At 66.1% G+C, this 55,998-nt stretch carries 51 protein-coding genes and 1 tRNA gene; 26 read left to right on the forward strand and 26 right to left on the reverse strand.

Annotation, left to right across the window (positions count from 1 at the left end; translation table 11 throughout):
- Positions 1 to 83: 83 nt before the first annotated feature.
- Positions 84 to 1,628: an aminotransferase-like domain-containing protein gene (locus BLQ58_RS02060; RefSeq protein WP_092594322.1), complete on the reverse strand. Its 1,545-nt coding sequence runs from the start codon at positions 1,626 to 1,628 to the stop codon at positions 84 to 86.
- A gap of 84 nt (positions 1,629 to 1,712) precedes the next feature.
- On the opposite strand from BLQ58_RS02060, the gene BLQ58_RS02065 reads away from it, so the two are divergent.
- The 7 genes from BLQ58_RS02065 (at position 1,713) to BLQ58_RS02095 (ending at position 7,210) form a co-directional block, all read left to right on the forward strand.
- Complete coding sequence (locus tag BLQ58_RS02065) at positions 1,713 to 2,390, forward strand: VOC family protein (RefSeq protein ID WP_092594323.1); 678 nt, start codon at positions 1,713 to 1,715, stop codon at positions 2,388 to 2,390.
- A gap of 40 nt (positions 2,391 to 2,430) precedes the next feature.
- Complete coding sequence (locus BLQ58_RS02070; protein ID WP_092594324.1) at positions 2,431 to 3,147, forward strand: alanyl-tRNA editing protein; 717 nt, start codon at positions 2,431 to 2,433, stop codon at positions 3,145 to 3,147.
- Complete coding sequence (locus tag BLQ58_RS02075) at positions 3,144 to 3,785, forward strand: LysE family translocator (RefSeq protein ID WP_175459817.1); 642 nt, start codon at positions 3,144 to 3,146, stop codon at positions 3,783 to 3,785. Before BLQ58_RS02070 ends, BLQ58_RS02075 begins: the two co-directional genes overlap by 4 nt.
- 16 nt (positions 3,786 to 3,801) lie before the next feature.
- Positions 3,802 to 4,770 (forward strand): DMT family transporter, encoded by a 969-nt coding sequence (locus tag BLQ58_RS02080; RefSeq protein WP_092594325.1) that lies wholly within the window; start codon positions 3,802 to 3,804, stop codon positions 4,768 to 4,770.
- Between the two features lie 13 nt (positions 4,771 to 4,783).
- The gene (locus tag BLQ58_RS02085; protein WP_092594326.1) at positions 4,784 to 5,236 is read left to right on the forward strand and encodes a RidA family protein; all 453 of its coding nucleotides are present in this window, start codon (positions 4,784 to 4,786) and stop codon (positions 5,234 to 5,236) included.
- A gap of 103 nt (positions 5,237 to 5,339) precedes the next feature.
- A complete protein-coding gene (locus BLQ58_RS02090; protein WP_092594327.1) occupies positions 5,340 to 6,527 on the forward strand; it encodes an aminotransferase-like domain-containing protein in 1,188 nt (395 codons plus the stop codon).
- Between the two features lie 38 nt (positions 6,528 to 6,565).
- The gene (locus BLQ58_RS02095; RefSeq protein WP_092594575.1) at positions 6,566 to 7,210 is read left to right on the forward strand and encodes a glutathione S-transferase family protein; all 645 of its coding nucleotides are present in this window, start codon (positions 6,566 to 6,568) and stop codon (positions 7,208 to 7,210) included.
- A 158-nt stretch (positions 7,211 to 7,368) separates the two neighbouring features.
- Here BLQ58_RS02095 and BLQ58_RS02100 read toward each other — a convergent pair whose 3' ends face one another.
- From BLQ58_RS02100 to BLQ58_RS02120, 5 genes are all read right to left on the reverse strand, one after another.
- The gene (locus tag BLQ58_RS02100; RefSeq protein ID WP_092594577.1) at positions 7,369 to 7,899 is read right to left on the reverse strand and encodes a chromate transporter; all 531 of its coding nucleotides are present in this window, start codon (positions 7,897 to 7,899) and stop codon (positions 7,369 to 7,371) included.
- A complete protein-coding gene (locus BLQ58_RS02105) occupies positions 7,899 to 8,477 on the reverse strand; it encodes a chromate transporter (RefSeq protein ID WP_092594328.1) in 579 nt (192 codons plus the stop codon). The genes BLQ58_RS02100 and BLQ58_RS02105 overlap by 1 nt, the downstream gene beginning before the upstream one ends.
- Positions 8,478 to 8,809: 332 nt before the next feature.
- On the reverse strand, positions 8,810 to 11,140 hold the full coding sequence (parC, locus tag BLQ58_RS02110; RefSeq protein WP_092594579.1) for a DNA topoisomerase IV subunit A: 2,331 nt from the start codon (positions 11,138 to 11,140) through the stop codon (positions 8,810 to 8,812).
- Positions 11,141 to 11,269: 129 nt separating this feature from the next.
- A complete protein-coding gene (locus BLQ58_RS02115; RefSeq protein ID WP_092594329.1) occupies positions 11,270 to 12,079 on the reverse strand; it encodes a lytic transglycosylase domain-containing protein in 810 nt (269 codons plus the stop codon).
- A gap of 26 nt (positions 12,080 to 12,105) precedes the next feature.
- Entirely contained in the window at positions 12,106 to 14,100 is a 1,995-nt protein-coding gene (locus tag BLQ58_RS02120) for a DNA topoisomerase IV subunit B (protein ID WP_092594581.1), read from the reverse strand.
- Between the two features lie 249 nt (positions 14,101 to 14,349).
- On the opposite strand from BLQ58_RS02120, the gene BLQ58_RS02125 reads away from it, so the two are divergent.
- Both BLQ58_RS02125 and BLQ58_RS29645 read left to right on the forward strand, forming a co-directional pair.
- Positions 14,350 to 15,561: an MFS transporter gene (locus BLQ58_RS02125; RefSeq protein ID WP_092594330.1), complete on the forward strand. Its 1,212-nt coding sequence runs from the start codon at positions 14,350 to 14,352 to the stop codon at positions 15,559 to 15,561.
- A 1-nt stretch (position 15,562) separates the two neighbouring features.
- The gene (locus BLQ58_RS29645) at positions 15,563 to 15,688 is read left to right on the forward strand and encodes a hypothetical protein (RefSeq protein ID WP_302847620.1); all 126 of its coding nucleotides are present in this window, start codon (positions 15,563 to 15,565) and stop codon (positions 15,686 to 15,688) included.
- Between the two features lie 69 nt (positions 15,689 to 15,757).
- Here the strand turns inward: BLQ58_RS29645 and BLQ58_RS02130 are convergent, their stop codons facing one another.
- A complete protein-coding gene (locus BLQ58_RS02130) occupies positions 15,758 to 17,680 on the reverse strand; it encodes an ATP-binding cassette domain-containing protein (RefSeq protein WP_092594331.1) in 1,923 nt (640 codons plus the stop codon).
- Positions 17,681 to 18,194: 514 nt separating this feature from the next.
- On the opposite strand from BLQ58_RS02130, the gene BLQ58_RS02135 reads away from it, so the two are divergent.
- On the forward strand, positions 18,195 to 19,130 hold the full coding sequence (locus tag BLQ58_RS02135) for an amino acid ABC transporter substrate-binding protein (protein WP_092594332.1): 936 nt from the start codon (positions 18,195 to 18,197) through the stop codon (positions 19,128 to 19,130).
- Positions 19,131 to 19,366: 236 nt separating this feature from the next.
- Complete coding sequence (locus BLQ58_RS02140) at positions 19,367 to 20,557, forward strand: benzoate/H(+) symporter BenE family transporter (protein ID WP_092594333.1); 1,191 nt, start codon at positions 19,367 to 19,369, stop codon at positions 20,555 to 20,557.
- A 47-nt stretch (positions 20,558 to 20,604) separates the two neighbouring features.
- Here BLQ58_RS02140 and BLQ58_RS02145 read toward each other — a convergent pair whose 3' ends face one another.
- Positions 20,605 to 21,132, reverse strand: a complete 528-nt coding sequence (locus BLQ58_RS02145) for a hypothetical protein (RefSeq protein WP_092594334.1) — start codon at positions 21,130 to 21,132, stop codon at positions 20,605 to 20,607.
- Positions 21,133 to 21,479: 347 nt separating this feature from the next.
- Between BLQ58_RS02145 and BLQ58_RS02150 the strand changes: the two genes are divergently transcribed.
- Positions 21,480 to 21,824 (forward strand): DMT family transporter, encoded by a 345-nt coding sequence (locus BLQ58_RS02150; protein WP_343655402.1) that lies wholly within the window; start codon positions 21,480 to 21,482, stop codon positions 21,822 to 21,824.
- A gap of 26 nt (positions 21,825 to 21,850) precedes the next feature.
- On the opposite strand, the gene BLQ58_RS02155 is transcribed toward BLQ58_RS02150, so the two are convergent.
- Positions 21,851 to 22,177 carry a hypothetical protein gene (locus BLQ58_RS02155; RefSeq protein ID WP_092594336.1) on the reverse strand — a complete coding sequence of 109 codons (327 nt, stop codon included), beginning with the start codon at positions 22,175 to 22,177 and terminating at the stop codon, positions 21,851 to 21,853.
- Between the two features lie 1,208 nt (positions 22,178 to 23,385).
- On the opposite strand from BLQ58_RS02155, the gene BLQ58_RS02160 reads away from it, so the two are divergent.
- A complete protein-coding gene (locus BLQ58_RS02160) occupies positions 23,386 to 25,413 on the forward strand; it encodes an acyltransferase family protein (RefSeq protein ID WP_175459818.1) in 2,028 nt (675 codons plus the stop codon).
- Positions 25,414 to 25,530: 117 nt separating this feature from the next.
- Entirely contained in the window at positions 25,531 to 25,887 is a 357-nt protein-coding gene (locus tag BLQ58_RS02165) for a hypothetical protein (protein ID WP_217635951.1), read from the forward strand.
- Positions 25,888 to 26,036: 149 nt separating this feature from the next.
- Here BLQ58_RS02165 and BLQ58_RS02170 read toward each other — a convergent pair whose 3' ends face one another.
- Complete coding sequence (locus BLQ58_RS02170; protein ID WP_092594338.1) at positions 26,037 to 26,330, reverse strand: hypothetical protein; 294 nt, start codon at positions 26,328 to 26,330, stop codon at positions 26,037 to 26,039.
- Positions 26,331 to 26,519: 189 nt separating this feature from the next.
- Between BLQ58_RS02170 and BLQ58_RS02175 the strand changes: the two genes are divergently transcribed.
- The 4 genes from BLQ58_RS02175 to BLQ58_RS29720 all read left to right on the forward strand — a co-directional run bounded on the left by BLQ58_RS02175 (position 26,520) and on the right by BLQ58_RS29720 (position 27,535).
- Positions 26,520 to 26,813: a hypothetical protein gene (locus tag BLQ58_RS02175; protein ID WP_217635953.1), complete on the forward strand. Its 294-nt coding sequence runs from the start codon at positions 26,520 to 26,522 to the stop codon at positions 26,811 to 26,813.
- Positions 26,814 to 26,932: 119 nt separating this feature from the next.
- Positions 26,933 to 27,103: a DUF1643 domain-containing protein gene (locus BLQ58_RS29375; RefSeq protein WP_254775794.1), complete on the forward strand. Its 171-nt coding sequence runs from the start codon at positions 26,933 to 26,935 to the stop codon at positions 27,101 to 27,103.
- Positions 27,033 to 27,338 carry a DUF1643 domain-containing protein gene (locus tag BLQ58_RS29380; protein WP_254775780.1) on the forward strand — a complete coding sequence of 102 codons (306 nt, stop codon included), beginning with the start codon at positions 27,033 to 27,035 and terminating at the stop codon, positions 27,336 to 27,338. Before BLQ58_RS29375 ends, BLQ58_RS29380 begins: the two co-directional genes overlap by 71 nt.
- A complete protein-coding gene (locus BLQ58_RS29720) occupies positions 27,230 to 27,535 on the forward strand; it encodes a Lar family restriction alleviation protein (RefSeq protein ID WP_368086165.1) in 306 nt (101 codons plus the stop codon). Before BLQ58_RS29380 ends, BLQ58_RS29720 begins: the two co-directional genes overlap by 109 nt.
- 175 nt (positions 27,536 to 27,710) lie before the next feature.
- On the opposite strand, the gene BLQ58_RS02190 is transcribed toward BLQ58_RS29720, so the two are convergent.
- From BLQ58_RS02190 to BLQ58_RS02205, 4 genes are all read right to left on the reverse strand, one after another.
- Positions 27,711 to 28,274 carry a hypothetical protein gene (locus BLQ58_RS02190; RefSeq protein ID WP_092594340.1) on the reverse strand — a complete coding sequence of 188 codons (564 nt, stop codon included), beginning with the start codon at positions 28,272 to 28,274 and terminating at the stop codon, positions 27,711 to 27,713.
- A gap of 76 nt (positions 28,275 to 28,350) precedes the next feature.
- On the reverse strand, positions 28,351 to 29,502 hold the full coding sequence (locus tag BLQ58_RS02195) for a tyrosine-type recombinase/integrase (RefSeq protein ID WP_092594341.1): 1,152 nt from the start codon (positions 29,500 to 29,502) through the stop codon (positions 28,351 to 28,353).
- A 155-nt stretch (positions 29,503 to 29,657) separates the two neighbouring features.
- A tRNA-Arg gene (locus BLQ58_RS02200) sits at positions 29,658 to 29,732 on the reverse strand.
- A gap of 260 nt (positions 29,733 to 29,992) precedes the next feature.
- Positions 29,993 to 30,460 (reverse strand): lecithin retinol acyltransferase family protein, encoded by a 468-nt coding sequence (locus BLQ58_RS02205; protein WP_092594342.1) that lies wholly within the window; start codon positions 30,458 to 30,460, stop codon positions 29,993 to 29,995.
- A gap of 439 nt (positions 30,461 to 30,899) precedes the next feature.
- On the opposite strand from BLQ58_RS02205, the gene BLQ58_RS02210 reads away from it, so the two are divergent.
- Together BLQ58_RS02210 and BLQ58_RS02215 are read left to right on the forward strand one after the other, a co-directional pair.
- Entirely contained in the window at positions 30,900 to 31,190 is a 291-nt protein-coding gene (locus BLQ58_RS02210) for a hypothetical protein (protein ID WP_092594343.1), read from the forward strand.
- Positions 31,191 to 31,292: 102 nt separating this feature from the next.
- The gene (locus BLQ58_RS02215) at positions 31,293 to 32,072 is read left to right on the forward strand and encodes a PP2C family protein-serine/threonine phosphatase (RefSeq protein ID WP_092594344.1); all 780 of its coding nucleotides are present in this window, start codon (positions 31,293 to 31,295) and stop codon (positions 32,070 to 32,072) included.
- Between the two features lie 15 nt (positions 32,073 to 32,087).
- On the opposite strand, the gene BLQ58_RS02220 is transcribed toward BLQ58_RS02215, so the two are convergent.
- The 9 genes from BLQ58_RS02220 to BLQ58_RS02260 form a co-directional block, all read right to left on the reverse strand.
- A complete protein-coding gene (locus BLQ58_RS02220) occupies positions 32,088 to 33,410 on the reverse strand; it encodes a sigma-54 interaction domain-containing protein (RefSeq protein ID WP_092594345.1) in 1,323 nt (440 codons plus the stop codon).
- On the reverse strand, positions 33,407 to 36,511 hold the full coding sequence (locus BLQ58_RS02225) for a peptidase domain-containing ABC transporter (RefSeq protein WP_092594346.1): 3,105 nt from the start codon (positions 36,509 to 36,511) through the stop codon (positions 33,407 to 33,409). The genes BLQ58_RS02220 and BLQ58_RS02225 overlap by 4 nt, the downstream gene beginning before the upstream one ends.
- Entirely contained in the window at positions 36,492 to 37,244 is a 753-nt protein-coding gene (locus BLQ58_RS02230) for a peptidylprolyl isomerase (protein WP_092594347.1), read from the reverse strand. Before BLQ58_RS02230 ends, BLQ58_RS02225 begins: the two co-directional genes overlap by 20 nt.
- Positions 37,245 to 37,261: 17 nt before the next feature.
- Positions 37,262 to 38,644 carry an HlyD family secretion protein gene (locus tag BLQ58_RS02235; protein ID WP_092594348.1) on the reverse strand — a complete coding sequence of 461 codons (1,383 nt, stop codon included), beginning with the start codon at positions 38,642 to 38,644 and terminating at the stop codon, positions 37,262 to 37,264.
- Entirely contained in the window at positions 38,641 to 41,280 is a 2,640-nt protein-coding gene (locus BLQ58_RS02240; protein ID WP_092594349.1) for an FHA domain-containing protein, read from the reverse strand. The genes BLQ58_RS02235 and BLQ58_RS02240 overlap by 4 nt, the downstream gene beginning before the upstream one ends.
- A gap of 210 nt (positions 41,281 to 41,490) precedes the next feature.
- On the reverse strand, positions 41,491 to 42,942 hold the full coding sequence (locus BLQ58_RS02245) for an efflux transporter outer membrane subunit (protein WP_092594583.1): 1,452 nt from the start codon (positions 42,940 to 42,942) through the stop codon (positions 41,491 to 41,493).
- Positions 42,943 to 43,236: 294 nt separating this feature from the next.
- Positions 43,237 to 43,503 carry a hypothetical protein gene (locus BLQ58_RS02250; protein ID WP_092594350.1) on the reverse strand — a complete coding sequence of 89 codons (267 nt, stop codon included), beginning with the start codon at positions 43,501 to 43,503 and terminating at the stop codon, positions 43,237 to 43,239.
- A 364-nt stretch (positions 43,504 to 43,867) separates the two neighbouring features.
- Positions 43,868 to 44,392, reverse strand: coding sequence for a DUF4399 domain-containing protein (locus BLQ58_RS02255; protein WP_254775781.1), 525 nt, complete (start codon positions 44,390 to 44,392; stop codon positions 43,868 to 43,870).
- A gap of 26 nt (positions 44,393 to 44,418) precedes the next feature.
- Positions 44,419 to 44,859: a DUF4399 domain-containing protein gene (locus tag BLQ58_RS02260; protein WP_092594351.1), complete on the reverse strand. Its 441-nt coding sequence runs from the start codon at positions 44,857 to 44,859 to the stop codon at positions 44,419 to 44,421.
- 223 nt (positions 44,860 to 45,082) lie between these two features.
- Here BLQ58_RS02260 and BLQ58_RS02265 point away from each other — a divergent pair, with 223 nt between their 5' ends.
- Entirely contained in the window at positions 45,083 to 46,360 is a 1,278-nt protein-coding gene (locus tag BLQ58_RS02265; protein ID WP_092594352.1) for a formylglycine-generating enzyme family protein, read from the forward strand.
- A gap of 7 nt (positions 46,361 to 46,367) precedes the next feature.
- On the opposite strand, the gene BLQ58_RS02270 is transcribed toward BLQ58_RS02265, so the two are convergent.
- Positions 46,368 to 48,545 (reverse strand): serine/threonine protein kinase, encoded by a 2,178-nt coding sequence (locus tag BLQ58_RS02270; protein WP_092594353.1) that lies wholly within the window; start codon positions 48,543 to 48,545, stop codon positions 46,368 to 46,370.
- Positions 48,546 to 48,963: 418 nt separating this feature from the next.
- Here BLQ58_RS02270 and BLQ58_RS02275 point away from each other — a divergent pair, with 418 nt between their 5' ends.
- The 5 genes from BLQ58_RS02275 (at position 48,964) to BLQ58_RS02300 (ending at position 52,984) form a co-directional block, all read left to right on the forward strand.
- The gene (locus BLQ58_RS02275; protein ID WP_092594354.1) at positions 48,964 to 49,239 is read left to right on the forward strand and encodes a hypothetical protein; all 276 of its coding nucleotides are present in this window, start codon (positions 48,964 to 48,966) and stop codon (positions 49,237 to 49,239) included.
- Positions 49,240 to 49,296: 57 nt separating this feature from the next.
- Positions 49,297 to 49,563 carry a hypothetical protein gene (locus BLQ58_RS02280; protein WP_092594355.1) on the forward strand — a complete coding sequence of 89 codons (267 nt, stop codon included), beginning with the start codon at positions 49,297 to 49,299 and terminating at the stop codon, positions 49,561 to 49,563.
- An 84-nt stretch (positions 49,564 to 49,647) separates the two neighbouring features.
- A complete protein-coding gene (locus tag BLQ58_RS02285; RefSeq protein ID WP_092594356.1) occupies positions 49,648 to 49,914 on the forward strand; it encodes a hypothetical protein in 267 nt (88 codons plus the stop codon).
- A 151-nt stretch (positions 49,915 to 50,065) separates the two neighbouring features.
- Positions 50,066 to 50,281 carry a hypothetical protein gene (locus BLQ58_RS02290; RefSeq protein ID WP_092594587.1) on the forward strand — a complete coding sequence of 72 codons (216 nt, stop codon included), beginning with the start codon at positions 50,066 to 50,068 and terminating at the stop codon, positions 50,279 to 50,281.
- Positions 50,282 to 51,103: 822 nt separating this feature from the next.
- A complete protein-coding gene (locus BLQ58_RS02300; protein ID WP_092594357.1) occupies positions 51,104 to 52,984 on the forward strand; it encodes a DEAD/DEAH box helicase in 1,881 nt (626 codons plus the stop codon).
- A 91-nt stretch (positions 52,985 to 53,075) separates the two neighbouring features.
- Here BLQ58_RS02300 and BLQ58_RS02305 read toward each other — a convergent pair whose 3' ends face one another.
- Complete coding sequence (locus BLQ58_RS02305; protein ID WP_092594358.1) at positions 53,076 to 54,332, reverse strand: SUMF1/EgtB/PvdO family nonheme iron enzyme; 1,257 nt, start codon at positions 54,330 to 54,332, stop codon at positions 53,076 to 53,078.
- 148 nt (positions 54,333 to 54,480) lie between these two features.
- On the reverse strand, positions 54,481 to 55,587 hold the full coding sequence (gene egtD, locus BLQ58_RS02310; protein WP_092594359.1) for an L-histidine N(alpha)-methyltransferase: 1,107 nt from the start codon (positions 55,585 to 55,587) through the stop codon (positions 54,481 to 54,483).
- Between the last annotated feature and the right edge of the window lie 411 nt (positions 55,588 to 55,998).

The raw sequence follows: 55,998 nt of genomic DNA on the forward strand, positions 1-55,998 counted from the left end.
TGCCCGGCCCCGTGTATCCGGAGCGGGTCGATGGCGCAGGAAATAGGGACGGGACGGGACGATTTCAAGCCCCCTCCCGGGGATCAGGTGCCCGACCCCGCCGGCAGGCCGGACAGGCGTTCCATCTGGCCGGCCAGGAAGCGCAGCATGCCCGGATCGGTACTGCTGGCCACATTGAAGCGGGTCCAGGTGGACGGCATCTGGGACGGCGAAAACAGGCTGCCCGGCGCGAACAGATAGCCTTCCTCGTGCCCGGCCGTAGCGATGACGTTGGTATCCACGCCGGTATCGGCCCACAGGTACATGCCGGCCACCTGCCCCGGGAAGATGCGCAGGCCCAGCCGTTCGAGCTGCTCGCGGGTCTCGTCGCGGGCACGGTCCAGCCGCACCCGTACGCGCTCGGTGTGCTTGCGGTAGTGCCCCTCGGTCAGCACCTTGTAGACCACGCGCTCGTTGATTTCCGGCGTGGCCATGCCCGTCACCAGCTTGCTGTCGGTCAGCGTCACGGCCAGTTCCGGGCTGGCGGCGATAAAGCCCACGCGCAGGTTGGCGGCCAGCGTCTTGGAAAAACTGCCCAGGTAGATCACCCGCTTGAGCTGGTCCAGGCTGGCCAGCCGCGTGGCTGCATGGCCGGGCGGGCACAGGTCGCAATAGATGTCGTCCTCGACGATCGTGAACCCGTACTGTTCGGCCAGCTGCAGCAGCCGGAACGCCCGGGCGGCCGACAGCGACGTGCCCGTGGGGTTGTGCAGCACCGAATTGACCACCACCAGCCTGGGCTGGTGTGCCTGGGCGATGCGCTCCAGCGCCTCCAGGTCGGGGCCGTCGGCCGTGTAGGGCACGCCGATCACATTGGCCCCCTGCGTGGCAAAGCGGGCAAACATCACGAACCAGGCCGGGTCGCCGACCACCACGGTATCGCCCGGATGCAGGAACTGCCGCGCGATCAGGTCGAAGGCCTGCGTGATGCCCGACGTCATCACGATCTGGTCCGGCGTGACGCCGATTTCCAGCTCCTCCAGCCGGGTGCGCAGCTGCTGCCGCAGCGGCAGGAAGCCCATCGGCGTGCCGCTGGACAGGAAATGGCCGCCGGGCTGGCGGCCCAGGCTGCGCATGGCGCCAGACAGCAGTTCGCCGTCGAGCCATTCGGTGGGCAGGAAGCCCCAGCCCGGCGCCTTGTGGCTCTCGGCGGAGTGGAACATGCTGCGCAGCAGCCAGGTGACGTCGACATTGCGGATGGACGGGGACGCCAGCGGCGCCGCGGCCGATGGATGCGGCACGCGGTCGCGCACGTAGAAGCCCGATCCCCGGCGCGACTCCAGGTAGCCCAGCGCCACCAGACGTTCGTAGGCTTCCACCACGGTAAAGCGCGAGATGCCCTTTTCCGAGGCCAGCTGGCGGATCGACGGCATCCGCATGCCCGCCCGGAACACCCGCTCGTCGATGCGCAGCCGCGCCCATTCGGTCAGTTGCTCCACCAGCGTCATCTGGGCTGACGGTATCGGATCGGGCAGTCGGGGATGGCCAGCGGCCGGCATCACCAGCCGCAACGGGCGCGTACCGCCGCCCGATGTGGCATTTGAGGCACTATCATTTTCGCCGTGGCGATTCTTCTGGCTGCCTTCCATGTGGCGCTCCCGCAACTGTACTGAAGACGATTTGCTGAACTGTATCGGTACTGTACCGACAAGCTTGACTACCATCAACCAACGATGAAACTCGCTATTGACCACCTCGTGATTGCCGCCCCCGACCTGGAGTCGGGCGCCCAGCATGTCGCCAACCTGCTTGGCATCGCCCCGCAAGGCGGCGGCGCCCATCCGCGCATGGGCACGCACAACCGCGTGCTGGGGCTGTTTGGCGCGATGTACCTCGAAGTGATCGCGATCGACCCCGCCGCACCGGCCCCCGATCGCCCGCGCTGGTTCGGGCTGGACAGCGACCTGATGCAGCAACGGCTGCGCGACGGCCCGTTCCTGGCGCACTGGGCGGCCCGCGTGGAGCGCCCCGCCGACCTGTCGCGCTGGCAATCGCAGTATCCGGACCGCATCGCCCCGGCCATCCCGATGGATCGCGGCGCGCTGCACTGGCGCCTGACCGTGCCCGACGATGGCAGCCTGCCCGCATGGCATGGCGAGGCGGCCAGCGCCGGCGACGGCCTGTTCCCGACGCTGATCCAATGGGACGTGGCCAACCACCCCGGCGTCAGCCTGCCGCGCCAGGACCTGGCCCTGCGCCGGCTGCGCGGCCAGCATCCGCATGCGGAACTGCTGCGGCAAGGGCTGGCGTGGATTGGTGCCGCGCACCTGATCGAGATCGACCAGACCGATGGGCCGCCGCTGCTGACGGCCGACATCGACACCCCAGCGGGCGTAAAGACCCTGCGCTGATCCCCCAAGACAAAACAAGACATACCGAAGGAGCCCCCCGATGTCCGCCACCACCGCCAAGCGTTTCGACGACGACGCGTATCTCGATCACTGCCAGGCCACCGTGGTGGCGGTGACCCACGCGGGCATCGAACTGGACCAGACCGTGTGCTACGCGCGTAGCGGCGGGCAGGCCGGCGACACCGGCACGCTGCATACCGCCGACGGCCGTGTGGTGACGCTGGCCGATACGGTCTATGCCGATGACCGCACCCGCATCCTGCATGTGCCCGCCGCCGACGCACCCGCGCTGGCCGTGGGCGACCGCGTGGAGGTCAGGATCGACTGGGCGCGTCGCCACCGGCTCATGCGCCTGCATACCTGCCTGCACCTGCTGGGGTCGCTGATCCCGGTGCCGGTGACCGGCTGCAGCATCTCTCCCGATTCGGCGCGCATCGATTTCGACCTGCCCGAATCGACGCTCGACAAGGCCGTGCTGACCGAACAGCTCAACGCGCTGATCGACGCGAAGACGCCGGTCAACATCGACCGCATCACGCCCGAGCAGCTGGCCGCCCAGCCCGACCTCGTCCGCACGATCGGCGCCGCGCCGCCGGCCGGCACCTCGACCATCCGCATCATCGACATCGCCGGTGTGGACCGCCAGCCTTGCGGCGGCACGCACGTGGCCAACACCGGCGAGATTGGCGCGATGGTGGTGACCAAGATCGAGAAGAAGAGCCGCACCAACCGGCGCGTGGTCGTCAATTTCGCATGACCGGCGTGGAAACCTGGCTCACGGGCCTGTCGATGGCCCAGTTCCTGGCATTGGTGACGCTGCTGGCAGTGGGCGCCTTCACGCCGGGCCCGAACACCACCGTGGCGGCCGTGACCGGCGCCAATTTTGGCCTGCGCGCCACGTTGCCGCACTGCATCGGCGTGTCGGTGGGCTTCGCCGGCATCATCGCGCTGTGCGCGACCGGCGTGGGCGCGCTGATCCTGGCCAGCCCGATGCTGGCGGCGGCCATCCGCGTGGTGGGCGTGCTGTACCTGCTCTGGCTGGCGCTGCGCATCGCGCGCAGCACGTCGCTGGCCGAAAAGCACGTGCTCAAGCCGATGAACGTCTGGCAATCGATCGCCATGCAGTTCGCCAACATCAAGGCGTGGATGATGGCGCTGGCCGTGGCCGCGTCATATATGGATAACGCGCCTTCGCTGGGCCAGCGCGTGCTGCTGGTCAGCACGCTGTTCGCTACCTTCGGCTTCTTCAGCAACGGCGCCTATGGCGTGCTGGGCGCTTCGCTGCGGCAGTGGCTGATACAGGGCAACCGCGTGCGCTGGTTCAACGGGGTGATGGGGCTGGCGCTGGCGTTGACCGCCCTGTGGATGGCCGTGGCCGCCGCACATCCACAATGACGCGCCTCTAATTGCCATGAGCCAGAACCCTTCCCCTCATTCCGGCGGCATGCTGCTGGGCTTTATCGGCGTGGCCATCTTCAGCCAGACGCTGCCGTTCACCCGCATGGCCGTGGCCGAGCTGGATGCCACGTTCGTGGCGCTGGCCCGGGCCGTGGTCGCGGCCGCGCTGGCCCTGGCGTTGCTGGCGGTGCGCGGCGCGCTGGCGCCGTCGAAACGCCCGCGCGGGCGCCAGTGGCTGCGGCTGGCGGTCACCGCACTGGGCGTGGTGGTCGGCTTTCCGGTGTTTTCGTCGCTGGCCATGCGCGAAGTGCCGGCCGCGCACGGCGCCATCGTGATCGGCCTGCTGCCGCTGGCCACGGCCGTGTTCGCGGCATGGTTCGGCAACGAGCGCCCATCCGCCGGATTCTGGCTGTCGGCGCTGGCCGGCAGCGCGCTGGTGGTCGGTTTTGCCCTGTGGCAAGGGGCGGGTGGCCTGCAGCACGCCGACTGGTTCCTGTTCCTGGCCGTGGTGCTGGGCGCACTCGGCTATGCCGAAGGCGGCAAGCTGTCGCGCGAACTGGGCGGGCTGGAGACGATTTCCTGGGCGCTGGTGGTGTCGCTGCCGGTGCTGGTGCCGGTGGTGGCGTGGCTGACACTTGGACACGCGAACGAAATCGCCGCCGCGTCGCCGCGTGCGTGGGCCGGCATGGCCTATGTGTCGGTGTTCTCGATGTTCATCGGCTTCCTGTTCTGGTACGCCGGGCTCGCAAAAGGCGGCGTGGCCCGCGTAGGCCAGATACAATTGCTCCAGCCGTTTCTCACGCTGGCGGGCGGCGCCGTGATCCTGGCCGAGCCCCTCGATGCCGCCACCGTCGCTTTTGCAGTCGCGGTGATCGCCGTGGTGGCCCTCGGCCGACGCGCCGCCGTGCGCAACACCGCACCCGCCCCGCCGGCCGCCGTGGCCGGAGAAACGCCCCCCGTTCTTCCAGGACGCATTCACTGACAGGAGTCACCGCATGTCCGTCTACGACACCCTTGCCAAACTCGGCGTGGAACTGCCCACCGCCGGCGCCCCGGCCGCTGCCTATGTGATGGCCGCGACCACCGGCAACACCGTCTTCCTGTCGGGCCATATTGCCCGCCGCGACGGCAAGCCCTGGGCTGGCAAGCTCGGCAAGGATATCGATACCGCCACCGGCCAGCAGGCCGCGCGCAGCATCGCCATCGACCTGCTGGCCACGCTGCACGGCCATATCGGCGACCTGAACAAGGTGAAACGCGTCGTCAAGGTGATGAGCCTGGTGAACTCCACGCCGGAATTCACCGAGCAGCACCTGGTGACCAACGGCTGCTCCGAATTCCTGGTCGAAGTGTTCGGCGAAAAGGGCAAGCACGCCCGCAGCGCCTTCGGCGTGGCGCAGATTCCGCTGGGCGCCTGCGTCGAGATCGAGATGATCGTGGAGATCTGAGGCAGTCCCCTGCCTGAACTGACGTACCAGACCGACCAGAAGTCATAGAGACATAGCCGGGCTTGCGGGCCCGGCCCCTGAATTCCCCACCACGAGACCAATCATGAAATGGGCCATCTCCCGCCGGGCACAGCAACTGACCAGCTCGGCCATCCGCGAAATCCTGAAAGTCACCGAGCGTCCGGAAGTCATTTCGTTCGCCGGCGGCCTGCCCTCTCCGGCGTCGTTCCCGGTAGCGGCCATGGAAGCGGCGGTGGCCCGTGTATTCGCCGATAACCCCCAGGGCGCGTTGCAGTACGCCGCCACCGAAGGCTACCTGCCGCTGCGCGAGTTCGTGGCCAGGCGGTACAACGTGGGTGTCGAACGCGTGCTGATCACCACCGGGTCGCAGCAGGCGCTGGACCTCATCGCCAAGATCATGATCGACCCGGGCAGCCCGGTGCTGGTGGAAACGCCGAGCTACCTGGGCGCGCTGCAGGCGTTCTCGCTGTTCGAGCCGGAATTCGTGTCGATCCCGTCCGACGAACATGGCCTGATCCCCGAGGCGCTGACGGCCGAACTGACCGCCAACGCGCGCTTCCTGTACGCGCTGCCGAACTTCCAGAACCCCACGGGCCGCCGCCTGCCGCTGGAGCGCCGCCAGGCGCTGGTCAAGCGCGCGCAGGAACTTGGCATCCTGCTGGTGGAAGACGATCCATACGGCGAACTGAGCTACACCGGCAACACGCTGCCGACGCTGCTGTCGATGAACCCGGACGGCGTGATCTACATGGGTTCGTTCTCGAAGATCCTGGCCCCCGGCATGCGCCTGGGCTTCGTGATCGCCCCGCCCGAGCTGCACTTCAAGCTGTGCCAGGCCAAGCAGGCATCTGACCTGCACACGCCGACCTTCACGCAGCGCATCGCCTACGAGACGGTCAAGGACGGCCTGCTGGAAACCCACATCCCGACGATCCGCGAGCTGTACGGCAAGCAGTGCGCCTGCATGCTGGACGCGCTCAAGCGCCACATGCCGGCCGGCGTGACCTGGAATGCGCCCGAAGGCGGCATGTTCATCTGGGTGGAGCTGCCGGAAGGCCTGAACAGCATGACGATCCTGGAAGAAGCCGTGCGCCGCAACGTGGCCTACGTGCCGGGCGCGCCGTTCTACGCCGGCAACCCGCGCATGAACACGCTGCGCCTGGCCTTCGTGACGGTGCCGCCGGAGCGCATCGAACAGGGGGTGTCGATCCTGGGCGAGCTGTTCCGCGAAGCCATCGCCAAGGCTGCCCCGCAACCACGCGCCGCCTGAGGATGATTGCCGACATGGATCTGGAAGAGCCGCAAACCATGCTGCGCATCTGGGGCCGCCTGTCGTCGATCAACGTGCAGAAGGTGGTCTGGTGCGCGCGCGAGCTGCACCTGGACCACGAACGCATCGACATCGGCAACCACAAGGGCGAGCTTGACGCCGAAGCATACGTCCGCCTGAATCCGAACCGGCTGATCCCGGTGATCGAGGATTTCCGCGACACCGACGTGGCCGGCGAGCCGTTCGTGCTGTGGGAGTCGAATGCGATCGTGCGCTACCTGTGCGCGCGCTATGGCGAAGACACGCTGTGGCCGTCGGACGTCAAGGCACGCGCATCGGCCGACCGCTGGATGGACTGGCAGACCACCACCTTCAGCCCGGCCATGGTGCAGGCCTTCCTGCAGATGGTCCGCATGCCCCAAGACCAGCGCGACCAGGCCGTGATCGACAAGTCGTGCGAGCGCACCGAGCCGCTGGCCAAGATGCTGGACGCCGCGCTGGCAGACCGCGAGTTCATCGGCGGCGACCGCTTTACGATGGCCGATATCTCGCTGGCCTGCGCCGCGCATCGCTGGATGGGCACGCCCGTCCCGCATGCGCCACGGCCCAACCTGGAACGCTGGCTTGCCGCCATGCGCGCCCGCCCGGCGGCCCTGAGCATCCTGGTACTGCCGCTGAAGTAGATCATTGCGCCTGCCTGTCGCCGTGGTTATGCGCTCCCCTCTCCCACAGCGTGGGGTTGGGGGAGAGGGCGGGCCTCTCAAGATACGGCGGCCGTTGTCAGAACCGCCGTGCCCTCTCCCCCAGCCCCTCTCCCGCCAGGCGGGAGGGAGCAATACCACTACACCAGCCCCAGCAACCCCGCCCCCGCACCGAGGGCCACCAGCAGCAGCGGGTGGATCTTCGTCTTCAGCATCAAACCCACTGTCAGCAGCGTCACCGCCACGGCCGTCCAGGTATGGTCGACGCTGGTGGCCAGCACCCATCCCGTGGACATCAGCAGGCCGATGGTCAGTGCCGACAGGCCGCGCTTGATCAGCACCGGCCAGACCGCGTGTGGCGCGCGTCCGGCGAAGTATTCGAAGCCCAGCGCGATCACGCTGGAAGGGCCGCAGATGCCCAGCATCGACGCGAACGCGCCACCCGCGCCGGCGACCTGCCAGCCAAACAGCGCCACGAAGAGGATGTTCGGCCCCGGCGACGCCTGCGAGATGGCGTAGAGCGCGGCGAACTGCTCGTCGGTCATCCAGTGGTTGGCCTCCACCAGATACCGGTGCATGTCGGGAATCACCGTGCCGCCGCCGCCCACGGCCAGCAACGACAGCATGCCGAAGTGGCCCAGCAGGTCGCGCAGGATGTCGGGCGATGCCATCATGCCCCCTTGCGCATGGCGCGGTATTCCAGCACCAGCGCCACGGGCACCAGCACGGCCATGACCGGCAGCAGCGGCCAGCGCAGCCAGCCGATGGCCAGGAACGCCGCCACGCCGACAACGAGGGCGCGCACCGAACGCGACTGGCTCTGCGCCAGCTTCACGCCCGTCGACAACACCAGCCCGGCCGCCACGGCCGTCATGCCGGCCAGCATCTGCCGCACCTGCGGCACGTCCTGGTAGCGCAGGTACAGGCCCATCGCGCACAGCACCACCACCATCGGCACGAACACCAGCCCGCTGAACGCCGCCAGCGCACCGCGCAGGCCGGCGAATCGCAGGCCCAGCATCAACGCCAGATTGATGACGTTCGGCCCCGGCAGCACCTGTCCGAGACTTAGTATTTCGACGAAATCACGATCGTTGAGCCAGCGATTGCGTTCCACCACCGAGCGCCGCACGAACGGCAGCACGCCACCGAAGCCGGACAGGCCCATGCGGGCAAACTCGAAAAACAGGGTACGGGCGGTAGGAGGCGGGGCGAGCGCCGGCTCGACAAGCAGGGGCGTGGAGGACATGACCGTGATGGTGATCGCCTGCCGTGCGGAATGGGCAGGGTGCCGACATGGTACGGCAGATACTCGCCGCCGGGCTGGCGCGAGGCATCACGAAACGGCAAGAGGGGGTCGCGGTTGGCGATGGCAGCCCGGATGACTGGTGACCGGGAGTCCCCCTCTCCCATCCATGGGACAGGGGTTGGGGGAGAGGGCGTTGAGGTTCTGCTTGCCGACCAGTGACAAGTTGAATCGCCTGCACTCTCCTCGGCCACTCTCCCGCGTGCGGGAGAGGGTAGCGAACCCGCAGGGGTTCGGACTGGGGGGTCGGACTGGGATAGTTCTTGCGCGTCCGCTTACTCCGGCGCCTTCACCGGTTCCAGTTTCACATCCTTCAGGCGCGGCTCGATGGCCTTGCCCTTGCGGGCGCGCTTGCCCACGTAAGGCAGCAGCGTCTTGCCGGCCAGCTTCTGCGGCGGCAGCTTGCCACCGCGCACGCCGGTACCCGAGATCATCAGGCCAGGCGCGCCCACCGGCACGGCCTGTTCCAGTGCCTCCTTCGGCTCCAGTTCCATGAGGATCACGCCGCGGCCGCCGGCCGACAGCACCTTGACCTCGTCGAGCCCCACCAGCAGCAGGCGGCCGTTGGCCGAGAAGCACGCCACATGCGTGGCCTCGTCGCCGACCGGCGCCGGCTGCAGGATGGCGTCGCCGTCATCGAGCGTGATGAACGCCTTGCCGCCCTTCTGGCGGCTGATCATGTCGCCGACCTTCGTGACAAAGCCATTGCCGCCAGCCGTGGCAATCAGCATGCGCTGCTCGGCGCCGCCAGCGAACGTGTGGGCGATCTGCGAGCCCGCGGCCAGGTCGATCAGCGTGGTCACTGGCACGCCATCGCCCCGCCCGCCCGGCAGGCCGGACACGGCCACCGAGTAGACGCGGCCATTGCTGCCGAACGCCAGCATGGTATCGACGGTGCGGCACTCGAACGTGGCGTACAGGCTGTCGCCGGCCTTGAAGGTGAACTGCGACGGATCGTGGCCGTGGCCCTGGCGCGTGCGCACCCAGCCCTTGCCCGACATGATCACCGTCACCGGTTCGTCGATCACCTTCACCTCGGCGGCGGCACGCGTGGCTTCCTGGATCAGCGTGCGGCGCGGATCCTTGTCTTCGGGGCTGTACTGCTTGGCGTCCTGCTCGATCTCCTTGATGATCTTGCGACGCATCATGGTCTCGGACTTCAGCAGCACGTCCAGTTCGGCCTGCTCGTCTCGCAGTTTCGCCAGTTCCTGTTCGATCTTGATCGCTTCCAGGCGCGCCAGCTGGCGCAGGCGGATTTCCAGGATGTCTTCGGCCTGCCGGTCGCTCAGGCGGAACGCCTCGATCAGCGCGGGCTTGGGATCGTCGCTTTCCCGGATGATGCGGATGACCTCGTCGATGTTCAGCAGCACCAGCATCCGGCCTTCCAGGATATGGATGCGGTCTTCCACCTTGTTCAGCTGGAAGCGCGTGCGGCGGGTGACGGTGGCGAAGCGGAACGCGATCCACTCGCGCAGGATTTCCTGCAGGCCCTTCTGGCGCGGCCGCCCGTCGGTGCCGATCATCACCAGGTTGATCGGCGCGCCCGATTCCAGGCTGGTATGCGCCAGCAGCGTCTGGATGAACTCCTGCTGGTCGGTGTTCTTGCTCTTGGGCTCGAACACCAGGCGCACCGGGGCGTCCTTGCCCGATTCGTCGCGCACGGCGTCCAGCACGGCCAGCATCGTGGTCTTGAGCTGGGTCTGCTCGGGCGTCAGCGCCTTCTTGCCGGTGCGGATCTTCGGGTTGGTGATTTCCTCGATTTCCTCGAGCACCTTCTGCGCCGACGTGTTCGGCGGCAGTTCGGTCACCACCATCTGCCACTGGCCGCGCGCCATTTCCTCGATGGTCCAGCGCGCGCGCACCTTCAGGCTGCCGCGGCCGTTCTCGTAGATCTGGGCGATTTCGGACGCAGGCGAGATGATCTGGCCGCCGCCCGGATAGTCGGGGCCCGGCATGATCGCCAGCAGTTCGGCCAGCGAGATGTTCGGATTGCGGATCATCGCCACCGCCGCCCCAGCCACCTCGCGCAGGTTGTGCGGCGGGATTTCGGTGGCCATGCCCACGGCGATGCCCGATGCGCCGTTCAGCAGCACGAACGGCAGGCGCGCCGGCAGCAGCTTGGGCTCTTCTTCCGAACCGTCGTAGTTGGGCAGGAAGTCCACCGTGCCCATGTCGATCTCGTCGAGCAGCAGGCGCGAGATCGGGGTCAGGCGGGCTTCGGTGTAGCGCATGGCCGCCGCGCCGTCGCCGTCGCGCGATCCAAAGTTGCCCTGGCCGTCGATCAGCGGATAGCGCAGCGAGAAGTCCTGCGCCAGGCGCACCAGCGCGTCATAGGCCGACTGGTCGCCGTGGGGGTGGAATTTACCCAGCACCTCGCCGACCACGCGGGCCGACTTCACGGGCTTGGCGTCGGCGCGCAGCCCCATCGCCGCCATCGCATAGAGAATGCGGCGCTGCACGGGCTTCTGGCCGTCCGCCACCTCGGGCAGGGCACGCCCCTTGACCACGCTCACGGCGTAATCCAGGTAGGCGCGCTCGGCGTACCGCGCGAGCGTCAGCGAATCGGCCGGCTCTTCGGGCCGAAAAGTAGTATCTGCTTGATCCATGGTTGGCAAGGGTTCGGCATGCCGGGCGCGGGCGCCGGACATCCCGCTTGTTTGCGGTCAGCGTGGGATTCTAAAGGAAGTGGATGACGATGCCGCCGGAAATAGCGCCCGAAAACCGGCCAGACGGCATCAGGGCATCGGCCGGCGCCCGCCGCCGATCACCATGCGCACGCGGTCTGCCGCCACGCCGGTACGGATCACGCCGCCCGCCGCCGGCTGGTACAGACGGTAGAACTCCAGCACGGTGCTCACGTACTGGCGGGTCTCGGGGTAAGGCGGGATCTGGTTGTTGTAACGCTGCACCGCGCCTTCGCCGGCGTTGTACGCAGCCAGCACCAGTTCCAGGTTGTTCGGGAACAGCTCCATCAGGAAGCGCAGGTAGCGCACGCCGGCCGAGATATTCAGCTTCGGATCGGCCAGCTTCTGCTCCACCGTCCGGCGGCCGTCCGCGGCAATGCCGAAGCGCGTGCCGGTATCCGGAATGACCTGCATCAGCCCGATGGCGCCCTTGGGCGATACGGCCGCCGGGTTGAAGCCGCTTTCCACGGCCATCACCGCCTTGACCAGCGCGGGGTCCACGTTCTGGGCCTCGGCCACCTTCGCGATGATCGGATCGACCGTGCGCAGGTTCGGGTGGTTGAGCAGGTACTGGAACAGCTTGTCGCGCGACGGGCTGGTCTTCTCCGGCAGCGTGATCACGCCGCGGTGGCCAAGGTTGCCCGAATCGAACTGGCCGCCGTCCTTCATGAACAGCTTGTAGCGGTCGTCGAGCTTCGTATCGGCGAAATGGGCCACGCCCTCGCCGTCGATATAGCCCCACAGCGCCGCGTGGGCCGGCGCGGCGATGCCGAACGCGCCGAGCACGGCCAGCGTGCAGGCCAGGCGCTTCGCCTGTGCCCGGATCCGCCTGATCCGCTGTTGCCCTGCTCGTTCCTGCATCGCACGTTCCTCCAGATCTGGCGCCGTCAGATGTCGGCCACCACCTCGTTACCCTTCTCTTCGAGCCAGGTTCGGCGCTGCGACGCCTCGCCCTTGCCCATCAGCATGTTCATCATGGTGACGGTCTGCGGCAGATCGAATTCGCCCAGCGCCACCGGCAGCAGCCGGCGGGTGTCCGGGTTCATGGTCGTTTCCCAGAGCTGCTCGGCGCTCATCTCGCCCAGGCCCTTGAAGCGCGAAATCTGCCACGCGCCGTCCTTGACGCCGTCCTTGAGCAGCTTGTCCTGGATGGCCTCCAGTTCGCCCTCGTCCAGCGCGTAGAGTTTCTGCGCGGGCTTCTTGCCGCGTGCCGGCGCATCGACGCGGAACAGCGGCGGACGCGCCACGCAGACATGGCCCAGGTCGATCAGCTTCGGGAAGTGGCGGAAGAACAGCGTCAGCAGCAGCACCTGGATGTGCGCGCCGTCCACGTCCGCGTCGGACAGGATGCAGATCTTGCCGTAGCGCAGGTTCGACAGGTCGGGTTCGTCGTCCACCCCGTGCGGGTCCACGCCGATGGCCACGGCGATGTCATGCACCTCGTTGTTGGCGAACAGGCGGTCGCGCTCGGTTTCCCAGGTGTTCAGCACCTTGCCGCGGAGCGGCAGGATGGCCTGGAATTCCTTGTCGCGGCCCATCTTGGCCGAACCGCCAGCCGAATCGCCCTCCACCAGGAAGATTTCGTTGCGGGTGACGTCGGTCGATTCGCAGTCGGTCAGCTTGCCGGGCAGCACGGCCACGCCGGAGCCCTTCTTCTTTTCCACCTTCTGCGCGGCCCGGGTGCGGGCCTGGGCCTGGCGGATCACCAGCTCGGCCAGCTTCTTGCCGAAGTCGACATGGTGATTCAGCCAGAGTTCCAGCGCCGGACGGCTGAACGTGGACACCAGGCGCACGGCGTCGCGGCTGTTCAGGCGCTCCTTGATCTGGCCCTGGAACTGCGGGTCCAGCACCTTGGCCGACAGCACGAACGATGCGCGTGCGAACACGTCCTCGCTCATCAGCTTGACGCCCTTGGGCTGCAGCGAGTGCATCTCGATGAAGCTCTTCACGGCCAGGAACAGGCCTTCGCGCAGGCCGGACTCGTGCGTGCCGCCGGCCGGCGTGGGAATCAGGTTCACGTACGACTCGCGCACCGGCGCCCCTTCCTCGGTCCAGGCGACCACCCACGAGGCGCCCTCGCCTTCGGCAAACCCTTCTTCGCCGGCGTTCTTGTCCGGGTCGGCAAAGTGCTCGCCCTCGAACATCGGGATCACCAGCTCGGCGCCGCTGCCCTGGGCCAGGGCTTCCACCAGATAGCCCTTCAGGCCCTGCTCGTATTGCCAGACGGTCTGCTCGCCGGTCTTTTCCAGCACCAGCGTGACTTTCACGCCGGGCAGCAGCACGGCCTTGGAACGCAGCAGCCGCTGGAGTTCGGCCATCGGAATGGCGGCCGAATCGAAATACTTCGCGTCCGGCCACACCTGGACGCGCGTGCCGTTCTTCTTTTCGCCGCGCTCGATCTTGCGCGATGCCAGTGGCCTGGTGACTTCGCCGCCGTGCTCGAAGGTCAGCGTCGACTGCGAGCCGTCGCGCCAGACGGTGACGTCCAGCCGGGTAGCCAGCGCGTTGGTGACAGACACGCCCACGCCGTGCAGGCCGCCCGAGAACGCGTAGGCGCCGCCCTTGCCCTTGTCGAACTTGCCACCCGCGTGCAGGCGCGTGAAGACGATCTCCACCACGGGCACGCCTTCTTCCGGGTGAATCCCCACCGGAATGCCGCGGCCATCGTCCTCCACGCTGATGCTGCCGTCCTTGTGGAGCGTGACCAGGATCTCTGTGCCGTGGCCGCCCAGCGCCTCGTCTGACGCGTTGTCGATCACCTCCTGCACGATATGCAGGGGGTTGTCGGTACGGGTGTACATGCCGGGGCGTTGCTTGACCGGCTCCAGGCCCTTCAGGACCCGGATGGAAGATTCGCTGTACTGACTGGTTTTGCTCGCCATGGAGTCGATACGGATATTGGTCTTGCCGGCCGTCGGCGGCCGGGATGCGCTGCATTGTAATGGATGGCCGCGGCAGCCATCCTTTTTGAAAAGCCCCGGAAATTCGTAGTCCGGCACAATTCCGGTGCCCGGCTTACACTAGGCGCCGACCCCCACGGCGCCCCCCGGCGTCACCCGATCACCGGCGGCACGCCGGCGGCAATTCACAAGAAAACAAGACAAAACAATACAGACAATACCGAGCCCGACATGACCGATCGCAAACTATCCCTGACCACCGTGCTCGTGTGCGGCGGCCTGCTCGTCACGCTTTCCATGGGCATCCGGCATGGCTTTGGCCTGTTCAACATGCCGATCACGCAGACGCACGGCTGGAACCGCGAGACCTTCGCCTTTGCGCTGGCGCTGCAGAACCTGATGTGGGGCGCCAGCCAGCCGATCACGGGCGCGCTGGCCGACAAGTTTGGCGCGGTGCGCATCATGATCGCCGGCGTGGCGCTGTACGTGGCCGGCCTGGTCGTGATGGCGCTGGCTACCAGCGGCACGGCGTTTGCCACCGGCGCCGGCGTGCTGATCGGCATTGCGCAGTCCGGCACCACCTACAGCGTGGTCTACGGCGTGATCGGCCGCGTGGCCAGCGCCGAAAAACGCGTCTGGGCCATGGGCATTGCCGCCGCGGCCGGGTCCTTCGGCCAGTTCCTGATGATTCCGGTGGAGCAGACGCTGATTTCGACCACGGGCTGGCAGAACGCGCTGTTCATCCTGGCCTTCCTGGCGTGCTTCATGCTGCCGCTGGCCCTGACGCTGCGCGAGCCGAACATGGCCGCCAGCACCGCCGGCCACCAGCAGACCATTGGCGAAGCCACGCGCGAGGCGTTCGGCAACCGCAACTTCCAGTTGCTGACTCTTGGTTATTTCGTGTGCGGGTTCCAGGTGGTGTTCATTGGCGTGCACCTGGCGCCCTATCTGAAGGACCGGGGCCTGGTCGACGTGAAGATTGCCACGGTGGCGCTGGCGCTGATCGGCCTGTTCAACGTATTCGGCACCTACACGGCCGGCGCCATGGGGCAGCGCATGCCCAAGCGCTACCTGCTGTCGTCGATCTATATCGCCCGATCGGTTGTGATCGCCGGCTACCTGATGCTGCCGCTGACGGCATGGAGCACCTGGGTCTTTGCCGCGCTGATGGGGTTCCTGTGGCTGTCCACCGTGCCGCTGACCAACGGCATCATCGCGCAGGTGTTCGGCGTGAAGTACCTGTCGATGCTGTCGGGCGTGGTGTTCTTCTCGCACCAGATCGGCAGCTTCCTGGGCGCCTGGCTGGGCGGCTACCTGTTCGACCGCACCGGCAGCTACAACATGGTGTGGCTGCTGGCGATAGGGCTGGGCGTGCTGGCCGCGCTGGTCAACCTGCCGATCCGGGAGCAGGCGCTGGTGCGCCCGCAGCCGGTGGGAGCCTGAGATGAGCTGGGCGCGCGGTGCCGGCTACCTGGCCCTGGCAGCGGTGCTGACGCTGGGGTTCCTGGCCTACCTGCGCCCGGCGTTCATGGTCGACCTGACCAACATGGTGCTGGCGTGGTGCGGGTGAGGCCGGCCTGGTGCTGACCTGTTCCCCGCTCGCGCCATGCGCGAGAGGGGGCAAACCGTGGCGCAGGCTTCAGGCGCCCTCGCCTTTGGTCTTCTTTTCCAGCACTTCCCAGCGTTCCAGCGCCTCCAGCAATTCCATCTCGATCTCGTCGTGGCGCGAGGCCAGTTCGGCGGCGCGCGCCGGGTCGGTGGCGTACAGCGAACCGTCCGCCAGCTGGGCGCCAATGGTCTTCTGCTCGGCCTCCAGGCTCGACATCCGCTCCGGCAATCCATCCAGCTCGCGCTGTTCCTTGTACGACAGCTTGACCGTGCGGTTGGCGCCGCGTGCCTCGCGCGTGCTGGCCTTGGGGGCCTCGCCCGCCTTGGGCTCGGCCCTGGCGGACTGCAGCGCCTGGGCGCGTGCCGACTGCTGTTCCCAGTCGGAATAACCGCCCACCGATTCGCGCCACAGTCCATCGCCTTCGGCGGCGATCGTCGACGTAACCACGTTGTCCAGGAACGCGCGGTCGTGCGATACCAGGAACACCGTGCCGCTGTAGTCCTGCAGCAGTTCTTCCAGCAGCTCCAGCGTGTCGATGTCGAGGTCGTTGGTCGGTTCGTCCAGCACCAGCACGTTGGCCGGCCGGGCGAACAGGCGTGCCAGCAGCAGGCGGTTGCGCTCGCCGCCGGACAGCGACTTGACCGGCGACCGTGCGCGCTCAGGCGCGAACAGGAAGTCGCCCAGATAACTCATCACGTGCTTGCGCTGGCCGTTGACTTCCACCCAGTCGCTGCCCGGGCTGATGGTGTCGGCCAGCGACTTTTCGAGGTCCAGCGCCGAACGCATCTGGTCGAAGTACGCCACTTGCAGGTTGCTGCCGTTGCGCACCGTGCCGGCATCGGGTGCCAGGTCGCCCAGGATCAGCCGCAGCAGCGTGGTCTTGCCGGCGCCATTCGGGCCGATCAGGCCGACCTTGTCGCCGCGCATGATGGTGGCCGAGAAATCGCGCACCACCGTCTTGCTGCCGTACGACTTCGACACATCGACCAGTTCGGCGACGATCTTGCCCGAGCGGTCGCCCTGCGACACTTCCAGCCTGACGTTGCCCTGCACCTCGCGCCGCTGGGCGCGTTCGTCGCGCATGGCGTGCAGCCGCTGCACCCGCGCCACGCTGCGCGTGCGGCGTGCTTCCACGCCCTTGCGGATCCACACTTCTTCCTGCGCCAGCAGCTTGTCGAACTTGGCCTGCTCCACGGCCTCGTTGGCCAGCAGTTCGGCCTTGCGGGTCTGGTAGGCGGCAAAGTTGCCGGGGAACGACAGCAGCTTGCCCCGGTCGAGTTCGACGATGCGGGTGGCCACGCGGTCCAGGAACGCGCGGTCATGGGTAATCAGCAGCACGCTGCCGCGGAAGCCCAGCAGCAGGTCTTCGAGCCAGCGGATGGCTTCGACGTCGAGGTGGTTGGTCGGTTCGTCGAGCAGCAGGATATCGGGCTCGGCCACCAGGCCCTGCGCCAGCGCCACGCGCTTCTGCAGGCCGCCGGACAGCGCGTCCACCCGCACGTGCGGGTCCAGGCCCAGGCGGGCCAGCGTGGTTTCCACGCGGGTGCGCAGTTGCCAGGCATCGGCGGCGTCGAGTTCGGCCTGCACGCGGTGCAGTTCGGCCAGCGTGGCCTCGTCGTGATGGGATTCCAGTTTGGCCAGCGCCGCGTCGTAGCGCAGCAACAGGTCGTGGGCGGCGCCCATGCCCTGGCTGACCGCATCGAACACGGTCAGGCCGGGCTCGAATTGTGGCTCTTGCGCAACATAAGCCGATGTCACGCCGCTCTGGCGTGCAATCAGGCCGTCGTCGGGTGCGGACGCGCCCGACACAATCCGCAGCAGCGAAGACTTGCCCGTGCCATTGCGGCCGATCAGGCCTACGCGTTCGCCGGCTTCGAGCGAGAAATCGGTATGGTCGAGCAGCGCCACGTGGCCAAAGGCCAACTGGGCATCGGTAATGGAAAACAGGGCCATGGTTGCGAGGAAGGATAAGCGGCGCCCGACCGGGAGTCTGGCGCGAAGGCAGGCCCGAATTGTAGACGACGCCGGCGCCCCGCCGTTGCCAGCCAAGCCGGGTCCGGCCGGCGGACGCAAGCGGACGGACAAAAAGAAAAGGCCCGTTCGCCTGAACGGGCCCCAAGAGTCTCTCCTCGGTGCCCTGCTCGCAAGGCACGTCTGAAGCATAGCCAGCGGCGCGAAACACCAGAAGTCGGACAAATCCGTAAGGGAAAATCCTCGTCAACCTGCCCAGCCCCGAAGCGTTGCGTGCCGGGAACGTTGAGCCCGCGCACTAACGGCGGCTGTTGTGCCGAGATGGGCGCCCGTGGAACAATCCGGAGCATCGGAATTCTCCGAAATTCTCGACAAGCAGCAAAGCACAACGACAGCGGTACCCAGTAGCAGTCATAGAGCCGGACCCATCCGGCCAGCAGCGGCGCAACGCGCCGCCGGGGTTGTTCCTAGAAATATTTTTCGACGGGTGTCATTCATGACCAATTCGGGCCTGCCGCGCCGTGCCTCGCTACGAGGCATGGCGCCTGTCGTACTTTCCCTAGCCACGCTGCTCTGCCTGCCTGCCGCACCGGCCGCGCAGGCGGCCATGCCCAACTCAGTGGTGCTGCGCATCCAGCAGACCGGGGCCATCCGCATTGCCCACCGCGAAAGCTCGGTGCCGTTCTCGTTTGTCGTGGACGGCAAGCCGATGGGCTACGCCGTGGACCTTTGCCTGAAGGTGGCCGACGCCGTGCGCACACAGCTCAAGCTGCCGCAGTTGCGCGTGGAATGGGTGCCGGTGACGCCGGCCTCGCGCATCCCGGCCATCGTCGATGGCAAGGCCGACCTGGAATGTGGATCGACCACCAACAACCGCGAGCGCCGCGACCAGGTGTCGTTCACCATTCCGCACTACATCGCCGGCAGCCGCATGCTGGTCAAATCGGACTCGGGCATCCGCAAGTGGGGCGACCTGCGCGGCAAGACCGTGGTGTCCACCACCAAGACCACGCCGCTGGAAATGCTCCGCAAGATGGACGAGGCGGGCGCCATGGGCTGGAAGGTGGTGGAGGCCAAGGACCATGCCGAGGCCTTTGCCATGGTCGAATCCGGCAAGGCCGACGCCTTCGTGATGGACGACGTGCTGCTGTTCGGCCTGCGCGCCAACGCGAAGAACCCCGCATCGCTGGCCGTGACCGGCGACCTGCTGACGATCGAACCGTACGCGGTCATGCTGTCGAAGCACGATGCCGAGTTCAAGAAGATCGTGGACAAGGCCATGGTCGCGTCGATCTACGACCAGGAAACCCAGAAGCTGTACCGCAAGTGGTTCCTGCAGCCGATCCCGCCGAACGGGATCACGCTGGACATCCCGATGAGCTACCTGCTGCGCGACTCGTTCAAGTTCCCCAGCGACAAGGTGGCCGACTGAGGCCACTGAGGTCCGCTGAGGTTCGCTGAGGTCCGCTGAGGTTCGCTGAGGCCGATCATCGGATCGGCCGCCCCTCCAACCGCCTGACCGCCCGGACCGCCTGACCGGCTCGCTGCGCGTCGGGCCGTCCCCTCTCAGGGCCTGCGCACCGGCCTGCGCGGGAGGGCACAAAACCACCCCTCCCCCCGCTCCCATGCGAAGATACCGGCCCGTTCCGTACTTCGCATGCTCCGTCGATGACCCCCGTCCACGCCCCGAAGCTGTCCGACCTTTCCGTTTCCACGCTGGTGGCCGGGCTGATCGCCCTGCTGACCGGCTACACCAGTTCGCTGGTGCTGATGATCCAGGCCGGACAGGCGGCGCACCTGACCGAACCGCAGATTTCGTCATGGATCTGGGCGTTGTCGATCGGCATGGGCGTGACCACGCTGGGGCTGTCGCTGGCCCTGCGCGTGCCGATCGTGGTGGCCTGGTCCACACCCGGCGCGGCGCTGCTGATTGCCAGCCTGCCCGGCGTGCCCTATGCCGAAGCGATCGGCGCCTTCCTGATGGCCGCGCTGCTGATGACGGCGGCCGGCCTGACCGGCTGGTTCGACAGGCTCATGAAGGCGCTGCCGGCCAGCATCGCGTCGGCCCTGCTGGCCGGCATCCTGTTCCGCATCAGCGTGGATGTGTTCGTGCAGGCCCAGTACCAGACGGTGTTGTTGCTGGGGATGTTTGCCACCTACCTGGTCGGGCGGCGCTGGTGGCCGCGCTATGCGGTCCCGGGCGTGCTGGCCGTGGGCGTGGCGCTGGCCGGCGCGATGGGCCAGTTGCACTTCGAGCAGCTGCATTTCGCGGTGGCGCTGCCGGTGTGGACCACGCCGGCGTTCTCGCCGGGGGCCTTCGTCAGCATCGCCGTGCCGCTGTTCATCGTGGCCCTGGCGTCGCAGAACATTCCGGGCCTGGCCGTGCTGCGCGCCGATGGCTACCGCGTGCCGGCCAGCCCGCTGATCGCCGTGACCGGCATCGCTTCGGCCATCCTGGCCCCGTTCGGCTCCCATGGCATCAACCTGGCGGCCATCACCGCCGCCATCTGCACCGGCCCGCAGGCCGATGCGGACCCGCGCCGCCGCTACATGGCGGCCGTGGTGTGCGGCGTGGGCTATCTGGTGATGGGCGTGATGGCGGCCAGCATCGCGGCGCTGTTCGCGGCCTTCCCGAAGGCGCTGGTGGTGGCCGTGGCGGCCTTCGCCCTGCTCGGATCGATCGCCAACGGGCTGACCGTGGCCATGCAGACGCCGGCAGAGCGCGAGTCGGCGCTGCTGACGTTCATGATCACGGCATCGGGCATGACGCTGGCGGGCGTGGGGTCCGCCTTCTGGGGCGTGGTCGGAGGCATGCTCGCGCTGCTGGTGCTCAGGCCGCGCGAGCCGAAGGCGGCCTGATCCGGGGGCGTGCCGGCGCTGCCCACCCCCGCTGCCGCGGCCCCGGCTCAGAGCAGCAGGAACGCCACCTCGGCCGAGCTGATCTCGGTCACCGGTACGCCCCTGCGCCGCTGGAACAGCACGTGTTCCAGCACCCGGTCGCGATGCTCGGCAAACACGGCCGGCTCGAAGCGCAGCGCAGCCGTGCCGTAGTGCTCGGCCAGCAGCTTGTAGACGCGATGCCGGACCAGCAGCATCTCGTTGTCGGCCTGCAGCCGCGTCATTTCGGTGGTGTGGTCTTCCTCAAGCTGGCGCATGCTGACCACCACGCGCGCGTGCATGCCTCGGTAGCGGTCGATCTCGGCGTGCGCGCGGCGCAGTTCCTCGCGCAAGGCGCGCAATTCCTGCTGCACCTTGAGATTGTGCTGAACGCCCCGCTGGATGCGGGTCGCTTCCTCCAGTGCCTGGTCCGCGGCGGCGATCGTGTTCTGCCAGACGCCCTCGGCGGGTTCGGTACGGTGGTCGGACGCTCCCTCGACGTCCGCCAGCCGCGTGATGACAGGCCATACCGTGGCCGCATCCAAATCGGTCTTCATACAGCTCCCCATCAATCCCGTCTCACCGCGTCCCGCCACCGGCGCATCGTTTTTGGGTGCCGGCATGGTCAGGCCACTGGTTTCTTTGTCGCCGCGACTTTTATTGTTGGCCGCCTCGGTTTTCTTCCCCGGGCAGCTATGGCGTACACGTTGCATTCAAGACTGGTATCGGCTTTGGCACAACCACCGCGAGGGAGGGTAATCCAACCGCCTGAAACCCGCATGCAGACTGGATTGTGGGCATTTTCGGCACCGTTTTGCAGCCCCCATTTGAGTGCATCTTGCATAATGGTGTGCCCAGGCGCCTTAATGGTCGCTTTTCGCGTATTCCAACGCTGTTCCCCCGCATTTCCGCCCCTGCCATGAACGGATATCTGCTACTTGCTCTCGCCATCGTCGCCGAAGTGATTGCCACGAGCAGTCTCAAGGCCGCCGAGAATTTCACGCGCCTCTGGCCCAGCGTGCTGGTCGTCGTCGGCTATGTGGCCGCGTTCTGGCTTCTGATGCAGGTGATGAAGACCGTGCCGGTCGGAGTGGCCTACGCGATCTGGTCGGGCGCGGGCATTGTGCTGGTGACGCTGATCGCCGTGGTGCTGTACCGCCAGGTGCCCGATCTGGCCGCCGTGGTTGGCATCGCGCTGATCATCGCCGGGGTGGCGGTCATCCAGCTGTTCTCGAAGATGAGCCACTAGGCGAGCCGCCGCAGCCCTGCCGGCGCTCAGGTCTTGGGCGGCAGCGTGCGCAGCAGGCGGTTAAGTTGGACCAGCGTCTCGCACTCGTCGGCCTTGCGCTTGCGGCGCTCGTCGACGATGTCCAGCAACGCCCGGATCTGCCCATTCTTGGCCTCGCAGGCGTCCTTGCCGTCCTTAGGACAAACCACATCGATCTCGCCGCGCAGGCTTTCCTGGACGATATCGACCAGCGCCGTGCAGCCGGACGTGTCGTTCAATGCCGGATCGGACGCAGGCTGCACCGCCACCGCAGGGGCGGCGGCCGTCACGGCCAGCGCGAAAAACCAGCGCAGAGACGTCCGGAAAAGAGGCATGGATGGGCAGATTTGGGCAGACAGCGCCACCGCGGTTGCGGCGTGCGGGCTACATGATAGCCGTTTGTTGAAATCGGCCTGAAGAAATCGGCAGCTTCGCGCACATGGTCGCGCGCAAATGAAACAGGCCACGCCGTGGCCTGTGGTCGGACGGCCCGGACGGCGCAACGTGCGCCGTTGCGGGTGCCAGCGCGCGCAGCTCTACTCATTCGTCCTCCGGTCATTTCCAGCATATGTCCTGGCGGGAAAGGCGAATGTCGGCCGCTAGTCCGACCCGCGGTGGGGGACGCTCATACAGGGAATCGGGAACTGGGAACTGGCGCACCGCGCGCCGGCGTCGCGGGATGATGTCGCCGGGCGACTGCAAGGTGGGTGGTCCCGTCGACAGGAATCATAAAAACGGCGTTTTGCCGCTATATATCAGCGGATTTTCGACTGTGATTTTCCACAGTGCCACAAAAATCCGAGCATGCCCTTCTAAGCCCTGCCAAGAGCTACAACATAGAGGAGGTCTAGCACGTCACAGTCTGTCAGACGCTAACCGATGGCGATGGTCCGGCGGCACAGCATTTCCGGGCGAGGCCGCATCCCCGCGCGCGCCTCGCTTCTTTCCGCTTAGCCAGTGCAGCCTATCGTATGGGACCTGAGACCCGGCTTCGCTCTCAAGACAAGCCTTACCGCCTCCATAGCGGCCGCTGGCACTCCGTGCCCGCGTCGACGCCCATGACCTTCGCCCAACCTAGGCAATAGCGGTAGTTACGGTCAGAGAGACCAACCCACGCAACTAGAACGACCGCGGCCACAGTTGCAAAGATCGCGCGCGCGGAGATCCGATCGATCAAGTCCAGCATGCACTTCCCTCCAGGTTAGCGGTTACATATGCACCGGGCTTTTCGAATCAAAGTCGTCAACGAACGATACTGCGGTACCCAGTTCCAGAAGCTTGGATGGTTCGATCCGGAAGTTGCGTCGTAACGGTCAGCCTGGCGCCGGACTTTATCGCCTCGGCGGCCAGCTCCAGAACCAGAGGCGCCGGCAGCGGCCCGGGTCAGCCGCAGGTCGTTGCCGTTCTTGATAATAGACAAAAGTACGGAAAATGATGCCATGTGCTCGTCCAGTGATTTGGCATGGATCGTAGCACGCCACGAGAAATGCTCCAGCCTTGGGCTGGCGTAGAATCGCGGGTTTTGCCCCATCCCGCATGTCCCATGCTGAATAGTTCGACCAGACCCGCACATTCCACTGGCTTCCGGTCTGATATTAATGGCTTACGAGCTGTCGCCGTGTTGGCGGTAGTCCTGTATCACTTTCAGATTCAAGGCTTCCGAGGTGGGTTCGTGGGCGTAGATATCTTCTTCGTCATTTCCGGATTTCTGATGACGCAGATTATCTGGAAAGGACTGTGGTCAGACACGTTCCGCTTCCGTGCGTTCTACGCATCACGCGCGCGACGGATCGTGCCCCCTCTGGTCACTGTCGCGCTTGCAACGATGCTCTTCTGCGGCGCGTTCCTGATGCCCGGGGAATTCAAGAAACTGTCTGCTCAAGTCCTGAGTTCCCTGTCCTTCGTCTCGAACCTGCTCTTTGCATCAGAAGCTGGGTATTTCGATTCCGGGGCCAGCACCAAGTGGATGCTTCACACGTGGTCGCTGTCTGTGGAATGGCAGTTCTACATCCTGTATCCCGTCGCCCTGTTTGCCCTGTATCGATCTCCGTGGCGACAACACGCATCCAAAATACTTGCAGCGGCCGCTCTCGCTTCTATAGCGCTGTGCATTTGGATGACCCGAACCACGCCATCCAACGCCTTCTACCTACCGTACACCCGTTGCTGGGAGTTCCTGGCAGGTGCCATGGTCTATTTTCACGCCACCAAGTTACGCGGCATTCCGCTTAAGACGGAAATCGGGATTCTGTTGATCATCGGATGCGTGGTCGGTTTCGATCACAACCTTGCTTTTCCAGGGTACTGGGCCATTCTGCCGGTGGCAGCCTCCACGCTGATCATTGCAGACGCTCGTGTTTCCGGCATGCTGCGCAATTGGCCCGCGCAGGTGATTGGATCAATCTCCTACTCGCTCTACCTATGGCATTGGCCAGTGGTCGTGGCACTCGCCTATTTTTCCGCATCAACCGGCTACCGATATATAGGTCTCGCTGGAAGCTTCATAGCGGCATGGCTGTCCTACCGATTCATCGAATCACGATTTCAGAGAAAGGTATCTGCAGACCGCACTGCGGTCCGGCATCCTTTGGCTTTGCCCGCCTATCTGCTCGTCACCATCGGAGTGACCGCCGTCTATTTGACACAAGGTATGCCGATGCGAGCCTCGAACGGCAATGGTGCAATGGTCGTGCGCAATGAAGCGCTGAGTCAGGAATGGAAATACCCCAAAGGGTGCGGCTCTGTCGCTACCGTCACCGGCACAGCAACGGTGAAATACTGCTCACTCGGCCCCGTCGGCGCTAACAAAGTGCTGGTATGGGGAGACTCCCACGCCGAACACCTTTACCCAACATTCGAGGACATTGTTGCACAAGGGAATAATGCAGGACGCCAAATAGTATTCGGAACCTACGGCGGGTGCATGCCGGTGCGCGGATTGGATAGGCCGAAATCTCAAGGCGGCCTGCAGTGCGCCAACTTCAACGAACAGGTCTTTGAGTACGCAAGCCGACTCGATATAGATGCTGTGGTGATCAGCAGCGTTTGGACAGCATTCTTTCCGCCCACCGTCTACGACGGCCGAGACAATGCGCTGCCGCCGATATGCACTGCCGGGAAGTGTGACCGCTTCCCCACGCTGGCAGCCTCATATGATTTTGTTCGACACCATTTGACAAGCGATGTGGGCTCGTTGGTCCGTGCAGGAAAGCAAGTCACAATTATGCTGCCGGTACCTGTGTATCCGGCAGCCGTTGCTGATACTTTGGCCAAGGCACAATGGACGAACCACGCGGTTGATCTTCACCAGACACTGGATCAACACAAGGCATATACGGCGGATGTTCGAGAGATGCTGCAGATAGTAGCGCGCGACACAGGCGCACAGCTTCTCGACCCCTCCGCAACTCTCTGCCCGAACACAATGTGCCAGTACGAGAAGGGTGGCATCAGTCTGTACAAGGATCGAAATCACCTTGCACCAGATGCCGCACGGGCGCTGGTTCCATTGATTGCCACTTCTTTCCAACGACTCACCGGTTCACCCACGTCTTCAGCGTCGACGCAGTAACGGCTAGGCATACCTGAATTGCTAACCGATCCTCGATCAGTGCAGAGTGACTTCGCCCGCAGGCTGTCCAGCGATGTGGGCGGCGTCAGCTGTCCGCTCGCCCGGGAGGAAAAGGCATTGGAGACCGTACTGCGGAATAGCCAGTGGTCCTACCTGGCTCCCCTACGCGGCATCAAACCGCTGTGGCGCGAGCTGCGCGAGCCTCAGTACCGACTGAAGAAGGCCGGCGCCGAGCGCTTGAAGGATGGATCGATTGCCAAAAACCCCCAACACTTGGGGCCGCTGACATTCGAGGGGCGCCTAATGGCCCTGGATCGCATTCTTGCCATCCAGAACGAGTGCAATGCTGCGGCCCGCGCGCAGGGCCGGCCAGAGATCAGCCTGATCGACGCCTGGGAAGAAACGCGCATACGCGAGCTGATCGCATTGGAAACTTGGCCGCACGGAGGGGACGGAAATGAGCCGACCCGGTGACACCGTTATGGAACTGTCTACCAGAACGGAGCTGTTCAGCCATTGCTGTTCGGAGATGCACGGTAACACCACATGCGCTCGACGCCAGTGTGGGCGCGGCCGGTGGCCATCGCGTTGACTGTAGCACAGCAATAGGAGGTAGCTTCACCCTAACCGTTGTTCACAAAGCCCCCACCGTCCAACACGTTCGTCGAGTTGATAGAGAACATGTACGTGAAAGCCTGTTGCCGCCAGTCTTGGCGAGCCTTTTCTGCAAACTTCGCGCGATGAGCATCAAAGGCCATTTGTATGTCGGTGTCTGGCCCCAGCATCGTCAGAGCGGACGCACTTGCAATGCCTGCATAGTTCCAAGTCTTATCCCCTTGATGCACCGTAACGGTGAACTGTATTTTGTCGCCCTTGACATGCTCACTGTGGATTGTCGTCGTGGTGGTTTGATCCATGGCTCGCTCCCCGTTCGCCCCAATTCAGGGCAGGAATCCTAGCACGAGAGCGATACGCAAATTTCCGGCCACGGCCCTATCCATCCGCCAGCCTTGGGCTTGGCTGATCGTCAACGGCCACAAGGACATCGACAACGGACTTGGGCCACACGGTTCCGTGGGCCAGTGCTGATCCACGCGGCCAAGGGCATGACGCGGCTCGAGTACAGCGCGGCGGCACTGGTCTTCCGGCAGGCCGGAATTCGGCAGTACTTCCCGCGCGCGGAGGAACTGCAGCGCGGCGGCATCGTGGACGTGGCCGAGGTCGCCGGCTGCGTACCGCCAGAGCGGCGGACGTCCTACTGGCACATGCTGGGCTGCCACGGCGTCGCGCTGCGTGGCGCTCAGCCCCTGACTTTTACGCCGCTGGCCGGCCGCCTGGGCTTATTCGATGTGCCCGCCGACGTTTTATCCCCATTATTCGGAACCAATAATTTTCCATGAAACACCTAATCCAGACCAACCTCGGCGGCGAAGCGGGCTGCGTACTGTCCGACTGCGAGCAGTACCAGTACAGGCTCTGGCGCCAGTGGGACCGTGACCTGCCATCGCTTGGCTTCATCATGTTGAACCCGTCGACCGCCGACCACCGGGTGAATGACCCGACCATCACGAGGTGCCTGCAGCGTGCTCTGGCCGGCGGCAAGTTCGGGGGGTCTGGAAGTGGCCAACCTGTTCCCGTTGCGGTCGACGGACCCGGACGGGCTGCTCACACACGCGGCACCGCTGGGTGACCGAGCCGACCGGAACACCGGCGCGATCATGGATGCGATCGAACGCTGCTCGATGGTTATCTGCGCGTGGGGCGCACACAAGGCGGCACCGGCCCAAGCCGCTGAAGTACTGAGGATCATCCGAATGTGCGGCCGCGGCAGTCTGCTGCACCACCTGGGCCCGAACAAGGACGGCAGCCCCAAGCACCCCCTTTACATCGCGGCCAGCACCAGGCCGCAACGATTCACCACCTGAACAAGCGAGGCAGAATAAAGCCAATCACCCTATCGCCCTGCCCGTTCTGTGGACTGCCGGGCCAGATGAAGACCTCGCAGGGCTGGTCGGCCGCAAGCTGTACTGATGTCGCGTGCTGTGGCCACCAGATCGCGTTGACGCACCAAAGCGTGGAAAGGTCCGCAGCGGCTTGGAACCACCGCGTAGGGAGTTCCTAAGGAAATCGCGAGGGCTACTTCTTGGGGACTTCTTTTTGGACCCATCCATTTTCGTGAGCCAAGTCGCGAAATGCATACCAGATCTCAAAGACCTTGTCTGCAACGCCTTGGTCTCGATTGCGAGTGGCTATGCATAGCGCAAGCAAGGTTGCTATGCCACCGTCTACACATGCGATCAGGCCTTCCGTAACTGGATGATGGGACGAATGCCATACTCCAAGTGCGAGACGACACCAAGGCGGTTCGGGTGAGCACCGAAATCTATGCTCGTCTCATAAACCTGTGAGATATAGGAGGCCATGGGCTCGCTTTCCGCGCGAACGGCTTCGATACCCTTCTTGGCCGTAAACAATCTACTGCGCTCCTTACGATCCAAATCTGGGTCCGCCCATTTATGTGCAAGCGAGTCATCCTCCGAGACGATCACTGCATACAGTGCAGCTTCGAGCGCGGCTCGGACCAAAGGCCACACCGCTGCCGCGTGCCCCGCAGTTGCCGTCCGTAGCGCAGCAAGATAGGTGGAGTGAGCAGCGAAGAAAAGCGGGTAAGACATGAAGTGCCCATGGCGCAATTCGGGACCTAGAAAACCCCAAGCACTGACGATCCGATTTAGTATCGAAATCAGCTTCTTGTGCTCGCTCAGAATTTCCTTGGTCCCCTCCGCCGCGGCATCCATGAAAGAGCTCAGTTGATCTTCTGAAGTGCCACTCCAAATCATTTCCGGCGCCTCGCTAGTCATCGATTTTCTCCATTTTTTCCGCTGCATTGGCTGACTTTAAAATGTCCAATTGATCAGCCCACGCCTGCATCATCTGTCAGCGCTCGGGCAGGTACTGCGCGTGGTTATAGGCCGCTCGCACCTTGTTGCGCTCGACGTGCGCGAGCTGGCGCTCGATGACGTCGGACCGAAATCCCAGCTCGTTCAGCGCAGTTGACGCCAGGCCACGGAACCCGTGGCCGGTCATCCGCGAGTGATAGCCCAGCCGGTACAACGCATACAGCATCGTGTTGTTGCTGATGTGGCCAGTCTTGCCGCGTGGGCTATAGAACAGATACGTGCGGTGCCCGGTGATCTCGCGCAGCTCCCGCAGCACGGCCAGCGCCTGCGTGGATAGCGGCACGACGTGGGGGTCGCGCATCTTCATGCGCTCAGCCGGAATCAGCCACTCAGTCTTGTCTTCGTCGATCTCGTCCCATTGCGCCTGGATCATTTCCGTGGTGCGCACGAACGTCAGCGTCATGAGCTGCAGCGCCAGGCGCGTCACCTTGTCGCCTTCGTAGCCATCGATGTCGCGCAGCAGCTTCGGCAGCTCGGACAGCGGCACGCGTGCCTGGTGCTGGACCGGCGCCTGTTTCAGTACGACCTGGCTGTCGATGTCGCTGGCCGGGTTCCGGTCGCACAGGCCATAGACGATGCCGTATTGGAACACCGCGCGCATGCGCTGCAGGATGCGCTTCGTGGTGTCGCGCACGCCGCGGGCCTCGATCCCCTTCAGCAGATCGAGGATGGCCGGCGCGCGGATCTCAGAAATGGGGGTGCTGCCGATCACGGGGAAGACGTCGTTTTCGAGCGAGGCCAGCACCTTGCCGGCGTACACCTCGTTCCAGCTCTCCTTCTGGGTGGCATGCCAGTCACGGGCGACCGCTTCGAAGGAATTGCCGGCGGCGATCTTTGCCGCGCGTCGCTGGTCCTGTTTGACCGCGCCCGGATCCTTGCCGTCGGCGACATGCGACCTGGCCGTCTCGCGCTGCGCGCGCGCCTGTGCCAGCGTCACGCCGGGGTAGGTGCCGAAGCCGAGTCGATTCTCGGCTCCTGACGGCCGGACGTATTTGAAGCGCCAGAGCTTTCGCCCATCGGGCATGACCTCCAAATAGAGGCCACCACCGTCGAAAAGCTTATAGGCACGGTCGCGCGGCTTGGCGTTGCGGATTTTGGTGTCGGTGAGAGGTTCGACCGTACGGGGCATCGCGTAGGGGCACCCATAATCGGGGCATTTGAGAATGCCCCAAAAAGTGACGGATGCCAACGGTTGACGACGACCTTTGACGAACGTCGAAATGCCGGGAAGCCTTGATTTACGGCAGGGGAGCGAACTTCAGAGAACCGCTGCCAACTTGATTATGGTCCCGCCGACAGGAATCGAACCTGTATCTAGCGCTTAGGAGGCGCTCGTTCTATCCATTGAACTACGGCGAGCGGACCGTCTGCACGGTGCCTGCGCCGCGCTGGGGCGGGCGGACCGGAAGACGGGGCGGAGTATAGCAAACTCCGCCGGCGCCGGATCGCCGGCATTCCGCTGGCGCCGCATTTCGCGACGCATCTCGCGGCGGGGCCGGGTGGCGTCCCGCTGCTGGCCGCAGGCGCGGTGGCAGGCGCGGCCACCGCGGGCGGTACAGCTTTCCCAATCGATCAGTCCGGACATGGCGGGCCCCTTTGGCAGTGAAGGTTGCGATGGATCAGGCGGCGTGCAGGCTGGCGAGGTGGAGGCTCGACAGCAAGGCCAGCGCCATATGCAGCACGGTGACCATTGCGGTGCCGGGGTTGCGCAGGCAGGTTTCCACCTGTTCGCTGCGGGCCTGGCCCAGCAGGCACCACGTGCAGAAGTGCTCGCAGTTGTTGGTCAGCAGATGGTAGCGGCTCTCGCCCAGGCGGCTGCGGGCGCGTGACACGGCTTCGGCGCCCAGGTAGCGGGCGCAGGGCTCGGACTTGACCGTCACGCCGTGGCCGTCGGCAAACTGTTCGAGCGTGGTTTCTTCCACGGGCCCAGCGTGCAGCGTGTGGCAGAACCCGGCGTAGTGGATGACAAGGCCCTGGCCGACGTAGATGCCGTGGTGAGCGTAGCCATTGCGTTCGGTCACGAGATGGGCGCCGGGCAGGTAGGCATCTTCCGGGCGGCTGGCTTGCTGTTGGTCTTGGGCGTTCATGGCAGGTCTCGGTCGGTGTCGGTGGCTGGCAGCCAGGGCTGCGTTGGTGCCTACCCAACCGCATCAAGCGTGCCAGACCGCCGGATTGACGACGGGGCAACGGTTTGCGGGAAATCGGGTGATTCGGATCAGGCGGGTTCGTCGGGGCATGCCCAACAGAATTGGCCGCATTGTGTTGGCGCGCGGCCGGCATTTTGGCGACGGCTGCCAGCAGCCCTGAAGTCAGCGCCGGGCCAACACCTGGGCACGCCCCGGCTGACGGCGCTCACCCACCTGTCCACGGTCATCTGTTGGCGGCAGGCCAACGCGTCAGACGGACGATCGGTCACATCGCCAGCGGGACGGACGCCATGCGCGTTCCCATCGTCACATTCCGCCGATTGGCACATCGTTTGCTCTGTACCGGCATCCCCTTCGACGCCAGCCTCAGGAGACCATCATGGCTACGCTCACCATCCGCGACCTCAATACCCAACGCGCACTGGATTTCCGGGCCATGTCGGCCGTGCGGGGCGGCGGCGCGCCGTGGGTTTTCGGCTGGATCCAGCCTTATGTGGCGGCGCGCCCCAGCGCGTTACCCGTCGTGAACTTTTACGAGATCAACTACAGCTTCTATGCTGATCAGATGAACAACCAGTTCCAGAACGTGAACGTCCAGAACACGGCGCCGAATTCGAACGTCACCGTCGACGCCAGCATGGACGCCCGCAACAAGGGACGGCTGGTCTGAGCCCTGCAGCATCCGGCAGGGCTTTCGCGGTGACTTCCAAATATCCGGCGCCCCGGGGGCGCCTTACGCGCGAGCCGGTATCGGCCAGCGCTGGAGCATGCCGTGACCTGCGTATCGCAATTCCGCTGGACCTCCGCGGCCTGCACAGACGTCGGACGGGTGCGGGCGCGCAATGAAGACGCCTGCCTGGACATGCCCGAGCGCGGCATCTGGGCGGTGGCCGATGGCATGGGCGGCCACGCGGTGGGCGACTTCGCCAGCCGCGCGATCATCCAGGCGCTATCGGCGCTGCCCGACCCCGACAACCTCGATGGCGCCGCCGAGAGCGCGCGCCTGGCCATGCAGACCGTCAACCAGCTGCTGATGGAGGAAGCCCTGCGGATGAAGGTGCGCGTGATTGGCAGCACCGTGGTGATGTTGCTGGCCTGCGAGCGCCGCTGCAGCTGCCTGTGGGCCGGCGACAGCCGGCTGTACCTGTTCCGCGACGGCCACCTGAAACAGCTGTCGCGCGATCACAGCCAGGTGGAGCGGCTCAAGGCGCGCGGGCTGATCACGGCCGACGAAGCCAAGCACCATCCCGCCCACAACACCATCACGCGCGCCGTGGGCGCGGCATCCACGCTGGATCTGGAACGGCTGACGCTGGAGATCGGCGATGGCGACGTGTTCCTGCTCTGCAGCGACGGGCTCAGCAACGAGGTCGAGGACGACCAGATCGCTGCCCTGCTGGCCCCGGGCATCACCGATCCGGCGGCTGCCGCCGATGCATTGGTCAAGCAGGCGCTGGACAACGGCGGCCGCGACAACGTGTCGGTAGTGGTGATCCGGGCCGAGGACATCGGCGGCGGATCGGACATGACGCTGCTGAATCCGGAGGTTTGAGGCGACAAACGCAGCCTACTTCCCATCCGCCTGCCGGTTGTTCCTGAAGTCCTTCGAGTGGATGCCGTGCTTCTTCAGCAGCATCTGGATGTGCGACCGGTTCATGTCGAAGCGGCGCGCCAGTTCGGCCACGGTTCCGCCCACTTCCTGCAGCCCGCGTTCCAGGAAGGCCCTTTCGGCCTCGTCGCTGGCGGCGCGCTTGGCTTCGCTGAGCGATGTAGCCGTGCTCAGGTCGGTCACCGTTGCCTTGCCGCCCGCCGCCGCCACGGCCTGCAGGCCGGCCGGTCTGGGCCGGATGTCCTGCGGCAGGTGGGCGAAATCGGCCGTGTCGCCGGCCAGGCATGACAGCCGGTACATCAGGTTGCGCAGTTCGCGGATATTGCCCGGATACTCGTAGTGCAGCAGGAAGTCGCGCAGCCGAGGCGTCAGCTTCAACGGCCGCCGCTTGAGCTGCCCGGCCGCCTCGTCGCCGAAGTACGCCACCAGCAGCGGGATTTCGTCGCGCCGTTCTCGCAGCGCGGGCAGGGTCACGTGGATCACGCTGAGCCGGTAAAACAGGTCTTCGCGGAACGTGCCCTCCTGGCTCATCCGGCGCAGGTCCTTGTTGGTCGCCGCGACGATGCGCGTATCGACGGCGATCACCTCGTCCGAGCCCACCCGCTGGATCTCGTGCGCCTCCAGCACGCGCAGCAGCTTCACCTGCCCGGTCAGCGGCAATTCGCCGATCTCGTCCAGGAAGATGGTGCCCGTATGCGCGCTCTCGAACTTGCCGCGCCGGTCGTTGGCCGCGCCGGTGAACGCGCCCTTCTTGTGGCCGAACAGTTCCGATTCGAGCAGGCTGTCGGGAATCGCGCCGCAGTTGACCGAGATGAACGGCTTGTCGTTGCGCAGGCCGTTGGCGTGGATCACCTTGGCCATCAGCTCCTTGCCGGTGCCGCTTTCGCCGTCGATCAGCACGGGCAGGTCGGTGGGCGCGGCCTTCTCGGCGATTTCCAGCGATTCGAGCAGCCGGGGGTTGTCGCCGAACGTGCCCTCGAAGACAAAGCTGCGCTCCATCAGCGCCTGCCGCCGCTCGCGGGCCGACATCTCCACCGGCTCGACCACCGCCTCCTCGGCCTCTGCCTCGCCCGAGGCCGACGCCGCCGCCACGAAGCGCTCCTTGTGCGACAGGCCCATGACCTCGTCGCGCAGGGTGGTGGCCTGCTTGAGCAGCTTTTCGATGTCGGGCCGCTCCAGCCGTGACGACCAGCGCAGCGTGGAGCGCAGAATCTCGATCCGCTCGATCAGGCCCGCGAACGATACGGCCGAGGTGACGGGGGTGGGGTTGTATAGCTTCATGCCGCACTCAGCTGCTTCTGGACCAACTGGTAGTACATGCCGCGCCGCTCCAGCAGTTCCTCGTGCCGGCCCTGCTCCACGATGCCGCCTTCGTACAGCACCAGGATCTTGTCGGCCTGCATGATGGTGCTGAGCCGGTGCGCGATGATCACGGCCGTGCGGCCCTTCAGGATTTCCTGCATATTGGCCAGGATGTTGCTCTCCGACTGCGTGTCCAGCGCCGACGTAGCCTCGTCGAACACCAGCAGCCGGGGGTCGTGATACAGCGCCCGGGCGATGCACAGCCGCTGGATCTGCCCGCCCGATAGCCCGATGCCGCGCTCGCCCACCACCTGCTCGTAGCCGAGCGGCAGCTTCGAGATGAACGCATGGGCGTCGGCCATCTTGGCCACTTCCTCGATGCGGCGGCGGTCCGGGCTGTCGTCGCCACAGGCAATGTTCTCGGCCACCGTGCCCGAGAACAGCAGGTTGGTCTGCATCACATACCCCACCTGGGCACGGAAGAATTCGGTGTCGATCACGTTCATGTCGTAGCCGTCCACCTTCATCGTGCCGTCGGTCGGCTTGTAGAAGCCCACCAGCAGCTTGGCCAGCGTGGTCTTGCCCGACCCGCTCCGGCCGACGATGGCCACCATCTCGCCCGGCCGCATATGGAAGCTGATGTTCTCCAGCACGTAGGCGGTGTCTTCGCCGCCGTAGCGGAAGTACACGCCGTCGAACTGGATCTCGCCTTGCAGGTCCGGCAGCGAGACGCGCGACATCACGTCCTGAGGCTTCTGCTCCGGATCCAGGTCCAGCACGTCGCCCAGCCGCTCCATCGCCACGCCGGCGTCGTTGAGCTGGCCCCACAGCGCCACCAGCCCCATCAGCGGCGCCAGCACGCTGCCCATGAAAGCGTTGAACGCGATCAGTTGCCCGATCGTCAGTTCGCGCTCCAGCACCAGCGTGGCGCCCACCCAGAGGATCGTGATGGTGGTGGCCGCGTTCAGCACCTGGCTGACCAGCCCCACCAGGATATGGAACGATTGCGCCTGGTACTGCTTTTCCAGCGCCTTGGCGTACTTGCGCTCCCAGCGCAGCCGCACCGGGCGTTCGATGCCCATGCCCTTCACGGTCTCCGCGCCGCCCAGCGTTTCCATCAGGTAGGCCTTGGCATCGGTCGATGCCGCGAACACCTCGCGTGCGTAGCCCTTCACCTTGGGCGTGACCACCACGGTCAGCGCGGCTATCGGGATCACGAACGCAATCAGCAGCAGCGTCAGCTTCACGTTGTAGAGGAACATGATGCTGAAGTAGATGAACACCATCAGCAGGTTCAGCGCCGTGGTGACCGTGGACTCCGTCAGGAACGCGCGGATGGTCTGGTTTTCCTGGAAGCGCGCGAAGATGTCGCCGGTCTTGCGCTTGGCGAAGAACGACAGCGGCAGCGACAGCGTGTGCTTGAAGAAGTGCGACATCATCGCGAAATCCATGTTACGGACCATGAAGTTCGCCAGGTACGCGCGGATGGTGACCATCAGCTGCGTGAACACGTTCGAGATCACCAGTCCCAGGATCAGCAGGTGAAGCAGCCCGATGTTCTGGTGCACCACCACGCCGTCGAGGATGTTCTGGATGATCAGCGGCGGCACCACGCCCAGCACCTGGATCACGAACGTGGCCAGGAACAGATGCGCCAGGATGCGCTTGTACGGCGACAGGTAGCCGATGAAGCGCAGCCACGGCGAGCGCGACACCGCCAGTTCGTTCATCTGCGTGCCGGGCGAGAACAGCAGGCAGGTGCCGCTCCAGCCGCGCTCGAACTCCTCGGCGCTCATCTTGCGGAAGCCGATGGCCGGGTCCGCCACCCACACGTACTGCGACGACACGCCATAGACCACCACGTAGTGATAGCCCTCCCAGTGGATGATGAACGGCAGTTCGAAACCGGTCAGCGCGTCGCGCGTGCATTGCACGCCGCGCGTGGTGAAGCCCAGCGACTCGCCCGCCCGCGCCAGGCTGTCGAGCGTGGCGCCCGCGGTGGTCACATTGGCCAGTTCGCGCAGCTTGCCCAGCGTCATCGGGATGCCATAGTGCCGGCAGATCATCGCCAGGCACGCCGCGCCGCAGTCCATCTCTTCGGCCTGCTCCACCAGCGCGAAGCGGCGGATCAGCCGTTCGCCCAGTTCGGGCCTGGAGTGCAGGTCCAGCAGCACCGGCCGCTTGCGGCGCTCGGCCAGCTTCTTTTGCCGATGAAGTTCGCGATCCACGGTGCGGATGCGTTCTTCCAGCACCTCGCGCAGGCGCGCATTGCGCTCCAGGATCAGCTGCACCGTCTTCTCGGGAATCACCAGCAGCCGCGTGTCGGTGTCTGCGATGGCCGAGGCGATCTGCTCCTGGCGCATCACGCAGGCGCGCTCGCCGAAGATCTCGCCCTGTCCCAGCGTGGCCAGCTGGAACGTGTCGCCATCCTCCTCGCGCACGATGCGCACCGTGCCCTGGCGCACCACGTACAGACGGCGATCCTCGCGCCCGTCCTGCTGCAGGATTTCCTTGCCTGCGGCCACCCGCTTGACGCCCACGCTGCGCACTGCGTCTTCCAGCTCCAGCTTGTCGAGCTTGCCGCGCAGGTCGAACAGCCGCGCCACGAAGCCCCCCGCCGAACTGATGGCCACGTAGCTCGTGATAAAGGCCAGCGCCGCCGGGTTGCCGCCCACGGTCGGCTCGGAGACGGCGCGCGGTATCGTGATCAGCTCGGTCTTGCCCGACGCCCGCACCGAAGACTCGTGCCGGTACTCGCGCAGCAGCGCAATATCGGCAAACACCTCGCCGGTCTTGCGCACGCCCATGCTGATTTCCTTGCCGTGCTCCTCGTTGAACACGCGCACGGAGCCGCTGCGCACGATGAAAATGCCGTCCGCCGGCTCGCCCGCATTGCAGACCGTGTCGCCAAAGCCGAAATGCAGCGTGCGGGCGCTGGCGGCCAGCCGCTCGATCTCGTCGCGCGATAGCGGCGACAGGATCTCCACCGTGGCCAGGAAGTCGGCCAGCGACTGTCCGGCGGGCGGCGCGGCTGCGGAAGCGGCCGGCGCCGCCGCCTCGCTAGCGGGCTTCGATGACATGTTCCTGCGCCCTGGCCATCAGCCATTCCTCGCGGAGCAGCCGGCGAATCTCCACGGTCACGTCGGGGTCCAGCCGGGCCGGATGCTTCGCGCGCACCAGGAAGACCTCGAAGAACGACTTGTCGGGCGCCGGGAACGGCCCCAGCAGGTCGCCGGGCTCGGCGTTGAACACTTTGGCCTCGATGTCGCCCTTGAGCGATCCGCGCAGCACCTTGCCGATGTCGCCCCCCTGCTCGCGCGTATCGGCGATCGAATGCTCGCGCGCCATCTCGGCGAACGCGTCGGGATCGTCCTGCAGGTACGACACCAGCTCCTTCGCCTTGCCCTCGGTGTCCACCACGATATGGCTGACCTCGATGCTGTCGAACTTCGGTGAATTAAGCTGGAAGTACGATTCCACCGCCTGGTCCGTGCAGACCTGCTCCATCATCTTTTCCTGGTACAGGCTGTCGGTGATGAAGGTCTCGAACTCGTCCAGCGTGATGTTCAGCGCATCGAGGTAGTGGTTCATGTCCGCCGCCCGGTGCAGGCCATGCACGCGGCGGAACTGGTCGGCGCGCTCCTGCACCTCCTCCGGCGCCAGCTTCAGGCCGTGGCGCCGCGCCGCGTGGGCGGTCAGCTTGTCGCGCACCAGCTGCTCCACCAGCCCCTCGAACTGGCCGGTCAGCTTCAGGACCCTCACGAATTCGTCGACGCCGATCATTTCCTCGTCGATGCGTACGATGGCTGTCATCGCCCTCTCCTCAACATTCATCCCGCGACCTGCCTGAAGGGATCGAGCCCCAGGTCGATCAGGCGTCTTTCCCGCACCACGATCTCCGCCGTGGCGGTCATGCCGTAGCGCAACGGATACTTGTTACTGGCCACGCTGTAGTAGTCCTGCGCCAGCCGCACGCGGCCCTCGTACACCGGCTGCTTGTCGGGGCCCGACGGCTTGGTGGCCGGCGAGATGTATTCGAGCGTGCCCGCGATCAGGCCGTACCGCTGGTACGGGAACGCGCTGAACTTGAGCTTGACCGGCAGCCCCTCGCGCAGGAACGCCCGGTCGCGCTCGGCGATCTCGATGCGCAGCATCGGCCGGGCATCCTTGGGCGCGATGCCGCCCAGCGGCGTATTGGCCTGCACCTTGTCGCCACGCTGGGTGGACGTGACATCGGTGATGACGCCCGACACCGGCGCCAGGATCAGCAGGAAGTTGTCCTTGTCGATGTTCTCGAACCTGATGCGTGCGGCGGCATCGGCCACCAGCCGGGCCGTCTGCACCTGCAGGCGCAGCTTGTCCTCGGTGCTGGTGATCTCGCGCACGGCGGCGTCGTACTGCACGCGCAGGCTGGCCAGTTCCTGGCCGCTGCCTTCCAGCTGCGCGCTGGCCTGCGTGAATTCCTGCGCCAGCCGGGCATCCAGTTCGGCCAGCCGCGACTGGGCCACGCGCAGGGTGTTCTCGGCCTCCTGCGTGGCCGCGCGCTTGGCTTCGACCTGCGATTGCGACACCCCGCCGCCCGCGGGCAACGCGAACAGCCGCGCATAGCGGTCCTGCTCCTGACGCGCAAATTCCCGTGCCCGCCGCGCGTTTTCCAGATTGCTGCGCGCCTCGGCCAGCTGCGCGCGCTGCTGCTCGGCCAGCCGCGTCGTCCCTTCGGCCAGCCGGTTCTCGTGCTGGCGCGAATTGAGTTCGATCTGCTGCTTCAGCGCCAGTGCGCGGCGCTCCAGCAAGGCCTTGCGCTCCGGAAACTGCTTCCACTCGCGTTCGGCGTCTTCGAGCTTGAGCTGGGCCTGCAGCGCATTGGCCGCCGCCTCGATGGCACCGCGTGCGTTCAACCGCGCCACCACGTCGTCCTTCGACACCGGCTGGCCCTCGGCCACGTAGAGATCGACCAGCTCGCCATCGACCGGCGCGTAGAAGCGCCGCACCTCGGACTCCGGCGCGAGCGTGCCCTGCGCGGTCACGATGACGTCCGCATGGCCGAAGAACGACCACAGCAGCGCGCACAGCACCAGCAAGCCCGTGGTGACCACGGCCAGCAGCGTTAGCCGGCGCGGCTCGGCGCTGAGTAGCGCGATGCCTTCGGCGCTATGGTCCTCTAGCGCCTCGGTCAGCGGCCGCAGCTTGTTGTCGCGGTTCTCGTCCTTCATGGCGTACTCCCGGCTTCGGGTTTCGCGGCTGCGGCGGCGGTCGCGGCCGGCGCGGCGTTGCCGTCCTTGCCCCCGCCCTCCTTGCCGTCCGCCTTCCCGCCCTCCTTGCTGCCCTCGCCCACCAGCGCCAGCTTGGCCTTGAGCACCGCCGGGTCCAGCACCATGCGCAGGTCGTTGAGCGACCGGCGCTGGGTGTCGACTTCGGCCTGGATGTCGTCGCGGATCTTGCTCCACTGCGCCGAATCCTCGATCTTCAGCTGGGCGTAGATGCGCAGCCCCTTGCGCGCGTCGTCCTGGGCATCGGCCAGCAGGCGGGCCTGCGAGCGGAACTTGGCGGAGATGCCCGATTCGAGCCGCTGTTCGCCGGCAATCAGGCCGTTGTTGCGATACTGGCGCCATGCCGTGGCCGCGCGGTTCAGCAGCTGGTTGGCGCGGCGCAACGCCGCGTCACGGATGCTGTTCACATCGGCGTCGATGTTGCTGGCGAAGTAGCCGTCGGTCTTCGGGTCCAGCGACTCGTAGAACGCCAGCAACTGTTCCTCGTAGCCAGGCGATCCGCGTCCGGCCTTGATCGCGGCGTACTGCGCCAGCACCTGCTCCTTGTGGACAACATCCTTCGCCACATCGGCCGCCCACGGCCCCGCCGTGACGGTCTTCAGCGCGGCCAGCGCGGCCGCGCCGTCGCCCTGCTCCCAAGCCTTGCTGGCCGCCAGGTACTGCTTCTGCACGTCCTCGCCCGGCAGGCGCGTGGCCTTGAGTTTCTGATAGGCGGCCTGGAACGGCGGCGTGGCAAAGCTGGCCTTCTGCATCAGCGCCACCAGCGGGCCCGGCGCGCGGACGCGCAGCGACTCGATCATCGCCGTGTACTGGTGCAGGTCGCGCTCCACGCTGTCCAGCCCCACCAGGCGCGGATACTTGTCCTTGTAGTCGGCCAGCATCGACTGCAACGCCTCGGGCTGATCGCGGCCCAGTTCGGTGGCGATGGCCGCGTTGAGCCGGTCGATGGCGGCCAGCAGAACCGATTCGTCGTTCTGCAGCCGGCGCAGATCGCTCAGCGCGCGCGCGTAAGTGTCGCGGAACGACGGCACGTCGTTGGCGATGCGCCCCAGCAGCCGCTGGTGCGACGCGGTGTCGTCCTCCCATCGCCGCAGCAGGTCGCGGATCTTCGCCTCGTCCGAGTACATGCGGATCGGGCCGTCGATGCCGCCGCGCTGGGCCACGTAACGCTCAAGGTCTCCGACCCACGCAAGCTGGCCGGTCAGCGCCTGGCCGTCGGTATTGTGCTGGCTGCGGGCCCGCATCTCGCCAAGCACCGCGTTGGCGCCGGCGGCATCGCTGGCTTGCAGCCGGGCCGACCATTGCGGCACGTAGCCGCGCATCAGTGCCTCGGCGCCAAGCGCCTGGTAGCGTGCGTCGTCGGGGTGGCGCGACAGCACCTTGTCGGCCACTTCCGCCGCACGCACGTACTTGCCTTCGTCGACCAGCGCCTGCAGTGACCTGTCGGGCGCGCCGCGCCACCAGACATAGCCGCCGGCGATCACCAGCACGGCGATGATCAGGATGGCCACGCGCGCGGCTCGCTCCAGTTGATGGCGGTCGCGGATGCCGAAGCTGCGCACCGCCTCCAGCATCATCATCGTCATCCGTCCGCGCGGCGCCGGCGCATGGGCGGGGCCCGCCGCGTCGGGCATGGCTTCGGGATTGACCTCGTCCTCCTGCGCGGCGCGATAGTCCATGCAGAAGATGTCCAGGAAGGAATCGGCCGCGCCCACGAAGGTGGTCTTGTCCGGATCGACGTCGCCCGGCGTGGCTTTCGCGCCATTGACCGCCGGCGCGGCGTGGTGCGGCATGTCGGACGCATTGGGCGGGGCGGGCGCTGCCAGCGACGTCCTGGTGGCGGTGGCGTCGGCATCGGTCTCGCGCTCGATCCCCACGCGGTAGACAAAGTGGCTGCCGCCGAACGCCACCACGTCGTCGGGCTCCAGCCGCACCGACTGGTCGCGCAGCCGCACGCCATTGACGAAGGTGCCGTTGGTGCTGCCGAGGTCCTCGATCCACGGCACGCCGTGCTTCAGGTACACGTGCGCATGGCGGCGCGACAGGTAGTTCACCTGGTGCGGGTACTGGTCGCGATAGCGGGCAAAGGTGTCGTCGGCCTTGTTGACCATGAACGGGAAGCCGGCGATGACAACCGGCTGCAGGCCCAGGTCTTCGCGCATCGGGGTCAGCGTGACCGCCACGCGGGGCGGCTCGGGCTCTGCCGGGCGCGGATACAGCCGCACGCGATAGGCCAGGTCCGCGCCAAAGCTGACCTCGTCGCCATCGCTGAGCCGCGCCGGCTGCTGCGCCACGCTGTCGCCGTTCACGCGTGTGCCGTTCTTGCTGCCCAGGTCGGCCACGTACACCGCGCCGTCTTCCGAGAAGATGCGCGCGTGCCGCCGGGACAGCACCGACACGGCTTCGGTCGGATACGCGGCAAACGGCGCCTCGCCGCGCCCGATCGCGAACAGGTCCTCGTCGATACGGATCTCGCCGAGCTCCGGGCGCGACACGGGCATCAGCAGGACATCGAATGCCTGGCCGGCGTGGGGCGTCATGACCGGCACATCCATGAAGGGAGCTTCGTCGCGCGTCATGTTTCACCTGAGCCAACAGTGCAGCCTGTGGCGCGCAACCGCGCACCAACGCGGCGACGGGGTCGGCATGCGTCGGCAAGGGGGCGGCAGGTCACGGGTAAGAACATAGTAGGCCACGCTTGGGGGGAGTCAATGCGCTGCGGCGCAGCGTTGCGCAAACGCCAGCGCCACGCGGGTTTCAGGCTTGAAACGGTTTGTGCGCCGCTGCGGCTAACGCGCCGCCTTGGACGCCGCCGCCCCGGCCGGCGACGCCGGCTCGGCCGCGGTGTCCACGCGGTTGTTGCGCACGTCCACATCGGGCCAGCCGCCGCCCAGTGCCTTGTACAACGTGACGGTATCGGCCAGGATTTGTTGGTACGCCCCCAACAAGGATTGTTCGGCCGTCAGAAGCGAACGTTCGGACTCGAAAACGTCGAGTTGCGACGCGATGCCTTCGCGCGCCTGGGCGTCGATCTGCGCGCCCACGACGCGCAGCTGGCTCACCTGCTGCTGCAGCTCCACGCGCTGCTTCTTGTGCGCATCGACATTGACCAGCGCACTCTCCACTTCCTCGAAGGCGGTCATGACGGTGCGGCCGTATTCGTTCTCGACCACGCCCACGTTGGCCTCGGTGGTCTTCACCCGGGCGCGCACGTTGGGGTCCAGCATCGGCAGGTTGATGCTGGGCATGAAGCCGAAGGTGAAGGACTTCATCAGGTCGGACAGCGCGAAGCTGGCGGTGCCGCCGCGCGCGGTCAGGCTGATGCTCGGCAACTGCGCCAGGCGCGCCTGGCCGACCAGGTCGTAGGCGGCCAGCACGCGATATTCGGCGGCGACGATATCGGGCCGCCGCGCCAGCAGTTGCGAAGGCAGTCCGGCCGGCACCACGGGCAGCTTGATGCGCTCCTGCAGCTTGCCCGGCGGCACCTTGAGTTCGCCGGCGGGCACGCCGACCAGCGTGGCCAGCGCGTTTTCGGCCACGTCGCGCGACCGCTTCAGTTCGAGCAGGTCCTTGGTCAGGCGATTGATTTCGGCCTGCTGCTGCATCACGCGGATCTGCGGCAGCAGGCCGTTGGCGAGCATGGCCTTGTAGGTGCCCAGGATGTCGTTGTTGCGCGACAGCGTATGGCGCTGTTGCGCGAGTTGCTCGTCGAGCAGCAGGATCGTGAAGTAGGTGATCGAGACATCGGATACCAGCGACAGATAGCCTGCGCGCCAGTCGGCCTCGGTGGCGCGAAACTCGGCGGTCTGGGCCTGCACGCCCTTTTCCACCTTGCCCCAGACGTCGATGTCCCAGTTCACGGTGCCGCCCAGGTTATAGGTGCGCGACACCGGCTGGCCGGTGGTCTTGCTGATGTCCACGCCGGCGCCGATATCGAACACCGGCAGCGCCCCCGCGCGCGCCTCGGCAATCTGCGCGTTGGCCACGCGGATGCGGGCGGCCAGCACCTTGATGTCGTAGTTGCCCGACAGCGCCTTGGCCACGAGCTGGTCCAGATAGGGATCGCCAAAGCCCTGCCACCAGTTCGGCAGGACCGTCTCGGCCGGGGATACGGTAACCGACTCGCTGCTGGTCCAGGCCGCCTTGGCCGGCGTTTCGGGCCGGTGGTACTCGGGGGGCCGGAAATCGGCACAACCGGCCAGCAGCGCCACGGACAGGGCCACGCCCGACAACTGGGACATGCGGCGCGGAACAAAGGCGAATGCGTTCACGATGGCTTCCTGCTTGAAACGCGAGCGGACCGTGACAGGGCGTCCTGGCGTTCGATCTGTATTGTGGGTCGGCATGAGGCAGACGCCAACCTCGGCGTGCGTGCCCGGCGAATCTGCGGGCAAAGGAAATCGGCGGACAAAGCAGGGCGACGGGCAAAAAAGCGCCGGGGCGGAGGTGTCCCCGGCGCAAGCTCCCCGTGCGGCTGTTGCGGCGGCGGCCTGTTGGCCGGCCTGCGCGCCGCTGCCGCCTGAACCGTACGAATATCAGGCGTTGTTCTGGGCGTACTGGTTCGTCGTCACGTTGTTGTGCATGTGCTCCTGGAAGGCCGAGCCGTTGCCGAAGTAGTTGGCCACGTCCTGCAGCTGCTGGTTCGACTGCGTAATCGTCTTGTGCGAATCGAACGACAGACTTACCGGCGTGAAGATCGAAGTGCGCGGGGCGAACACCGCGATGCCGCCGCGCACGGCGTTCAGCGCCTTGGCGTCGAGGGTTTCGGTCGAGGACAGGTCCTTGATGGTCAGCGTGGTCATGATGTGTCTCCTGGAAGAGGAAGGTACTGCCTGGGTCTGGGTGATGAGCATCGGGTTGGTGTCGCGCTCGGACCAGATATCGCAGCAAGCGTGCCAGCGCGGGCCATGGCCTCCGAGAAAAATCGCGGATCATTGCCGGACAAGGGCTGGCGGGCGACCCGGCCGGGCCAGCCCCGGCCTGACCCGGTGCCGGCGCCCGGGCTTGTGTTGGGTCACGCCCCACAAATCCCACGCGGCATGTTGGGGATCCGGCAACAGCCGGCTTGCCACGGCGGGACCGGCCAAAAAAAACGGCGCACATCGCTGTGCGCCGCGCCGGAGACAGGCGGACCGCCCCGCCATTTTGCTCCGAGGCTGGTGCCGGTCATTTCACGTAGATCGTGATCTTCTTCGAGTAGACCGGCGGATTGGTCGGGATATGCCGCTCGTCGCCCATCAGCAGTTGCAGCGTGTGCTTGCCGGGCGGCAGGTCGATCGCGGTTTCCGTTTCGCCCGCGCCGAAGTGCAGGTGGTTGCGGTCGTTCGGGATCTCCTTGTCCATCGGCGGCAGGTCGACGTCGATCAGCAGGTGATGGTGGCCCGTGTTCGGATACTTGACGTCCTTGGGTGCCACGCCCATGTTGCGCAGCCCGAACCAGACCTTGATCGGCTTGCCGGCCGGCAGCGTCTGGTTGTTGTTGGGGTAACCGATATAGAGATAGGCATTCTTTGGGGCGGGCGTGGGGCCCGAAGCCGGGGTGGCGGCTGCGGCCGGAGCGGGCGCCGAGGCATGGCCGGCATGCGCGGCCGGCGCCGACGCATCGGCAGCACCTGCCAGGCCTGCCGGCAGCCAGGCAGCGGCGGACAGCAACGTCATGCCCGCAAGAAGCATCGGTCTGAAATGGGTCATGGCTCCCCCCGTTCGCGCCTGTGTGCCTAGCGCACGGTGATCGTGATCTTCTTCGAGTAAATCGGCGGATCGAACGGCACATGCTTGCTGTCGCCCAGCAGCAGTTGCAGCGTGTGCTTGCCCGGGGGCAGTTCGATGCGCGCGTCGGTCTCTCCCGCGCCGAAGTGCAGGTGATTGCGATCGTTCGGGATTTCCTTGTCCATCGGCGGCAGATCCGCGTCGATCAGCAGATGGTGATGTCCGCAGTTCGGCCGCTCGATGCCCTTGGGGCACACGCCCATGCCCTTGAGCCCCATGCGCACCCAGAGCTTGCCGCCATCGATGACCGCGCCGTCGCCGGGCCAGATGATGTAGACCTCGGCGCCCTTGGGGGCCGCGGTCAGCGGTATGGCCAGCGTGGTCCAGCCGGCCAGACAAGTGGCCAGGGATGCGGCCGCGAGCGCGTGCAGCAGGGATCGTCTGGACATGGCGGCTCCTCCCGGAGAACTGTCCGCTGCACACGGTACCCCGCGCGGGAGCGGATTCTTGGTCGATGTTCTTGATGCGCTCGGCGATGTGTCCTACAGCGTAGGTCGGAAGGCCCCAAAAAGCGAACTTTCACGCCACAAACGCTGTGCTATCTTGAAACGGCCGGTACCGCGTCACGGCAACTCCACACCGCGCAGCGCGGCGACTCTGAAGGGGGTGAATATGTGGCGGAAAGCAATCGTCGTGTCGCTACTGGCGCTGCTGGAAACCGGCGCAGGAATCGATGGCGCGTCGCACGGGCCGCCCGCGGACAGCCTGACGCGCTGGTTCGCCCAGGCCGGCCACGCGCTGCTGCCATCGGCAACGGCCGGCATCCTGCCGAAAAACAGCGATGAGCAGTACGAACTGTCGTTCTGGGATTCGATCAAGAACAGCAACTACGCCGCCGACTACGAGGCCTACCTGAAGCAGTATCCGAACGGACGCTTTGCCGCGCTGGCAAAGTCGCGGCTCGATCGCATCAAGGCCAGTGCGCCCGCGCCGGCTGCATCGGCACCGGCAACGTCATCGGCCCCGCCCAGGCCCGAGCCGAAGACCCAGGCGAAGACAGAGTCCACGCCGCCCGCCGCCAGCAAGCCGCCCCCTGCCCCCACCCCGCCGGCCACGGCCCCGGGCCAGCCTCGCACACGCGCCGGCGGCGCCATCGCGCAGGGCACCGTCACCTTTCCGGCGGAAGGCAAGGAGGCCCCCGCATCCGGCGCCGCAAAGCCGGCCGATGCCAAGGGCGGCGAATCGCGCGACTGTCCGCAGTGTCCGCTGATGATCGGGCTCAATCCCGGCGCCTTCACGATGGGCAGCAACACCAGCGACCCGGCCGAGAAACCGCCGCATCACGTGAACGTCGGCCACGCGTTCGCCATCGGCAAATACGAGGTCACGGTCGAGCAATGGAACGCCTGCGTCGATGCCAACGCCTGCCCGCGCATTGCCACCAATCCGCCTGAGGCCAGGACGGCACCGGCGCGCGACATCAGCTGGGATGACGCGCAGCAGTACGTGGCCTGGCTGTCGAAGACCACCGGCAAGAACTACCGGCTGCCCACCGAGGCCGAGTGGGAATACGCGGCGCGCGGCGGCACCAGCACCGCATTCTGGTGGGGCGACCGGATGAGCAAGGGCAACGCCAACTGCAAGGATTGCGGCGATCCGTGGAGCGATGCCGCGCCAGCCAATGTCGGATCGTTCGCGGCCAATCCGTTCGGACTCCACGACATGAACGGCAGCGTCTGGGAATGGGTGGCCGACTGCTGGCACAGCTCGTACAAGAACGCGCCGACCGATGGTCGCGCATGGGAAGAGCCGGCCTGCACGGCGCGCGTGATACGTGGCGGCTCGTGGCGCGAGGGGGCCAGCTACATGGTGTCTTCCACGCGCTTCAAGTACAGCACCAGCGTGCGGCAGTCGCAGAACGGCTTCCGCGTGGTGCGCGAGGCGAAGTAGCTGGCGGCTACTTCGCGCGCGTGGCGATCTGCACGATGTCCGCGCTGACCTGGTCGCGCCCGTGCTTGCTGGCCATCTGCGCCAGCGGCTTTTCCAGCGCCTTCAGGTACTCCTGGCGGGTCTCGAACTCGGGGCGCCGTGCGGTGAACAGCGGCGCCGGCGTGGTCAGCAGCACCACGAGTTCGGTGCCGAACGGCTTCGAGATGACCCAGTCGCCGCTGTCCCCAACGGTCGCGCTGTAGCTGGCCGGCGCCTGGTTGCCCTGGATGCGCCCGCTGGGCACCAGGTGCGCCACCTTGCCATCGGCCGAGAAATAGTCGACGTAGACATACGAGTCGTGCGGCGGCGTATTGATGTCCAGCACCAGCGGCGCGCCTTCGGTCAGTTGCGTCCCGCCGCGCGTGCGCAGTACCGCACCGGCGGGCTCACCCGCCTTCCGGCTGCCTGACCAGTACGGCGCCACCAGCTTCACCACGTCGCATTTGTCGCTGGTGAGCGGCTGGGCATCGAGCTTCAGCGTGCGCACGCCCGCGATCTTGCCCAGTTTGTCGCGCAGGCCGCCCAGCGCCGATTCGCCGACATAGCCGCCTACCTGCAGCGTATTGCCGTCGATCCTGGCCTTCAGCAGCGAGCACGGCGTGGCAGCGATCACCTGCGCGACGGCTTCGGGCTTGACCGGCACGGCCTCTTCCGGCGGCGCGGGCGCGGCGGACGGCGCTGGCGCCGCCGCCTGGGTCGGCGGTGTGCCTTGCGTCGACGGCATGTGGCTGCGCCACATGTACACCAGTACCCCCGTGGCCAGCGCCACGCCGGCGATCACGCTGCCCGCGATCACGGGCAGGCGAATGTTGGTGGCCTGCGCTTCACCGCCCAGCCCGGCCAGGAATTGCTTGACCGTGGGCGTGCGGGTCGCGCGGTCCAGCGACAGCGCCTGGCGCAGCACCTTCCACTGCCCGCGCGACAGTGTTTTCGGTGGCTCGGGCTTCAGGTTCTTTGCGCGCGCCTCGGTAGCCGCCACGCGGTTGTAAGGGTGCCGGCCGGTCAGCAGTTCGTAGCTGACGCAGCCCAGCGCGTAGATATCGTCACGCGGATCGGGCTCGCGGTGCTCGAACATCTCCGGGCTGGCGTAGGCCGGCGTCATGCCGCCCAGCGACCCCGGATCGAACACGGTCTGGTCGGCATCGTCGGCAGGCTGCTGGAAGCCGCGCGCGATGCCGAAGTCGATCACCTTGACCTCGCCGCGATCGGTCAGGAACACATTGGCCGGCTTGAAGTCGCAATGCACGAAGCCCCGTTCGTGCGCGTAGGCCAGCGCGCTGCCCATGCCGACGATGATCGGCATCGCCTTCGCATAAGGCAGGCCCTGGAATTCCGGCGAGCGCAGCACACGGTTGAGCGACTTGCCCTGCAGGTATTCCATGGTCAGGAAGACCGTGGGGCCGTCGCGGTCGAAGTCGTACACCGTGACGATATTGCGGTGGGCCAGCTGCTGGGCCTTGCGCGCCTCGCGCTGGAGCGCGATCAGCGATTTCGGGTGCCCGCTGAACTGCATGTTCAGCACCTTGATGGCGATATAAGGCTTGCGGTCCGACGCTTCGAGCTTGCGCAGGTCGAGCGCCTTGTACACGGTGCCCATGCCGCCCACGCCCAGGCACTCTTCGAGCACGAAACGGCCGTTCAGGGTATCGCCCACGCCCTTTGTCGGACCGGACGGGATGAAGCCGCCCGTGAAATGCCCGCTCTGTCCGCCAGTGTTGCTGCCGGTATTGCTGCCCGTGTTGCTCCCTGTGTTGCTGCCGGTATTGCCGGTGTATCCACCCGTCATGCCGCCCGTGGCGCCGGTAGTCCCGGCATAACCGGGCGGCGGCATCGGCCGATCCAGTGGCTCGGGCTCGATGCGCGTTTCCTCGCCGGGCAGCTCGGTGCGCCCATCGCTGCGCACATCGTGCTGCGCCGGGCCAACGGGGTCGAACTGCGTGGCCACGTGCGAATCGATGCGATGCATGACTTCGGCGTAGACGGCCGGCGGCAACGGAAAGCGCGTGTGCTCCTCGGAAAGCACGCGGGCAAACTGCGTGGAGTCGGTCTGATCGTCCTTCAGGGCCGTATCCACCGATGCGAGGAATTCGTCGCGGCTCAGGCTCCCGCGCTGAAAATTCCGTATGAGTTCGGTCAGGCTGGACATCCGGTGCATCCCGACATTGGTTGCCGACTGGTGGCGCTGACAAGTGGCGCTTTGGAGGCGGCACTGGAGGCGGACCGTTGCGTCACGGCACATTGCCTTCGATGGATACTAGTGCGCACTCCGGCCATCCGCAATGCCGCCCTGTGGTCCTGCGCGCCGCGGACGTTGCCGCCCGCCCGACACCCGACACCATTCTGTTGGCGCCGGCCCATCACTCCGCGGGCGCCACGCATCCCCGCCATGCCGGCGCGCATCGCGCCGCCCGGCGCAAACCCTTGCGCCACAACGGTCCGCAGACTTTTTCGGAGGCCATGGCCCGCGCTGGCACGCTTGCTGCGATATCTGGTCCGAGCGCGACACCAACCCGATGCTCATCACCCAGACCCAAGCAGTACCTTCCTCTTCCAGGAGACACATCATGACCACGCTGACCATCAAGGACCTGTCCTCGACCGAAACCCTCGACGCCAAGGCGCTGAACGCCGTGCGCGGCGGCATCGCCATCCTGCCGATCACCACCGTCTACAGCCCGTTCAAGCTGTCGGTCGACAAGGTATTCAACGTCAACCAGTCGAACCAGCAAATGCAGTCGGTGGAGAACTACTTCGGCAATGGCTCTGCCTTCCAGGACCACATGACCAACAACGTCACGACCACCCAGTCCGCACAGAACAACGTGTACCACCCGGCCTGAGCATCGCCCTTCGCATCCACGCATCGCACCCGCACACTCGCCTACTAGGAGACTGCCATGAGCACCCTGACCATCCTTGACCTGTCCAGCACCACCACCCTCGAAGCCACGCGCATGCAATCGGTACGCGGCGGCCTGGGCCTGATCGCCCCGTGGACCAGCGTCTACGCCCCGGTGAAGCTGTCGTTCGACTCGCACGTCAAGATCGACCAGCAAAACCAGCAGATGCAGCAGGTGGGCAACTACTTCGGCAACGGTTCGGCCTTCCAGGACCACATGCACAACAACGTGACGACGAACCAGTACGCGCAGAACAACGCCTGAGTCCGTCGCCAGCGGCGGGCGCCGGCTTCGAGCCAGCCGCCCGCTGCGTACCGAACCCGCTGAATCCGCATCAAGGAGTCCACCATGTCATCGATCATCGTCCGCGACCTTGCCGTCAGCAAGGACCTCGACCAACAATCGCTGTGCGCCATCCGCGGCGGCACGGACTGGTTCGGCAAGATTGCCGCCGCCGGCCCGCTGGTCAACGTCAACATCAACCAGAGCGTGCAGCAGTTCCAGCAGGTGAACGTCGCCGCCTTCAACAACAACAAGATCGTCGGCGTCGACCTGGGCAACCTTGCGCTCAACGTCAAGCCGACGCAATGGGGCGGCAACCTGGCGGTGGCTTGAACGCCGCGCGTCCAGGAGCGGTCCTGTCGCGTGCACGGCGCATGCTGCAGGACCGCTCGCCTATACTGAATCGGGCCCGCGCCTGCCCCGGCGCCGCCCGACCGGCGCCATTCCGGCCGGCCGCGGCAAGGCCCGCATGCTGGAGATCGCCATGGCAGTCATCGTCATCAAGGATTTGTCGGAAAACATGGACCTCGATCGCGAGGCCATGACCGCCATCATCGGCGGCGCGCGGCTGGCCGGCAGCTACCGCTGGCAGGCCCACCGGCGCCCCACGCTTACGCGGCTGGTCCAGTATCCCGAGGGATTCCCCGGCACATCGCAGGTTGCAGGGCAGGAACGGGAGACCACGCCCGCGCGCAAGTAAGCCAGCGCGCGAGGCCCACTGGTCGGCATAACAAGAAAAAGCCCGCCAAGCAATTGGCGGGCTTTGGTTGCGGACGGGCCCGGACTTCCTGGGTCTGCGTCACCGGCTGCTTCCGGTCATTCCTGTGCCAAGCATGTTTCCCATGGATTCCGCCCATGAAGCGGACGCCCATCCGGACCACCCGGACAGTCGGAGGAAACCTGGCAGTGGCATCAATGACCGCAAGGCCGGAGGCGAGCGGCAAGCGAACCTTGCCAAAGGCAATATCAGCGGGACTTTTTGTCGTCCGCCCCGTACGGGCATAGATGCCCGCGTCTGGAGTATAGGCACCGGGCCCCGACATGCAAGCGATGCCCCGGCCGCTTTCATTTACGTTTGCTTACGATGTCCCGCGTATTTCCCGCTTGCGCGGTGCAACAAAAAATTCAGCGTTCTGCTATACTTCGCGCCGTGAGTTTCGCACTGTGAGTACCGCACCACGCCTTGAGGCATCCTGCCGTGGCGTATCCGCTACCTCCCAAGATCTGCTCCCTGCCTCTGTCATCACACGAAGTATCAGACAGGTGCCTGGCCAGAACGCACCGCTCACCTGACGCTGCCTCGTCTCCGATCCTGATAACAGCCCGAATTGCTGTTTGCCTGCCAGGGATAATCGGCCGGTTTGCTTGAATCGCCTGCCGCCCCCTGCCTGCCGCCGTCTTGCCAGCTGAGTCTGTCGAACGGCCTACCGATTGGCGCCGAAGCCTTTTTAAGACTTTGCACTTGCGCCCACCCCTTTGCGCACAATGCCCTGGGGTGCCATGCATATTTAATACGTACGACATGACCCAGCACGAAGACTTCCGTGCGGAGCAGCCTTTTGCTTCCGCCGCCGACACCACTGCCACGCCCGCCGCTGCCGTGAGCCCGCTCGACAAGCTCGACGCCATGCTCAATGCCGATGCAGCCCCGGCCGCGCAAGCGTCGGACGCACCGGAAAGCGGTTTCGCAAAGCTTGGCCTGGACCCCGCCATCCTGCGCGCCCTGGCCGAAGCCAACTACAACAACCCCACCCCGGTCCAGGCCCAGGCGATTCCCGCCTTCCTGGCTGGCCGCGACCTGCTGGTCTCGAGCCAGACCGGTTCGGGCAAGACCGCAGCGTTCATGCTGCCGGCGATCCAGCGCATCAGCGAAAAGCCCGCGCCGAATCGTCCGACCGAACCGGCCAAGCGCATGAAGGGCAAGCGCCCCCGTCCGGCCGCCGCCCAGCCGTCGCTGCTGGTGCTGACGCCGACGCGTGAACTGGCCCTGCAGGTGACCGAGGCTGCCGCCAAGTACGGCCGCCATCTGCGCCGCATCGTGTGCGCCAGCATCCTGGGCGGCATGCCCTATCCGAAGCAGCTGGCCATGCTGTCGCGCATGCCTGACATCCTGGTGGCAACGCCGGGCCGTCTGCTGGACCACATCGAAGCCGGCCGCATCGACCTGTCCGCGCTGGACATGCTGGTGTTCGACGAAGCCGACCGCATGCTGGACATGGGCTTTGCCGACGACATCGACGCCATCGTGGCCGCCACGCCGGCATCGCGCCAGACGCTGATGTTCTCGGCCACGCTGGACGCCCGTATCGGCCAGCTGGCTTCGCGCCAGCTGCGCGACCCGCAACGCATCGAGATCGCCGCCGCCCGCGCCGACCACAGCAACATCGAGCAGCGCCTGCACTTCACCGACGACATGTCGCACAAGGAACGCCTGCTCGACCACCTGCTGCGCGATTCGTCGCTGAAGCAGGCCATCGTGTTCACGGCCACCAAGCGTGACGCCGATTCGCTGGCCGAGCGCCTGTCGGACACCGGCTTCGCCGCCGGCGCCCTGCACGGCGACATGACGCAAGGCGCGCGCAACCGCACGCTGACGGCCCTGCGCCGCGGCAACCTGCGCGTGCTGGTAGCTACCGACGTGGCCGCGCGCGGTATCGACGTGCCCGATATCACGCACGTGGTGAACTTCGACCTGCCCAAGCAGGCGGAAGACTACGTCCACCGTATCGGCCGTACCGGCCGTGCCGGCCGCTCGGGCATCGCCATCAACCTGGTGAACCATGGCGACATGTTCCAGTGGCGCCGTATCGAGCGTTTCACGAACCACCGCATCGACGCATCGGTGATCGAAGGCCTGGAACCGCGCCGTTCGCCGAAGCCGCGCTCGAACTTCGGCGGCAAGCCGGGCGGCCGTGACGGCTTCCGTGGCAACAGCGGCGGTGGCTATCGCGGCGGCAATGGCGCCGGCAACGGTGGCGGCTATCGCGGCAACAACGGCGGCAACCGCGAAGGCGGTGAACGCAGCTTTGGCGAGCGCCGCTTCAGCAACGACGGCAACCGTGGTTTCGGTGACCGTGGCAACGCCGGCGGCTTTGGCGACCGTGGCAACGCCGGCGGCTTCGGCGATCGTGGCAACGGCGGTGGCTTCGGCGATCGCGGCAACGCCGGCTACCGTGGCCAGGGCCAGGGCCAGGGTCAAGGCCAGCAACGCAGCTTCGGCGACCGCAACTTCGGTGGCGAGCAGCGTTCGTACGGCAACCGCGACGGCAACCGTGGCTTTGGCGGCGAGCGCAGCTTCGGCGACCGCAGCTTTGGCGACCGCAAGTTCGGCGACCGTGGCGGCGATCGCGGCGGCTTCGGCGGCCAACGCAACGGCAACAGCCGTGCGCGCTACGAGCGTTGATCGCTGATCGCTGACCCCCTGCCGGCCTGCCGGCGGTGGGACGAAAAAAGGCACCCTCGGGTGCCTTTTTTCATTGCTGCTGCTCGTCAGTTCACATCGCGCACGTCCGGAAGCCCACGAAGGACACATCGTCCTCGGGCAGCAAGGCCGTTCGGGCCCGCACATGACGCAGGCGCGACGGGCTGGCGAACGACACCCCGCGCACGGCCTGGTGCGTGCCGAAGCGGCCGATGATCTCGCCATCGGTGGGCTCGGCGGCAAAGCCCACGTACGGCTCGTACGGCGTAGCCGTCCATTCCCGCAACATGCCCCATTGCAGCCCGCGATTCTGCACGGCCGCCAGTTCCCATTCCGCTTCCTGCGGCAGGCGGCGACCGGCCCAGACGCACCATGCCTGGGCCTCGAACAGCGTGACGTGACGCACCGGCTCGTCGGGATTGAGCGTGCGCTCGGTGCCGAATCGCGACGCCACCCAGCTGCGGCTGACCGCATGGCGCCCCCAGTAGCGGGGCGCCGAACGCTCCTGCGTCATCAGCCATTGCCGGCCGGCGGCCGACCAGTACGACGGATGCTCGTAGCCGTGGTCTTCCACGAACTCCAGGAACTGGGCGTTGGTGACCAGCGCGGCGTCCATCTCGAACGCTGGCACGTAGATCTTCTGTGCCGGCAATTCGTCGGGCCAGGCAAAGCCGTCGGCGTCCGGCCACCCCTGCGTGAAATTGCCACCGGGAAAGTGCAGCGTCCCCGATGACTGCACGGCCATCGTCGGCGAAATCGATGCCGGCTCGACCGGTGCCACCTCCAGGGCCTGCAGCAGCGTGGCCACCGTTTCGCCCTGCACATCCTCGTAGTAGAGCGCGCGGCGGAACGGATAGAGCGTGGCGTCGGCATCGTCGGGCAGCAGCGCGATGCGCCGCAGCAGGCCGTCGAGCACCTGCGTGGCGTATTGCTTCACCACCGCCACGTCGGGTAGCGCGATCTCCCAGCGCTCATCCGGCCCAATCCGCTCGGGATCGAACCATTCGTCGGCACCATCGAGCAGCGATGGCTCGCTGGCTACCGGCAGGCGGATACCGCCCTGCTCCAGGTGCCGCACACCACGCAGGCACCACCATTCGGCATGCCAGGCGATATTGCCGAGCGTCCACAGCGGCGGATTGGTGTCGTATTGACGCTGCACGGTCCAGCCTTTGCGGGTCACGCCGAAGGCACCCAGCCACGCCAGCGTGCGGTTGCGCGACTCCACCAGTGCCTGTGCCAACCCCTCGCGCGGCAGCCGGCGCGCGTCGGGCCAGGCCGCCGTGCCGCCGGTGAAGTGGAGATCGGGAAGCATGGAGAAGCCGCTCATCGAGGTATCCGTGTCAAAGGGTGGGAATCGGTGCCGGCCGGGCCGGCTGCGCGCATTATGACACCGGGCGCCAACGCGTTCCGGCCCCCGCCCTTTCACCCTGCTGGCGGCGCGGCTTACCGCCAGCCTGCCCCAGTCCTGCCGGCCGTCAGCCCCGCGCGTGAAAGACGGCGAACCAGCCGCGCGGATCGGTCCAGCTGACCGGGTCGGTGAAGCCGGCCGCTTCGAGCAGGATTGCGAAGTCATCCGGCCGATACTTGTGCGAGTCCTCGGTATGGATGCGGTCGCCAGCCGCGAACCGGCGCTCGCCGCGAGGCCAGCGCACGGTCACATCGCGCTCGGCCTGCAGGTGCATCTGGATGCGCGATGCCTGCGTATCGAACGTGGCCGCGTGACGCCAGTCGGCCAACGCGAAGTCGCTGCCCACGATGCGATTCACGTTGCGCAGCACGTTGCGGTTGAACGCGGCGGTCACGCCAAGGGCATCGTCATAGGCAGCCACCAGCGTGTCGCGGTCCTTGTACAGGTCCACGCCGATCAGCACACCGTCGCCCGGGCCGGCGGCGGCACGCAGCCGCTGCAGCAGCGCCAGGGCGTCGATCGGCGCGAAGTTGCCGATGCTGGAGCCGGGATAGAAGAACAGCCGGCGGCCGCGCTTGACGCTGGAGGGCAGGTCAAGCGGCCCGCACAGATCGGCCCCCAGCCCCAGCATCGGAATCTGGGGGTTCTGCTGCTGCAGCGCGGCCAGCGTGCCGCGCAGGAATTCCACCGAGATATCGAGCGCCACGTACTGGGCCGGCTGGAGGCTCGGAAACAGGCGCGCAGCTTTCTGGCAGTTGCCGGCGCCCAGGTCGATCAGCACGCAGCCGCTGCCGGCCCGTGCGGCGATGGCGGGCGCGGCCGTGGCGAAGATCGACGCCTCGGTGCGGGTGGGGTAGTACTCGGGCAGGTCGGTGATGGCCTCGAACAGCCGGGAGCCCAGCACGTCGTAAAAGAACTTCGGGCTGATGCGCGCCTGGCTCAGGCGCAGCCCTTCCTCGATCTCGGCACGCAGCGCACCGTTGTCCTCGCGGTATTGCTGCACGAATTCCGGCTGCGGGACCGCCCCGGGCCGGGCATGGCCATTGCCGACGACGATGCGCGGCTCCGGGGCAATTTCCGGCGTGGCGTGGCCGTTCTGGTGATGGGAGTTGTTGCGGGAGTTGTTGCGGGTCGAAGGGGTGTCGGGCGTCTGAAGCGTAGTGGGGGCCGGCATGACGTTTCCTTGTTGTCGATGGGCACTACGGTGAATCCCTCTCAAAGTGTCGGCGCTGGCATCCGATACTTGCCAACGGCGGTCAGGGGGGCGCGCCTGTCAGGTCTGGTGCACACCTGCCGAACCAATCCAACTAGGATAGGTGCATATGCTTATGCGTGCGCGACACGTTGCATCACTTTACAAACTGAACCGCACGACATTCATGTCTGAAACTTGATACATGCAAACCCCACCCCGGCAGTGCAACATTTTTTTCGCAGTTCCCTTATAATCGCCTCCAACGTGATCGCCGGAGCCTTCTGGCGGACACGATCCCTTCCAAAGAGGGAAGTAAAAGGGGAGTAGCTTGGGGGCATCCGATGCCCTTAGCACAATCGTCATTCCGAGACGCATCGCTCGTCTCCGGTT

This window comes from Ralstonia sp. 25mfcol4.1 (genome assembly GCF_900104095.1).
In the GTDB taxonomy this organism is placed as follows: Bacteria; Pseudomonadota; Gammaproteobacteria; order Burkholderiales; family Burkholderiaceae; genus Cupriavidus.

What these genes read in the sequence shown, in the direction of transcription:
- BLQ58_RS02060 (WP_092594322.1), bottom strand. Translation starts at nt 1,628, where the DNA reads ATGGAAGGCAGCCAGAAGAATCGCCACGGCGAAAATGATAGTGCCTCA.
- BLQ58_RS02065 (WP_092594323.1), top strand. Translation starts at nt 1,713, where the DNA reads ATGAAACTCGCTATTGACCACCTCGTGATTGCCGCCCCCGACCTGGAG.
- BLQ58_RS02070 (WP_092594324.1), top strand. Translation starts at nt 2,431, where the DNA reads ATGTCCGCCACCACCGCCAAGCGTTTCGACGACGACGCGTATCTCGAT.
- BLQ58_RS02075 (WP_175459817.1), top strand. Translation starts at nt 3,144, where the DNA reads ATGACCGGCGTGGAAACCTGGCTCACGGGCCTGTCGATGGCCCAGTTC.
- BLQ58_RS02080 (WP_092594325.1), top strand. Translation starts at nt 3,802, where the DNA reads ATGAGCCAGAACCCTTCCCCTCATTCCGGCGGCATGCTGCTGGGCTTT.
- BLQ58_RS02085 (WP_092594326.1), top strand. Translation starts at nt 4,784, where the DNA reads ATGTCCGTCTACGACACCCTTGCCAAACTCGGCGTGGAACTGCCCACC.
- BLQ58_RS02090 (WP_092594327.1), top strand. Translation starts at nt 5,340, where the DNA reads ATGAAATGGGCCATCTCCCGCCGGGCACAGCAACTGACCAGCTCGGCC.
- BLQ58_RS02095 (WP_092594575.1), top strand. Translation starts at nt 6,566, where the DNA reads ATGCTGCGCATCTGGGGCCGCCTGTCGTCGATCAACGTGCAGAAGGTG.
- BLQ58_RS02100 (WP_092594577.1), bottom strand. Translation starts at nt 7,899, where the DNA reads ATGGCATCGCCCGACATCCTGCGCGACCTGCTGGGCCACTTCGGCATG.
- BLQ58_RS02105 (WP_092594328.1), bottom strand. Translation starts at nt 8,477, where the DNA reads ATGTCCTCCACGCCCCTGCTTGTCGAGCCGGCGCTCGCCCCGCCTCCT.
- parC (WP_092594579.1), bottom strand. Translation starts at nt 11,140, where the DNA reads ATGGATCAAGCAGATACTACTTTTCGGCCCGAAGAGCCGGCCGATTCG.
- BLQ58_RS02115 (WP_092594329.1), bottom strand. Translation starts at nt 12,079, where the DNA reads ATGCAGGAACGAGCAGGGCAACAGCGGATCAGGCGGATCCGGGCACAG.
- BLQ58_RS02120 (WP_092594581.1), bottom strand. Translation starts at nt 14,100, where the DNA reads ATGGCGAGCAAAACCAGTCAGTACAGCGAATCTTCCATCCGGGTCCTG.
- BLQ58_RS02125 (WP_092594330.1), top strand. Translation starts at nt 14,350, where the DNA reads ATGACCGATCGCAAACTATCCCTGACCACCGTGCTCGTGTGCGGCGGC.
- BLQ58_RS29645 (WP_302847620.1), top strand. Translation starts at nt 15,563, where the DNA reads ATGAGCTGGGCGCGCGGTGCCGGCTACCTGGCCCTGGCAGCGGTGCTG.
- BLQ58_RS02130 (WP_092594331.1), bottom strand. Translation starts at nt 17,680, where the DNA reads ATGGCCCTGTTTTCCATTACCGATGCCCAGTTGGCCTTTGGCCACGTG.
- BLQ58_RS02135 (WP_092594332.1), top strand. Translation starts at nt 18,195, where the DNA reads ATGACCAATTCGGGCCTGCCGCGCCGTGCCTCGCTACGAGGCATGGCG.
- BLQ58_RS02140 (WP_092594333.1), top strand. Translation starts at nt 19,367, where the DNA reads ATGACCCCCGTCCACGCCCCGAAGCTGTCCGACCTTTCCGTTTCCACG.
- BLQ58_RS02145 (WP_092594334.1), bottom strand. Translation starts at nt 21,132, where the DNA reads ATGAAGACCGATTTGGATGCGGCCACGGTATGGCCTGTCATCACGCGG.
- BLQ58_RS02155 (WP_092594336.1), bottom strand. Translation starts at nt 22,177, where the DNA reads ATGCCTCTTTTCCGGACGTCTCTGCGCTGGTTTTTCGCGCTGGCCGTG.
- BLQ58_RS02160 (WP_175459818.1), top strand. Translation starts at nt 23,386, where the DNA reads ATGCTGAATAGTTCGACCAGACCCGCACATTCCACTGGCTTCCGGTCT.
- BLQ58_RS02170 (WP_092594338.1), bottom strand. Translation starts at nt 26,330, where the DNA reads ATGGATCAAACCACCACGACGACAATCCACAGTGAGCATGTCAAGGGC.
- BLQ58_RS02175 (WP_217635953.1), top strand. Translation starts at nt 26,520, where the DNA reads ATGACGCGGCTCGAGTACAGCGCGGCGGCACTGGTCTTCCGGCAGGCC.
- BLQ58_RS29375 (WP_254775794.1), top strand. Translation starts at nt 26,933, where the DNA reads ATGTTGAACCCGTCGACCGCCGACCACCGGGTGAATGACCCGACCATC.
- BLQ58_RS02190 (WP_092594340.1), bottom strand. Translation starts at nt 28,274, where the DNA reads ATGACTAGCGAGGCGCCGGAAATGATTTGGAGTGGCACTTCAGAAGAT.
- BLQ58_RS02195 (WP_092594341.1), bottom strand. Translation starts at nt 29,502, where the DNA reads ATGCCCCGTACGGTCGAACCTCTCACCGACACCAAAATCCGCAACGCC.
- BLQ58_RS02205 (WP_092594342.1), bottom strand. Translation starts at nt 30,460, where the DNA reads ATGAACGCCCAAGACCAACAGCAAGCCAGCCGCCCGGAAGATGCCTAC.
- BLQ58_RS02210 (WP_092594343.1), top strand. Translation starts at nt 30,900, where the DNA reads ATGGCTACGCTCACCATCCGCGACCTCAATACCCAACGCGCACTGGAT.
- BLQ58_RS02220 (WP_092594345.1), bottom strand. Translation starts at nt 33,410, where the DNA reads ATGAAGCTATACAACCCCACCCCCGTCACCTCGGCCGTATCGTTCGCG.
- BLQ58_RS02225 (WP_092594346.1), bottom strand. Translation starts at nt 36,511, where the DNA reads ATGTCATCGAAGCCCGCTAGCGAGGCGGCGGCGCCGGCCGCTTCCGCA.
- BLQ58_RS02230 (WP_092594347.1), bottom strand. Translation starts at nt 37,244, where the DNA reads ATGACAGCCATCGTACGCATCGACGAGGAAATGATCGGCGTCGACGAA.
- BLQ58_RS02235 (WP_092594348.1), bottom strand. Translation starts at nt 38,644, where the DNA reads ATGAAGGACGAGAACCGCGACAACAAGCTGCGGCCGCTGACCGAGGCG.
- BLQ58_RS02240 (WP_092594349.1), bottom strand. Translation starts at nt 41,280, where the DNA reads ATGACGCGCGACGAAGCTCCCTTCATGGATGTGCCGGTCATGACGCCC.
- BLQ58_RS02245 (WP_092594583.1), bottom strand. Translation starts at nt 42,942, where the DNA reads ATGTCCCAGTTGTCGGGCGTGGCCCTGTCCGTGGCGCTGCTGGCCGGT.
- BLQ58_RS02250 (WP_092594350.1), bottom strand. Translation starts at nt 43,503, where the DNA reads ATGACCACGCTGACCATCAAGGACCTGTCCTCGACCGAAACCCTCGAC.
- BLQ58_RS02255 (WP_254775781.1), bottom strand. Translation starts at nt 44,392, where the DNA reads ATGACCCATTTCAGACCGATGCTTCTTGCGGGCATGACGTTGCTGTCC.
- BLQ58_RS02260 (WP_092594351.1), bottom strand. Translation starts at nt 44,859, where the DNA reads ATGTCCAGACGATCCCTGCTGCACGCGCTCGCGGCCGCATCCCTGGCC.
- BLQ58_RS02265 (WP_092594352.1), top strand. Translation starts at nt 45,083, where the DNA reads ATGTGGCGGAAAGCAATCGTCGTGTCGCTACTGGCGCTGCTGGAAACC.
- BLQ58_RS02270 (WP_092594353.1), bottom strand. Translation starts at nt 48,545, where the DNA reads ATGTCCAGCCTGACCGAACTCATACGGAATTTTCAGCGCGGGAGCCTG.
- BLQ58_RS02275 (WP_092594354.1), top strand. Translation starts at nt 48,964, where the DNA reads ATGACCACGCTGACCATCAAGGACCTGTCCTCGACCGAAACCCTCGAC.
- BLQ58_RS02280 (WP_092594355.1), top strand. Translation starts at nt 49,297, where the DNA reads ATGAGCACCCTGACCATCCTTGACCTGTCCAGCACCACCACCCTCGAA.
- BLQ58_RS02285 (WP_092594356.1), top strand. Translation starts at nt 49,648, where the DNA reads ATGTCATCGATCATCGTCCGCGACCTTGCCGTCAGCAAGGACCTCGAC.
- BLQ58_RS02290 (WP_092594587.1), top strand. Translation starts at nt 50,066, where the DNA reads ATGGCAGTCATCGTCATCAAGGATTTGTCGGAAAACATGGACCTCGAT.
- BLQ58_RS02300 (WP_092594357.1), top strand. Translation starts at nt 51,104, where the DNA reads ATGACCCAGCACGAAGACTTCCGTGCGGAGCAGCCTTTTGCTTCCGCC.
- BLQ58_RS02305 (WP_092594358.1), bottom strand. Translation starts at nt 54,332, where the DNA reads ATGAGCGGCTTCTCCATGCTTCCCGATCTCCACTTCACCGGCGGCACG.
- egtD (WP_092594359.1), bottom strand. Translation starts at nt 55,587, where the DNA reads ATGCCGGCCCCCACTACGCTTCAGACGCCCGACACCCCTTCGACCCGC.